This is a genomic window from Bacillus manliponensis, assembly GCF_000712595.1.
GTDB classification, from domain to species: Bacteria; Bacillota; Bacilli; order Bacillales; family Bacillaceae_G; genus Bacillus_A; species Bacillus_A manliponensis.
Genome location: NZ_JOTN01000002.1, coordinates 228965 through 286635, shown reverse-complemented (window position 1 = coordinate 286635; position 57671 = coordinate 228965). Strand labels below are relative to the sequence as shown.

The 57671-nt window shown below is 35.4% G+C and carries 60 protein-coding genes and 3 riboswitches (2 of these 63 running past the window's edge); of the genes, 31 read left to right on the top strand and 29 right to left on the bottom strand.

The genetic code is table 11. The features are described from left to right. From glcT to ptsP, 4 genes are all read left to right on the top strand, one after another. On the top strand, positions 1–156 hold the 3' portion of the coding sequence (gene glcT, locus BAMA_RS03340) for a glucose PTS transporter transcription antiterminator GlcT (RefSeq protein WP_034635919.1). The gene continues 693 nt to the left of window position 1, outside the view; the window shows 156 of its 849 coding nt (coding positions 694–849); its start codon lies off the left edge, out of view; its stop codon occupies positions 154–156. Positions 157–490: 334 nt separating this feature from the next. Further along, positions 491–2554 carry a glucose-specific PTS transporter subunit IIBC gene (gene ptsG, locus BAMA_RS03335; protein ID WP_034635918.1) on the top strand — a complete coding sequence of 688 codons (2064 nt, stop codon included), beginning with the start codon at positions 491–493 and terminating at the stop codon, positions 2552–2554. Positions 2555–2693: 139 nt separating this feature from the next. After that, the gene (locus BAMA_RS03330; protein ID WP_034635916.1) at positions 2694–2957 is read left to right on the top strand and encodes a phosphocarrier protein HPr; all 264 of its coding nucleotides are present in this window, start codon (positions 2694–2696) and stop codon (positions 2955–2957) included. Continuing rightward, positions 2957–4669 carry a phosphoenolpyruvate--protein phosphotransferase gene (ptsP, locus tag BAMA_RS03325; RefSeq protein ID WP_034635914.1) on the top strand — a complete coding sequence of 571 codons (1713 nt, stop codon included), beginning with the start codon at positions 2957–2959 and terminating at the stop codon, positions 4667–4669. The genes BAMA_RS03330 and ptsP overlap by 1 nt, the downstream gene beginning before the upstream one ends. A gap of 107 nt (positions 4670–4776) precedes the next feature. On the opposite strand, the gene BAMA_RS03320 is transcribed toward ptsP, so the two are convergent. The 3 genes from BAMA_RS03320 to BAMA_RS03310 all read right to left on the bottom strand — a co-directional run bounded on the left by BAMA_RS03320 (position 4777) and on the right by BAMA_RS03310 (position 6035). Beyond that, complete coding sequence (locus BAMA_RS03320) at positions 4777–5073, bottom strand: DUF3915 family protein (protein ID WP_051758858.1); 297 nt, start codon at positions 5071–5073, stop codon at positions 4777–4779. 232 nt (positions 5074–5305) lie between these two features. Further along, positions 5306–5524, bottom strand: coding sequence for a hypothetical protein (locus BAMA_RS03315; RefSeq protein WP_034635913.1), 219 nt, complete (start codon positions 5522–5524; stop codon positions 5306–5308). 58 nt (positions 5525–5582) lie between these two features. Further along, on the bottom strand, positions 5583–6035 hold the full coding sequence (locus BAMA_RS03310; protein ID WP_034635912.1) for a hypothetical protein: 453 nt from the start codon (positions 6033–6035) through the stop codon (positions 5583–5585). Positions 6036–6110: 75 nt separating this feature from the next. Here BAMA_RS03310 and BAMA_RS03305 point away from each other — a divergent pair, with 75 nt between their 5' ends. Both BAMA_RS03305 and BAMA_RS03300 read left to right on the top strand, forming a co-directional pair. Further along, positions 6111–6416 carry a hypothetical protein gene (locus BAMA_RS03305; RefSeq protein ID WP_034635910.1) on the top strand — a complete coding sequence of 102 codons (306 nt, stop codon included), beginning with the start codon at positions 6111–6113 and terminating at the stop codon, positions 6414–6416. After that, positions 6413–7645 carry a glutathionylspermidine synthase family protein gene (locus BAMA_RS03300; protein WP_034635909.1) on the top strand — a complete coding sequence of 411 codons (1233 nt, stop codon included), beginning with the start codon at positions 6413–6415 and terminating at the stop codon, positions 7643–7645. Before BAMA_RS03305 ends, BAMA_RS03300 begins: the two co-directional genes overlap by 4 nt. Positions 7646–7726: 81 nt before the next feature. Here the strand turns inward: BAMA_RS03300 and BAMA_RS03295 are convergent, their stop codons facing one another. Continuing rightward, the gene (locus BAMA_RS03295; RefSeq protein ID WP_034635908.1) at positions 7727–8344 is read right to left on the bottom strand and encodes a nitroreductase family protein; all 618 of its coding nucleotides are present in this window, start codon (positions 8342–8344) and stop codon (positions 7727–7729) included. Between the two features lie 314 nt (positions 8345–8658). Here BAMA_RS03295 and BAMA_RS03290 point away from each other — a divergent pair, with 314 nt between their 5' ends. From BAMA_RS03290 to BAMA_RS03280, 3 genes are all read left to right on the top strand, one after another. Further along, positions 8659–9951 (top strand): GGDEF domain-containing protein, encoded by a 1293-nt coding sequence (locus BAMA_RS03290; RefSeq protein ID WP_034636241.1) that lies wholly within the window; start codon positions 8659–8661, stop codon positions 9949–9951. 59 nt (positions 9952–10010) lie between these two features. Continuing rightward, the gene (locus BAMA_RS03285; RefSeq protein ID WP_415782848.1) at positions 10011–10943 is read left to right on the top strand and encodes an NAD(P)-dependent oxidoreductase; all 933 of its coding nucleotides are present in this window, start codon (positions 10011–10013) and stop codon (positions 10941–10943) included. 111 nt (positions 10944–11054) lie between these two features. Continuing rightward, positions 11055–11351, top strand: coding sequence for a DUF3784 domain-containing protein (locus tag BAMA_RS03280; RefSeq protein ID WP_034635907.1), 297 nt, complete (start codon positions 11055–11057; stop codon positions 11349–11351). A gap of 62 nt (positions 11352–11413) precedes the next feature. Here BAMA_RS03280 and BAMA_RS03275 read toward each other — a convergent pair whose 3' ends face one another. The 6 genes from BAMA_RS03275 to BAMA_RS03250 all read right to left on the bottom strand — a co-directional run bounded on the left by BAMA_RS03275 (position 11414) and on the right by BAMA_RS03250 (position 16596). Further along, a complete protein-coding gene (locus BAMA_RS03275) occupies positions 11414–11692 on the bottom strand; it encodes a hypothetical protein (RefSeq protein ID WP_034635906.1) in 279 nt (92 codons plus the stop codon). Between the two features lie 449 nt (positions 11693–12141). Then, positions 12142–12672 carry a 1,2-dihydroxy-3-keto-5-methylthiopentene dioxygenase gene (locus BAMA_RS03270; protein ID WP_034635905.1) on the bottom strand — a complete coding sequence of 177 codons (531 nt, stop codon included), beginning with the start codon at positions 12670–12672 and terminating at the stop codon, positions 12142–12144. Further along, positions 12644–13288: a methylthioribulose 1-phosphate dehydratase gene (locus tag BAMA_RS03265; protein WP_034635904.1), complete on the bottom strand. Its 645-nt coding sequence runs from the start codon at positions 13286–13288 to the stop codon at positions 12644–12646. Before BAMA_RS03265 ends, BAMA_RS03270 begins: the two co-directional genes overlap by 29 nt. Then, a complete protein-coding gene (locus tag BAMA_RS03260) occupies positions 13285–13944 on the bottom strand; it encodes a 2-hydroxy-3-keto-5-methylthiopentenyl-1-phosphate phosphatase (protein ID WP_034635903.1) in 660 nt (219 codons plus the stop codon). The genes BAMA_RS03265 and BAMA_RS03260 overlap by 4 nt, the downstream gene beginning before the upstream one ends. Next, on the bottom strand, positions 13941–15185 hold the full coding sequence (mtnW, locus tag BAMA_RS03255) for a 2,3-diketo-5-methylthiopentyl-1-phosphate enolase (RefSeq protein ID WP_034635902.1): 1245 nt from the start codon (positions 15183–15185) through the stop codon (positions 13941–13943). The genes BAMA_RS03260 and mtnW overlap by 4 nt, the downstream gene beginning before the upstream one ends. 64 nt (positions 15186–15249) lie before the next feature. Next, positions 15250–15355: riboswitch (SAM riboswitch) on the bottom strand. Positions 15356–15369: 14 nt separating this feature from the next. Beyond that, the gene (locus BAMA_RS03250) at positions 15370–16596 is read right to left on the bottom strand and encodes a pyridoxal phosphate-dependent aminotransferase (RefSeq protein WP_034635901.1); all 1227 of its coding nucleotides are present in this window, start codon (positions 16594–16596) and stop codon (positions 15370–15372) included. A 99-nt stretch (positions 16597–16695) separates the two neighbouring features. On the opposite strand from BAMA_RS03250, the gene BAMA_RS03245 reads away from it, so the two are divergent. The 3 genes from BAMA_RS03245 to BAMA_RS03235 all read left to right on the top strand — a co-directional run bounded on the left by BAMA_RS03245 (position 16696) and on the right by BAMA_RS03235 (position 19184). Further along, a complete protein-coding gene (locus tag BAMA_RS03245) occupies positions 16696–17484 on the top strand; it encodes a carbon-nitrogen family hydrolase (protein ID WP_034635900.1) in 789 nt (262 codons plus the stop codon). Between the two features lie 64 nt (positions 17485–17548). Continuing rightward, positions 17549–17691, top strand: a riboswitch (SAM riboswitch). A gap of 87 nt (positions 17692–17778) precedes the next feature. After that, complete coding sequence (mtnK, locus tag BAMA_RS03240; RefSeq protein WP_034635899.1) at positions 17779–18963, top strand: S-methyl-5-thioribose kinase; 1185 nt, start codon at positions 17779–17781, stop codon at positions 18961–18963. A 68-nt stretch (positions 18964–19031) separates the two neighbouring features. Then, positions 19032–19184: a YvrJ family protein gene (locus BAMA_RS03235; RefSeq protein ID WP_034635898.1), complete on the top strand. Its 153-nt coding sequence runs from the start codon at positions 19032–19034 to the stop codon at positions 19182–19184. Between the two features lie 39 nt (positions 19185–19223). On the opposite strand, the gene BAMA_RS03230 is transcribed toward BAMA_RS03235, so the two are convergent. From BAMA_RS03230 to BAMA_RS03215, 4 genes are all read right to left on the bottom strand, one after another. After that, the gene (locus BAMA_RS03230) at positions 19224–20000 is read right to left on the bottom strand and encodes a 3-hydroxybutyrate dehydrogenase (RefSeq protein WP_034635897.1); all 777 of its coding nucleotides are present in this window, start codon (positions 19998–20000) and stop codon (positions 19224–19226) included. Positions 20001–20403: 403 nt separating this feature from the next. Further along, positions 20404–21021 carry an ImmA/IrrE family metallo-endopeptidase gene (locus tag BAMA_RS03225; protein ID WP_034635896.1) on the bottom strand — a complete coding sequence of 206 codons (618 nt, stop codon included), beginning with the start codon at positions 21019–21021 and terminating at the stop codon, positions 20404–20406. 183 nt (positions 21022–21204) lie between these two features. After that, positions 21205–21450, bottom strand: coding sequence for a hypothetical protein (locus BAMA_RS03220; protein ID WP_034635895.1), 246 nt, complete (start codon positions 21448–21450; stop codon positions 21205–21207). Positions 21451–21490: 40 nt separating this feature from the next. After that, the gene (locus tag BAMA_RS03215) at positions 21491–21898 is read right to left on the bottom strand and encodes a hypothetical protein (protein WP_034635894.1); all 408 of its coding nucleotides are present in this window, start codon (positions 21896–21898) and stop codon (positions 21491–21493) included. 506 nt (positions 21899–22404) lie between these two features. On the opposite strand from BAMA_RS03215, the gene BAMA_RS03205 reads away from it, so the two are divergent. The 3 genes from BAMA_RS03205 (at position 22405) to BAMA_RS03195 (ending at position 24589) form a co-directional block, all read left to right on the top strand. Continuing rightward, positions 22405–22695, top strand: a complete 291-nt coding sequence (locus BAMA_RS03205) for a DUF3928 family protein (protein WP_034635892.1) — start codon at positions 22405–22407, stop codon at positions 22693–22695. 132 nt (positions 22696–22827) lie between these two features. Further along, positions 22828–23277 carry an NUDIX hydrolase gene (locus tag BAMA_RS03200; protein WP_034636236.1) on the top strand — a complete coding sequence of 150 codons (450 nt, stop codon included), beginning with the start codon at positions 22828–22830 and terminating at the stop codon, positions 23275–23277. A 136-nt stretch (positions 23278–23413) separates the two neighbouring features. Further along, a complete protein-coding gene (locus BAMA_RS03195) occupies positions 23414–24589 on the top strand; it encodes an acetyl-CoA C-acetyltransferase (RefSeq protein ID WP_034635891.1) in 1176 nt (391 codons plus the stop codon). 36 nt (positions 24590–24625) lie between these two features. Here the strand turns inward: BAMA_RS03195 and BAMA_RS03190 are convergent, their stop codons facing one another. Further along, the gene (locus BAMA_RS03190; RefSeq protein WP_157405944.1) at positions 24626–25354 is read right to left on the bottom strand and encodes an AAA family ATPase; all 729 of its coding nucleotides are present in this window, start codon (positions 25352–25354) and stop codon (positions 24626–24628) included. 149 nt (positions 25355–25503) lie between these two features. On the opposite strand from BAMA_RS03190, the gene BAMA_RS03185 reads away from it, so the two are divergent. The 3 genes from BAMA_RS03185 to BAMA_RS03175 all read left to right on the top strand — a co-directional run bounded on the left by BAMA_RS03185 (position 25504) and on the right by BAMA_RS03175 (position 26743). Then, a complete protein-coding gene (locus tag BAMA_RS03185; protein WP_034635889.1) occupies positions 25504–25692 on the top strand; it encodes a hypothetical protein in 189 nt (62 codons plus the stop codon). Between the two features lies 1 nt (position 25693). Beyond that, positions 25694–26209: a GNAT family N-acetyltransferase gene (locus BAMA_RS03180; RefSeq protein ID WP_034635888.1), complete on the top strand. Its 516-nt coding sequence runs from the start codon at positions 25694–25696 to the stop codon at positions 26207–26209. 78 nt (positions 26210–26287) lie between these two features. Further along, a complete protein-coding gene (locus BAMA_RS03175) occupies positions 26288–26743 on the top strand; it encodes an RDD family protein (protein ID WP_034635887.1) in 456 nt (151 codons plus the stop codon). A gap of 291 nt (positions 26744–27034) precedes the next feature. On the opposite strand, the gene BAMA_RS03170 is transcribed toward BAMA_RS03175, so the two are convergent. Continuing rightward, on the bottom strand, positions 27035–28132 hold the full coding sequence (locus BAMA_RS03170; protein WP_034635886.1) for an ABC transporter ATP-binding protein: 1098 nt from the start codon (positions 28130–28132) through the stop codon (positions 27035–27037). A gap of 180 nt (positions 28133–28312) precedes the next feature. Between BAMA_RS03170 and BAMA_RS03165 the strand changes: the two genes are divergently transcribed. Further along, positions 28313–29989 (top strand): glycoside hydrolase family 13 protein, encoded by a 1677-nt coding sequence (locus BAMA_RS03165; RefSeq protein ID WP_034635885.1) that lies wholly within the window; start codon positions 28313–28315, stop codon positions 29987–29989. Between the two features lie 122 nt (positions 29990–30111). On the opposite strand, the gene BAMA_RS03160 is transcribed toward BAMA_RS03165, so the two are convergent. Next, positions 30112–31872, bottom strand: a complete 1761-nt coding sequence (locus BAMA_RS03160) for an alpha-glycosidase (RefSeq protein WP_034635884.1) — start codon at positions 31870–31872, stop codon at positions 30112–30114. A gap of 301 nt (positions 31873–32173) precedes the next feature. On the opposite strand from BAMA_RS03160, the gene BAMA_RS03155 reads away from it, so the two are divergent. From BAMA_RS03155 to BAMA_RS03140, 4 genes are all read left to right on the top strand, one after another. Next, positions 32174–33430, top strand: coding sequence for an extracellular solute-binding protein (locus tag BAMA_RS03155; RefSeq protein WP_034635883.1), 1257 nt, complete (start codon positions 32174–32176; stop codon positions 33428–33430). 231 nt (positions 33431–33661) lie between these two features. Continuing rightward, on the top strand, positions 33662–34963 hold the full coding sequence (locus BAMA_RS03150; RefSeq protein ID WP_034635882.1) for a carbohydrate ABC transporter permease: 1302 nt from the start codon (positions 33662–33664) through the stop codon (positions 34961–34963). Beyond that, the gene (locus BAMA_RS03145; RefSeq protein WP_034635881.1) at positions 34964–35806 is read left to right on the top strand and encodes a sugar ABC transporter permease; all 843 of its coding nucleotides are present in this window, start codon (positions 34964–34966) and stop codon (positions 35804–35806) included. It begins immediately after the preceding gene. A gap of 238 nt (positions 35807–36044) precedes the next feature. Continuing rightward, positions 36045–37064, top strand: a complete 1020-nt coding sequence (locus BAMA_RS03140) for a LacI family DNA-binding transcriptional regulator (RefSeq protein WP_034635880.1) — start codon at positions 36045–36047, stop codon at positions 37062–37064. 31 nt (positions 37065–37095) lie between these two features. Here BAMA_RS03140 and BAMA_RS03135 read toward each other — a convergent pair whose 3' ends face one another. Both BAMA_RS03135 and BAMA_RS03130 read right to left on the bottom strand, forming a co-directional pair. After that, positions 37096–38253 carry an aminotransferase A gene (locus BAMA_RS03135; protein ID WP_034635879.1) on the bottom strand — a complete coding sequence of 386 codons (1158 nt, stop codon included), beginning with the start codon at positions 38251–38253 and terminating at the stop codon, positions 37096–37098. Positions 38254–38361: 108 nt separating this feature from the next. Further along, on the bottom strand, positions 38362–38562 hold the full coding sequence (locus BAMA_RS03130; protein ID WP_034635878.1) for a hypothetical protein: 201 nt from the start codon (positions 38560–38562) through the stop codon (positions 38362–38364). A gap of 215 nt (positions 38563–38777) precedes the next feature. Here BAMA_RS03130 and BAMA_RS03125 point away from each other — a divergent pair, with 215 nt between their 5' ends. Next, on the top strand, positions 38778–40058 hold the full coding sequence (locus BAMA_RS03125; RefSeq protein ID WP_034635877.1) for an ATP-binding protein: 1281 nt from the start codon (positions 38778–38780) through the stop codon (positions 40056–40058). A 73-nt stretch (positions 40059–40131) separates the two neighbouring features. On the opposite strand, the gene BAMA_RS03120 is transcribed toward BAMA_RS03125, so the two are convergent. From BAMA_RS03120 to BAMA_RS03100, 5 genes are all read right to left on the bottom strand, one after another. After that, positions 40132–40890, bottom strand: a complete 759-nt coding sequence (locus BAMA_RS03120; protein ID WP_034635876.1) for a DUF3967 domain-containing protein — start codon at positions 40888–40890, stop codon at positions 40132–40134. A gap of 212 nt (positions 40891–41102) precedes the next feature. After that, positions 41103–43391 carry a 5-methyltetrahydropteroyltriglutamate--homocysteine S-methyltransferase gene (gene metE / locus BAMA_RS03115; RefSeq protein ID WP_034635875.1) on the bottom strand — a complete coding sequence of 763 codons (2289 nt, stop codon included), beginning with the start codon at positions 43389–43391 and terminating at the stop codon, positions 41103–41105. A 132-nt stretch (positions 43392–43523) separates the two neighbouring features. Then, positions 43524–43714, bottom strand: a riboswitch (cobalamin riboswitch). A gap of 89 nt (positions 43715–43803) precedes the next feature. Continuing rightward, a complete protein-coding gene (locus tag BAMA_RS03110) occupies positions 43804–44067 on the bottom strand; it encodes a hypothetical protein (RefSeq protein WP_034635874.1) in 264 nt (87 codons plus the stop codon). A gap of 135 nt (positions 44068–44202) precedes the next feature. Continuing rightward, entirely contained in the window at positions 44203–44754 is a 552-nt protein-coding gene (locus tag BAMA_RS03105) for a PadR family transcriptional regulator (protein ID WP_034635873.1), read from the bottom strand. A gap of 95 nt (positions 44755–44849) precedes the next feature. Further along, a complete protein-coding gene (locus BAMA_RS03100; protein ID WP_034635872.1) occupies positions 44850–46385 on the bottom strand; it encodes an MDR family MFS transporter in 1536 nt (511 codons plus the stop codon). Between the two features lie 372 nt (positions 46386–46757). Here BAMA_RS03100 and BAMA_RS03095 point away from each other — a divergent pair, with 372 nt between their 5' ends. Continuing rightward, on the top strand, positions 46758–47267 hold the full coding sequence (locus BAMA_RS03095; protein WP_034635871.1) for a hypothetical protein: 510 nt from the start codon (positions 46758–46760) through the stop codon (positions 47265–47267). Between the two features lie 24 nt (positions 47268–47291). On the opposite strand, the gene BAMA_RS03090 is transcribed toward BAMA_RS03095, so the two are convergent. Then, positions 47292–47522 (bottom strand): phage holin, encoded by a 231-nt coding sequence (locus BAMA_RS03090; RefSeq protein WP_415782847.1) that lies wholly within the window; start codon positions 47520–47522, stop codon positions 47292–47294. Between the two features lie 550 nt (positions 47523–48072). Here BAMA_RS03090 and BAMA_RS03085 point away from each other — a divergent pair. After that, positions 48073–48693, top strand: coding sequence for a YkyA family protein (locus BAMA_RS03085; protein WP_051758862.1), 621 nt, complete (start codon positions 48073–48075; stop codon positions 48691–48693). Positions 48694–48726: 33 nt separating this feature from the next. Here BAMA_RS03085 and BAMA_RS03080 read toward each other — a convergent pair whose 3' ends face one another. Next, complete coding sequence (locus tag BAMA_RS03080; RefSeq protein ID WP_034635868.1) at positions 48727–49185, bottom strand: YkyB family protein; 459 nt, start codon at positions 49183–49185, stop codon at positions 48727–48729. A 383-nt stretch (positions 49186–49568) separates the two neighbouring features. Here BAMA_RS03080 and BAMA_RS03075 point away from each other — a divergent pair, with 383 nt between their 5' ends. Beyond that, a complete protein-coding gene (locus tag BAMA_RS03075) occupies positions 49569–51101 on the top strand; it encodes a Ppx/GppA family phosphatase (protein ID WP_034635867.1) in 1533 nt (510 codons plus the stop codon). 115 nt (positions 51102–51216) lie between these two features. After that, the gene (locus BAMA_RS03070; RefSeq protein ID WP_034635866.1) at positions 51217–53322 is read left to right on the top strand and encodes an RNA degradosome polyphosphate kinase; all 2106 of its coding nucleotides are present in this window, start codon (positions 51217–51219) and stop codon (positions 53320–53322) included. A gap of 51 nt (positions 53323–53373) precedes the next feature. Here the strand turns inward: BAMA_RS03070 and BAMA_RS03065 are convergent, their stop codons facing one another. Together BAMA_RS03065 and BAMA_RS03060 are read right to left on the bottom strand one after the other, a co-directional pair. Continuing rightward, entirely contained in the window at positions 53374–53601 is a 228-nt protein-coding gene (locus BAMA_RS03065) for a hypothetical protein (protein ID WP_034635865.1), read from the bottom strand. A gap of 100 nt (positions 53602–53701) precedes the next feature. Then, positions 53702–54568: a metallophosphoesterase gene (locus tag BAMA_RS03060; RefSeq protein ID WP_034635864.1), complete on the bottom strand. Its 867-nt coding sequence runs from the start codon at positions 54566–54568 to the stop codon at positions 53702–53704. 182 nt (positions 54569–54750) lie between these two features. On the opposite strand from BAMA_RS03060, the gene fadH reads away from it, so the two are divergent. From fadH to BAMA_RS03045, 3 genes are all read left to right on the top strand, one after another. Continuing rightward, a complete protein-coding gene (fadH, locus tag BAMA_RS03055) occupies positions 54751–55515 on the top strand; it encodes a 2,4-dienoyl-CoA reductase (protein ID WP_034635863.1) in 765 nt (254 codons plus the stop codon). 221 nt (positions 55516–55736) lie between these two features. Continuing rightward, positions 55737–56954: an EAL domain-containing protein gene (locus tag BAMA_RS03050; protein ID WP_034635862.1), complete on the top strand. Its 1218-nt coding sequence runs from the start codon at positions 55737–55739 to the stop codon at positions 56952–56954. A gap of 173 nt (positions 56955–57127) precedes the next feature. Beyond that, on the top strand, positions 57128–57613 hold the full coding sequence (locus BAMA_RS03045) for a DUF3993 domain-containing protein (RefSeq protein WP_034635861.1): 486 nt from the start codon (positions 57128–57130) through the stop codon (positions 57611–57613). Between the two features lie 21 nt (positions 57614–57634). On the opposite strand, the gene BAMA_RS03040 is transcribed toward BAMA_RS03045, so the two are convergent. Next, a protein-coding gene (locus BAMA_RS03040; RefSeq protein ID WP_034635860.1) for a glutaredoxin domain-containing protein crosses the window boundary here: on the bottom strand, positions 57635–57671 show its 3' end. The gene runs 203 nt beyond the window's last position; only the last 37 of its 240 coding nucleotides appear in the window; the start codon falls outside the window, past its right edge — the gene reads right to left on this strand; it ends in the stop codon at positions 57635–57637.

Here is a 57671-nt window from a genome sequence, read left to right as displayed (position 1 = left end):
GCTGACTTATTAAAAGCGGAGTACCCACTTTGCTACAACTTAGCTTGGAAACTTGTGAAAGTTATGCAACAAGAACTACAATTGCCAGTATATGATGCGGAAAGTATTTACTTAACGATGCATTTACAACGTTTAGTGAAAGTAGAAGAAGCATAACATAGTTGTTTTTGACAAAAATGTAAACGTTAAAAAAAATGATTGAATCGCTTACAGTTGTTATGTATAATAATCCATGCAGAGTATTACAAATTTCGACAAACAAGTTACCGTAAATAACGAAAACGTTTGCTTTATGAAACGTGAACTTATATGTATACCGATTTGACACGTGTTACTGATTCGATCAGGCATGAGTAGAGAAAAGGTAGGAATGTAAGCTATAGAAAGGGATATACTACCCTATGTATAGCTATCGTTCTATCTTTTTTCCTCATGCCTTTTTGGCGTTTGTCGAAGAGTGTAAATTATAGATAAGAGAGGAAGGGTTTCCATGTTTAAGAAGATCTTTGGTGTTCTTCAAAAAGTCGGTAAAGCACTGATGTTACCAGTTGCAATTTTACCGGCAGCTGGAATTTTACTTGGATTTGGTAATGCATTCCAAAATCCAGAAATCACAAGCCGCATTCCAGCTTTAAAAGCAGACTGGTTTGTAATGATTGCGAAAGTTATGGAGCAATCAGGTGATATTATTTTTGCAAACCTTGCCTTACTATTTGCAGTAGGGGTTGCTATCGGTTTAGCAGGTGGAGACGGAGTAGCTGGTTTAGCTGCATTCGTTGGTTACCTAATTATGAATAAAACGATGAGCGTGTTCTTAGAAGTAGAACAATTTGTGAAAGTAACAAGTAGCGCTGGAGATGTAGTGAAAGTTGGGTTTACAGATCCTGCTTATGCGTATGTATTAGGAATTCCAACGCTACAAACCGGTGTGTTTGGTGGTATTTTAGTTGGTATATTAGCAGCGTATTGTTATAATAAATTCTTTAATATTGAATTACCACCATACTTAGGATTCTTTGCTGGAAAGCGTTTCGTACCAATTGCAACGGCAACGTTTTCTTTACTCCTAGGTATTGTAATGTGTTTTGTATGGCCAACAATTCAAGGTGGCTTAAATACATTCTCACATCAAATGATTGATGCAAACAGAACGTTAGCAGCATTTATTTTTGGTTTAATTGAACGTGCATTAATTCCGTTCGGCTTACATCACATTTTCTATGCGCCATTCTGGTTTGAATTTGGCCAATATACGAATGCAGCTGGAGAAATTATTCGTGGTGACCAAAAGATATTCATGGCACAATTAAAAGATGGTGTAGAATTAACAGCTGGTACATTTACAACTGGTAAGTATCCATTTATGATGTTTGGTCTACCAGCAGCAGCTTTAGCAATGTACCATGAAGCACGTCCAGAAAATAAAAAAATAGCAGCAGGTATTTTAGGTTCTGCCGCGTTAACAGCGTTTTTAACAGGTATTACAGAGCCACTTGAATTCTCATTCTTATTCGTAGCACCAATATTATTTGCAGTTCATGCTGTATTTGCAGGTCTTTCATTTATGACAATGCATCTATTAGATGTGAAAATCGGGATGACATTCTCTGGTGGTTTAATTGACTTTATGATATTTGGTGTATTACCAGGCCGTACAGCTTGGTGGTGGGTAATCATCGTTGGTCTTGCATTAGCAGTTATTTACTACTTTGGATTCCGTTTTGCAATTCGTAAGTGGAACTTAAGAACACCGGGTCGTGACGTTGCGCCAGCTGAAGGAGAAGGAAGAGTAGCAGCAGGTGAGTTACCTCGTGAAATTTTAGCTGGTCTTGGCGGTAAAGAAAATATTGCTTCATTAGATGCTTGTATTACACGTTTACGTGTTCAAGTACAAGATCCAAAGCAAGTGAATAAAGATCGTTTAAAAGAATTAGGGGCAGCTGGAGTTCTTGAAGTTGGAAATAACATTCAAGCAATCTTTGGTCCAAAGTCAGATACGTTAAAATCACAAATTCATGACATTATGTCAGGGAAAACATCTGTTGTAGAAGAAGCTCCTGCAAAAGTAGAAGAGCCTAAGCAAGCTGATGTCAATGAAGGAAATGAAGCAATTGCAATGCCAATTGAAGGTAGAATTTTACCAATTACAGAAGTTCCAGACCAAGTATTTTCTGGGAAAATGATGGGTGACGGTTTTGCAATTGAGCCAACTGAAGGAACGGTTGTTTCTCCAGTAAACGGTGAAATTGTGAATGTATTCCCAACAAAACATGCGATTGGTATTCAATCAGAAGGTGGAAAAGAAATTTTAATCCACTTCGGTATTGATACAGTAAAATTAAATGGTGAAGGCTTCGAGGCTTTTGTAGCACAAGGAGATAAAGTCACACAAGGACAACCTTTACTAAAAGTTGACCTAGCGTTTGTAAAAGAAAATGCACCGTCTACTATTACACCGATTGTTTTCACAAACTTACAAGAAGGACAACAAGTTGTAATGAAGAAAAAAGGTAATATAGACAAAGGTGAAACAGCTGTTATTGACATTCAATAACATTTTGACGCAAAATGTTTATAATTATAATAGGCGATAGAGGTTGACCATACATCGCCTATTATATACAATATAGGTGTTGTGGTACAAACGTCTATACAACCTAAAATATACTGTAGTTTAAAGGAGATAGAAAATCATGGAAAAAATCTTTAAAGTAACTAGTGACTCAGGAATTCATGCTCGTCCGGCAACTTTACTTGTAAACACTGCAAGCAAATTTGGTGCTGACATCAACTTAGAATACAACGGAAAAACTGTAAACTTAAAATCAATCATGGGTGTTATGTCTTTAGGTATTCAACAAGGTGCAGACATTAAAGTTACTGCAAACGGTGACGATGCAGAGCAAGCATTAACAGCTATCGAAGAAACAATGAAGAACGAAGGGTTAGGAGAATAATGACTCTTAACATTAAAGGGATCGCTGCTTCAAGTGGTATTGCCATTGCAAAGGCGTTCCGTCTAGAAAACCCTGAATTTAACATTGAAAAGAAAACGATTACGGATGCAGCTGCGGAAATCGCACGCTTAGAAGCTGCGCTTGAAAAAGCGAAGTCTGAATTAGAAGCAATTAAAGATCATGCTTTTGCTGAGCTTGGTGCTGATAAAGCAGCAATTTTCGAAGCACACTTACTTGTACTGAATGACCCAGAACTAGTAAACCCTGTAAAAGATAAAGTAAACAACGAAAAAACAAATGCTGAGTTTGCAATGGATGAAGTTGCAAACATGTTCATTGCGATGTTTGAAAGCATGGATAATGAATATATGAAAGAGCGTGCAGCGGATATTCGTGATGTAACGAAACGTGTTCTTGCACACTTACTTGGCATTAACTTCTCAAATCCAAGCACAATTTCTGAAGAAGTTGTTATTATTGCAGAAGACTTAACACCATCAGATACAGCACAGTTAAACCGTAAATATGCAAAAGGCTTCACAACTGATATCGGTGGACGTACGTCTCACTCTGCAATTATGGCACGTTCTATGGAAATCCCAGCTGTTGTTGGTACGAAAGTTGTTATGGAAGAAATCCAAAACGGCGATATCGTAATTATCGACGGTTTAGACGGAGAAGTAATTGTAAACCCATCTGAAGAAACTCTTCGTGCGTATGAAGAGAAAAAAGCGAAGTTCGAAGCGCAAAAAGCAGAGTGGGCAAAATTAAGAAATGAAGAAACAGTTACAGCTGACGGTCATCATGTTGAGCTTGTAGCAAACATCGGAACACCAAAAGATGTAAAAGGTATTATTGATAACGGCGGTGAAGGTGTTGGTCTATACCGTACAGAATTCTTGTACATGGGCCGTGATAACCTTCCAACAGAAGAGGAACAGTTTGAAGCATATAAAGCAGTTCTTGAAGGTGTTGGCGAAGGCCAGCCAGTTGTTGTTCGTACACTTGACATCGGTGGCGATAAAGAGCTTCCATACTTACATTTACCAAAAGAAATGAACCCGTTCTTAGGCTATCGTGCGATTCGTCTATGCCTAGAAGAGCAAGATATGTTCCGTACACAACTTCGTGCATTACTTCGTGCAAGTGTATACGGTAACTTAAAAATCATGTTCCCAATGATTGCAACTCTTGATGAATTCCGTCAAGCGAAAGCGATTTTATTAGAAGAAAAGGATAAGCTTGTACAGGCTGGTACTGAAGTTTCTGATAACATCGAAGTAGGGATGATGGTAGAAATTCCAGCTTCTGCAATTATTGCAGATCAGTTCGCAAAAGAAGTTGATTTCTTCTCTATTGGAACAAATGACTTAATTCAATATACAATGGCTGCAGACCGTATGAACGAGCAAGTGTCATACTTATACCAACCATATAACCCAGCGATTTTACGTCTTGTAAAGATGGTAATTGAAGCTGCTCATAAAGAAGGAAAATGGGCTGGCATGTGTGGCGAAATGGCTGGTGATTCGTTAGCGATTCCATTATTAATTGGATTAGGCTTAGATGAATTCAGTATGAGTGCAACATCCATTCTGCCTGCAAGATCACAAATCCGTAATCTTTCCAAAGCAGACATGGAAGAGTTAGCACAAAAAGCTTTAAACATGTCAACTGCTGAAGAAGTAGTAGAACTTGTAAAGAGCATTTAATAAAAAAACGAAACTGATATGAAATCAGTTTCGTTTTTTTATTTAGAGCATAATTTGTTATGTAAAGTCCAGGTGAGACGATCTCACCTGGAAAAGGAGTAGTGTTGTTAAATAATAATAGAAGTGATATCTTCTGGACAAACACGTAATAATCCTGTGAAGCCACCAGTTGTTGTTGAGAATAGAGCAACACCATTAGCGAATCCTTCAAATACAAGGTTATTGAAAGTTCCATCGTTTCTAATTGTTAATTGTCTAATTGTAGTTCCGATACAAATGTTAGCAAGAAGATTACAAAACGGACGTTTATTTCTATTATCATTTTTGCAATCATCGTGGTCTTTGAAGTCTTTGTGGTCTTTGAAGTCTCTGAAGTCGTCACGACATCCAAAACATCCAAACATAATTCTCACCCCCTTCACACTTATAATGTATGCACAATGTACATGTATGGTCTGGACAAACGGAGGGGGTTATAATAGGATTTTTTCTTATTTTCAACAATTAAATTTAACATCTTCCGAAAAAAGTCCCCTTCCTCAAGGAGTGAGGAGGGTGAAGCCCAATGAGTAGGGAGGGGTCATTCACAATGTAGGTAAACAAAAAGACTACCCTTTCTGTTTGTAAAGGTAGTCTTTATATTTTTTTGCTTTTATATAAAACGATTGCATATACTGGTAATGCTAAAAGTAATGGTGCGATAGAGCGGGACGTGTATACGTTATCTTCTGAATCAAAAGCGGCTTCTTTTGAAAATTGAAGCATTGAAATATTTGTTGCGTCTCCGATGAAGTATAGAAGCATTACTGTTACAGCGTAGCATAAAATCGCGCTTAAGCTTCCATGAAAATTCAATGAAAATCCCTCACTTGTTATCTATTTGTTACTATTGTATCATAATTGTAACAAAAAATCATCCTTCTATTTTATCAGTTGTAACATAGAGTACGTAACAAGAACGGTCTTCATCAATCTCTGCACAATCTCTTTTTCTCACTCCAATGGCAGGAATATGAATGTAGTCTTTTAATAAATAACGAATTATTTCATGGTGTGAGATTCTCATTGTATGTAAAAGAGGCATTGAAGTTTGTGACTTGTATTCCCGAATCTCCATGCATACACTATTATTTTCATAAAACACTTCATCTTGTAATATAGTGGCCTTACCTAAATGTTTTACGATCAGGCGTTCTTCATTTTCAAACATTTCATTCGAAAGTAATTCGTACTGCATTTTGTTGACAACAAAGTATTCACAAAGCTGACGAGCGTATATTTCATTTGGGTCGATGTCTTTTGATTTATATGTATAAAAAGGTTCATAATCATGTATTCCATGTTGTAAGTAATATGTTAAGTTCATACAAATTTATCCTTTCTTATTTTTTGTTTTCATTTTATCATAAAAGTATAGAAAAGGATGTGCAGGGGGACATAAATGAATAAAACAACAAAAGTAATGCTTGGTGTAATTGCAGCAATTGGGACTGCTGGATGTGAAAGTGAAGAAACACTTCCGCCAAAGCCAGATGACTTAGAATGTAAACAATATGAATTCGAATATGATGAAGGGGTATGGGAGTGCGATGATAAACGTTCATCCTCCTACGGACATTATTATTATGCTGGAAAGAAGTTTTCATCGTTAGCAGCCCTTCATAATGATTCAGGTTATAAAAAGTACACAAAGAGTTCGAGTTTTAAAAAAGGATTTGGTTCAGGAACAAAGGTGAGTGGTTCGTGAGTAAAGATGTGTTAAGAACGGCATTTTATCAAGAAATTCCACAGTTTTGGCCAGATTTATATAATGAACCATATGCTTTGTATGATATGCATATGCTAGATGACGAAAGAGTATATGCGTTACGGGAAGCAACGAAAGCTTGTGGTCAACTTTTCTTTAAAACAGCTTCTTTATTACGCCAATTAGATGATGATACGTTATTACAGATGGGGTATCCGGTAGAAACGTTATCTTTTTTACGGATAGAGCCTTCTATGTCAGAAAGCATAATTGCTAGATTTGATTTCGTTTTTTATGAAGGGAAAATGAAAGTATTAGAGTTGAATAGTGACACTCCTACTTTTATAAAAGAACTGTTTTCTGTAAATCAACATGTATGTGAAGCTTTTCATGTGAAAGATATTAATGAAGGTGAAGAAAAACGGTTACAGCAAGCAGTGACAGCAGGAATAAACAAAGCGAAGCAACATATCGAGACTGATACTCCCCATATTGTCTTTACCTCCCACGGAGATCATGTAGAGGATCGTTATACGGCAAAATATCTACAAAGTTTATACGATGAGGAATCTTGCTTTGTACCACTTGATCGTTTGCAGATTATTGAAGGTGACGGTTTATATGATGATAAAGGGAAAAAGATTGATATTTTATATAGGCAAACGTTCCCCATTGAATGTGCACTGTTAGATGAAGCACAAAGCGGAGATCCGATTGGAGAATGGCTATTACAGCTTGTATGTGATAGGAAATTGCATATCATTAATCCGCCATCTGCCTTTTTACTTCAAAATAAAGCAGTGCAGGCTGTTATTTGGGGATTACATGAACAAAACCATCCATTTTTTTCAGCGGAAGAGCATCAATGGATTGCACAATATTTTTTACCAACATATTTAGATGCAGATTACTTTCAAGAGAAACATATTTCTTACGTAAAAAAGCCCGTATTTGGCCGAGAAGGAGATACGATTGAAGTATATAATGAAAAGGGTATGAAAGTGATAGAAGAAGAGAAGAGGACGTATACAGCTTATAAAGGTATATACCAAAAGTATGTTGATTTACCAACAACGTCTATGAATGTAGATGGACAAATAAAAAATCTTCATTATATGTATGGTAGCTTTTTCATAGATGGAGAAGCAAGTGCAATTGGATGCCGAGCAGGAGGACAAATTACTAATAATTTATCGTATTATGTTCCATTAGGACGAGAGGAAACATAAAAAAGAAGAAGGACATTGCCTTCTTCTTTTTTATCCCGCTATTTGCGGGCTGTAAGACTCCCCACTGAGTGAAGTTTCACTTTATTTTGCCCACTCAGTTACTTCTTCTACACTCATACGCGGTGCAGGATGCCCTTTTAATGTAGCTTCGCCAATTGTAATTAACATAATTGGTGTGTAACGAGAAGAAACATTAAATTCTTCTACCAATGCTTGTGGATTGAATCCACCAATTGCACAAGTGTCCCATCCTTTTGCTTTAGCTGCAAGCATAAGTTGCATCGCGGCTAATGAGGCATTAGAGAATGCAGCGTCACGTGGATATTGTTCACGTTTATATGCATTTTCAATATTTTCAGCTAGGCGATTTTTTGCATCTTCTTGCATATAGCCTTTTTCAACAAGTGGACCAAATACAGGATCGACATTTTTGTTTGCTTCTAAATCACCTAAAATAGCTACAACAGCTGAAGCATCTAAAATTTGTTGTTGATTGTAAGCAATTGGATGCAAACGACGTTGTACATCTTCTCCCTGGAACACAAGGAATTTCCAATGTTGTAAGTTCCAAGCAGATGGAGCTTGCCCAGCAGCCTTTAAAATTTCATGTAAGTCTTCTTTTGAAATTTCTTTTTCTGGATTAAAAGCTCGGTTTGATGTACGTTCATATAAAACTGTAAAGAAATCTTGATTTGTCATAATAAGTCCTCCAACTTTTATTACTATATTTATGTAGAAAGAATTTCTACTTACATTTTGTAAGTAATTACTGTAAAAGGATATAATAGATACATTTCAATTGTCAAGTTTTTTGAAATTAAGATATTCGCACAAACGTATTTGTTATCTTATTCATACAATGAGAAAGTGATACAGAATGTCAATATGAAATGGTTCGCTTAGTAGGAGAAATGTCTTCCTATGTAATGGTCAAGTTCTTATGAAATTCTTTATTATAGAGTACGATAACAATTCATTAGAACAAGATGTATAAAGTGAGTGACAGCCAAGTGGTGAACATACTTCGTTTTTTATTAGAAAATACAGTGTTTCAAAATGTATTGCAAGATTTACATGTAAATGTGTTGTATATAGAAGAAGGAAATGGAAATGAGCATACAATCTCAACATTAAAGCCGAAATGTTTATTTGTTGCACATAGTTTTGAAGAGGGAGAGCAACTATTTGAAAAAGTAGACCCGAAAATTGTCATTATATATGCGACTTCTTCTATAAAGAAGGAATTTGTAAAACGAATGGTAGCCTCTCATACATCTGTTGTTGTTATATGGGATCAAGAGGTTACTCGTACACTCGTAGATTGTATTGCACTGGGGATTCGTAATATTGTGCTAGCGCCAATCACGCCGCAAGCGGTACTTACTGAAATTCAAAACAGTTTATATGAGCTATCGTTAGTGAAACAAGTGATGTTGCAACAAGAGCTTCTTCAAATGATGTTTGACTTTCAAAATGACTTGTTATTTGTTGTAGAGGATACAGAGATTATTGATTGTAACACAAACTTTTTAAAATTTTTTGGCTATGAGGATCTTTTCACATATCATGAAAATCATATGTCATTTGTAGAACATCTTGTGCAAGAAAACGGATATTATGTTCCGATTCATACGATGATGTGGTTAGATGAATGTTTAGTACAACCAAGAAAAATTAAAATGTATGATGGAGATGGAAATGCATACGTATTTTTATTACGTGCAGAGCCGTTACCAGAAGATATTTCAAGATGTATTGTGACGTGTATAGATATTTCATATATAGATGAAGAGTATAATGAGAAAGAACGCTTAATGACTGTAGACTCTTTAACTGATATTTATAATCGAATGAAATTTCAAAAGATATATATGAAGATAGATAAAGAAGAGAAATTTATTAATCAGCAGGTTTCTATTATTTTGTTTGATATAGATAATTTCAAAGAGATTAACCACACGTATGGTCATGATTTTGGAGATCTTGCATTAGTACAATTAGCAGATCTTGTGAAAGCGAAACTATCATCTCGTCATGTTTTTGCAAGGTGGGATGGTGGACAATTTATTATCTTGTTAACGGAAGTCACTGAAAAACAAGCCTTTCAAATGGCTGAATCATTACGGTTTTTTATAGAAACGAAAAAATTTTCAGGTATTTCTAAATTAACGGCGAGTTTTGGGGTTGCAACATTTGAAGAAGATATTACGAAGGAAATGTTATTAGAGCGAGCGAGTATGGCCTTGCAAGAGGCAAAAAGAAACGGGAAGAATCAAGTTTTTTTATATCGAGAAGAAAAAAGATAGGAAAGCTGCGACGTTATGTTGCAGCTTTTTTCTATGAGAAAGTGTTTGAGATTTTTAGAATGAGCATGCACAATAGAATTAAAGATAGGGGAAAAGAAAGGGTGGAGAAGGTTATGAAGTTAACAGAGAAAACGATAATTGGTTTTATTGGTATAGGTGTTATGGGAACGAGTATGGTACGTCACTTATTACATGGAGGTTATACAGTTTATGTGTATACTCGTACGAAAGAAAAAGCGAATGCTGTAATAGCAGAAGGAGCTCAGTGGTGTGAGACCGCAAAAGAAGTAGCGCAGCAAGCGGATGTTATTATGACGATGGTTGGTTATCCACATGATGTAGAAGAAGTGTATTTTGGTGAAGATGGACTGTTACAAGTTGCGAAAGAAGAAGCAATCGTCATTGACTTTACTACATCAACACCAACACTTGCAAAACGAATTTATGAAGAAGGTAAGAAAAAGAAAGTTCATGCGTTGGATGCACCTGTATCAGGTGGTGATATTGGGGCAAAAGAAGGACGTTTAACAATTATGGTTGGTGGTGACGAGGAAGTATATAGTGCTTGTCTGCCATTATTTAAGTTATTAGGAGGAAACATCATTTTACAAGGCGCAGCAGGCAGTGGACAGCATACAAAAATGTGTAATCAAATTACAATTGCATCTAACATGATAGGGGTGTGTGAGGCGGTTGCATATGCGAAAAAAGCAGGATTAGATCCAGAAAAAGTGTTGCAAAGTATTTCTGCTGGTGCTGCTGGAAGTTGGTCATTAAGTAATTTAGCACCGCGTATGCTAAAGGAAGACTTCGCGCCAGGCTTTTATGTAAAACATTTTATAAAAGATATGAAAATAGCACTAGATGAGGCAGAAAAACTTCAACTAGCTGTACCAGGATTAACGCTAGCAAAGCAATTATATGATGAGCTTGCTGCTGAAGGAGAAGAAAATAGCGGCACGCAGGCGTTATATAAACAATATATAAAGTGAAACTTCACTCAGTGGGGGGCTTCATCCCTCACTGAGTGTTAGCCCGACCAATCGGGCTCTTACAGCCCGCAAATAGAGGGATAAAAGAATAAAGGTTGGTGGAGAGGTGAAATGATTGCTGGATTTGTTGTATGTGGTATTGTAAGCTTCATCATGTTCCTTTTCGGTTATTTGATTTGGAAGAAAAAGCATTTGCACTTGATTGCTGGTTATAATGAAAAAGAATTTACAGGGAATAAAGAAAAGCCGGCGAAAGTTGCGGGTATGTTTTCTATATGTATAGGGATATTGACTTTTCTTTTGCCTTTTGGACTAGAGTTCATTGGTGAGTTTGTAGGTGTTTTCTTTGCTATTATTGTTGCATTGTCAACAATAGGAGTTATTATCTATATGAATTTGATACAATAAAAAAAGTCCTCAGCTGAGGACTTTTTATGTTAGAGAGTAATTGATTAGTGGAAGTTCGTATATTAAGAAAGACCAGAAGCGCGGCGGGATCTTTTTACTGGGAAAGGAATAACGGCAGCTAATTCGTTATGAGAAGATTGTTTTGAGCGAGCATGACGGAATATATATAATGCAAAAAGAATCCCAACAGGAATTGCACCGTAAAAGCTAAATAATAAAGCGCTTACAGAAGATGCGACAAAACCAATCATACCAATTTCTAATTCTTCCATAAAAGCACCAATTATTGCAGGAATAGCTCCAAATAAGACACCGATCAGAAGCGATACAATAAGTTCCATATTACTCCTCCTCTTATCGTAAACTTAACTATTTCTTTTATTATTTGTATTGTAACACAATTTAAACAGAATTTTCAGAAAAAGTTCAAAAAAAGTTCAAAAAGTTGTAAAAAAATATTCAATAAATAGCTTGACTATTTTCGGAAATAAATATTCTTTATAAAACATAAAAAATAGGCTTATTTTCAAAGGGGGAAAATAAGCCTGTTCCATAAGAGAATGTATATATGTAGAAGCGAAGAGAAGGAAAGAAAAAGGGGATCGATTCCTTCTCTTCAACTGACTACCAAAATTATTTTGAATCTTCGAGTAGAGGATAAAGTGAAACTTCACTCAGTGGAGGTTTTCTCCATCCCTCACTGAGTGTCAGCCCGACCAATCGGGTTTTTACGGGCTGTTAATCTCTCACCTAAACTTCTCTGAATCCTCTAAGTTTTGAGGTGGGAGTCTTACAGCCCGCAAATAGCGGGATAAATGGGAACCCATCCTTCTGTTGTAACGAAAATACGAACTGCCACGACTTGGCGATCTTCTTGTAATGTGAAATAATGTCTTGTATTTTCGGGAACAGATATGAGGTCACCTGGTTCAAGTTCCACATCAAAAAATGTACCATCTTGCCCTTGAATCGCGAAAATACCGTGGCCGCTAACGATAAAGCGAACTTCATCATCTGTGTGATGGTGTTCACGTTTAAAGTTTACGAGTAAATCATCTAAGTTTGGTGTTGCAACAGATAAAGAAATGACATCACTTGCTTGATAACCGCGGCGTTTAGAAACATCTGCAATTTCTTCTGAAAATATTTGGAGAATCTCATGTTTTTCTGCATCTGTTAAAGCGTAGTTATCTATTAAATGAATAGGTAGTTTTGTAATGTCCCACTTTTCATATAAAACACCTTCATTTTGTAAAAATTGTTGTACTTCTTTTTCTGTTTCAATACGAGTGTTAACTTCGTGAATACGAATTTGCGCCATGTGGAACGCCTCCTTGAATAGATAATAGTTTTAAATGAAATTGAAATAAAAATTCATATGCTTCTAATCTCTTTTTTGTATCAAAGCTATCTTTTCCCCATACAGTAATGCCATGGTTTCGTATTAAAATGGCTCCTGTGTCTCCATTAATATGCTTTTTAAATTCTACGCCAAGTTTAGGAATATGAGCATGATTTTCAATGATAGGGATTGTAATAGAAGCACCTTCTTCCCATATGTTCAACGCTTTAATAATTTCTTGATTAGCAAGGGTGACTTCTGATTCATACAAATTTGTAATGACGTTATTATCAGTTGTATGAACGTGTAATACACAGCCAGCTGTTGTTTCGTTATAAATGTGTGTATGTAGCAATGTTTCGGCAGAAGGACGTAAATCTGTTTCTAGAACAGGGATCCCAGCAGCATCTACTAATAAGAAATCATCTGGTGTTGTTTTTGTTTTATCTTTTCCACTCGCTGTTACAAGAAAGGTGAGCGGATCATTGCTTACTTTAATTGAGATATTTCCACTTGTTGCAGGAAACCAATTACGGTTTGTAAGTTCTTTCTTTAAATTACTTAGTTCTTGCCATTGCCGGAATAGCTGCTTCATTTTGTCACCTCCAATAATTGCTGTAGTTCAAGATTTATATCATGGAACGTTTCAAACGGTGTATATGGAATTCCATGTTCTTCGCATTTTGTAATTAAAAAATCACGCGCAAATACTTTGTCAGCCAGTTTTGCAGCTTGTAAATCCGTAATAGAATCACCAATGACGATTTTATAGTCATGTTTTGAGCTTAGCTTGCGAATGAGAGTCGGTTTGCATAGGCCACATTGATTGTTACAATGTTTATCGCAAGTGTGAGGCCAGTTTACTTGAATGGTGTCGCTAGAAAAATCAGTCGCATTACAGTAAATTTGCTGTCGATCAACGAGACCACTAAGCGTTGGATGGACAAAGAAATCCATGCCACCTGATACGATATAAAGTGAGATATGGTGCTCTTTTGTAAATTTTATAAATTCTTGAAAACCTGGACGAATAACTAAAGTTTCATCAATAAACTTAATAATGTCATTTCTTAAGTTGGTGGATAACAAAGAAAATAGTTTTCCTACACCTTCTTGAATTGAAAGTTTTTGAGATAAAATTTGATTTTTAATTTCTTCTGCTTCTTGTGGTCCAAATTGTTTCATAATGGCGATAATATTATCGTTTTTTGTAATTGTGCCGTCAAAGTCACAAAAGATTTGAATGCTCATGATTTCACCTCTTGTGATGGATTTCCCCATAATTTGAGGGCGCTTTGTAAAAATGAATTGTTTATTTCATGAAGTGGTAGTCCTTGTAATGTCCCATCAATTGCGGCGCGGAATGCTTTTCCACCGCCTTGTGCACCTGATGGATGTCCGTGAATACCACCACCAGCATTAATTACACACTGTTTGCCAAAGTCTTGAATAAGCATTGGGACAAGACCAGGGTGAATGCCGGCTGATGGAACAGAGAACGTTCTCTTAAATGGTTCGTTTTCATCCGTTAAAGCTTTTGCAATATGAAGTGCTTCTTCTTTTTCAAGAGCTACTGTGCCATACGGAGATGGGAAAAGTGAAAAGTCAGCACCGGCATAACGCAGTAATTTCCCTAGTAGTAAAGAAGGTGAAAATCCATATAATTGTGACGAGACGAAAGTACCACTTATCGCTGGATGTGCCATGATGGGAACAGAAATATCTTCATCTTCTGCTAATGATTGCAATACATCGAGTCCGTAAGCAAACACGTTAAACAATAGTACATCAGCACCAGCTGCAGCGGCTTGTTTTGCTTTTTCTTTCAAATCGTACGTACGACCAGTTAAATTAACGGCATATAGTGTTTTGTGTCCATACGTTTCATAAACGGATTGTAAAACTTCTTTTCCAGCTCGAATGCGCTCTGAGAATGGTGTGAGTGAATTTTCAAATAAAATCTCATCATCTTTTACGATATCGACGCCGCCAATCGCTTGGTCACGAAGTTGTGTTTTTAAGTAGCCGATATTTCTTCCGAGCATGCCTTTAAAAATACTCATGAGAAGAGGGCGGTCATGAACTTGTAACACATTGCGAATATGATCAATACCAAATTTCGGACCAGGAAATTGTGCTTTTATATTATCTGAAAATGTTAAATCTAGTAGTTTGATTTCGCCATCTAGTGATAATTTCCCAAATGTCGTTGTCAAAATAGCAGGTAGGTCATGACTAAAATTAACGGCTGGATAATGAATTTTAATAATGCCACGTGTTACTTTTTTTCCAAGGTAAATATTTGTTTGTTCATTTTCTTGTAAACTTTCTATGTGAACAACTGTTCCCTTATACTGCTTAAGCTGTTCTTTTAATACGTGAGGTAAATGTGTCCAAGAACCAATCGTGAGTCCAAGGGCAATATTCTCCGCTTTTTTGATTAAATTGTGTGAATCATCATGTATCAAATAAGTTGCTGTTATTCCACTCATTTTTCTAACCTCCTAGTTCAATAAAAAAACCTCTCAGCTAAGGAGAGGTTTTTTAAGAACCAGCTCCTTATCTGTCAGCATAATGCTGCAAGAATTAGCACCGTGTCTACAATTGTAGATCGGTTGCCGGGCTTCATCGGGCTCGTCCCTCCACCTGCTCTTGATAAGAAGAATTTGGAATTTTTTATTTTTTCGATATCTGCATTTTGACAGAGTTTTTTTCTGTTGTCAACGACTTTTTGAAAATTTTTAATTTTTCAATTCGAGTGATTGCTTCTTTTAGTCGTTCTTCTGTATGTAAAAGACCAACGCGAATATAACCTTCACCGTGTTTGCCAAAGCCTATGCCTGGTGCAACTGCTACGTGAGCCTGTTCAAGTAACAAATCAGCAAATTTTTCTGATGTGTAGCCATCTGGAACTGGAAGCCACGCGAAAAAGGAACCTTTTGGAGCTGTAGCTTTCCATCCAATTTCATGACAAGCTGTAATAAGCGCTTGGCGTCTCGATTCATAACGGCTAACGAGTTCTTCTACGCAAGTTTGTGGGGCTAATAATGCTTCACGAGCGGCTTCTTGTACTGCACCAAAAATACTCACATACATATGGTCTTGTAGTAAATTAATCGTTTCAATCACACTTTCATTACCAACGGCAAAAGCGATGCGCCAACCAGCCATATTATATGTCTTTGACAATGTATAAATTTCAATACCAGTATTCTTTGCTCCATCTGTTTGTAAAAAGCTAACTGGTTTTTTGCCATCAAAGCCAATAGCACCGTAAGCAAAGTCATGAACAACTAATATATTATTCTCATTTGCAAACGATACAGTTTCTTCAAAAAACTGAGGTGAAGCGATTGCCCCAGTTGGATTATTCGGATAGTTTAAGAACATCATTTTTGCCTGTTTTACATCTTGTTCATCTAGTTTTGTATAGTCTGGAAGAAAGTTGTTTTCTTCTAACAAAGGCATTGTTTCAAATAATGAGTTAGCTAAAGCGATGCCTGATAAGTAATCTGGGTATCCAGGGTCAGGGACAAGAATCCTATCTCCTTCGTCTATGAAGCAAAGTGGTAATTCAACAAGTCCTGCCTTTCCTCCAAATAAAATTGCAACTTCTGTTTTCGGATTTAACTGAACACCATATTCACGTTCATAAAATATGGCGACAGCTTCTTTTAAGCTTTCGTGTCCACGAAACGGTGGATATTTATGATGAAGCGGTTCTTCAGCTGCGTGCTGAAGGGCTTTTATAATATGCGTTGGGGTTGGTTGATCTGGATTTCCTTGCCCTAAATTAATTACGTCATGACCTGCTTTTACTGCTCCATTTACCTTTGCAACAAGAGATGCGAAAAATTGTGTTGGTAAGGATGTGACAGTCTTAGAAGGTTTGAAATGTTTCATTCTTTCCACCTCTTTAGAAAATTGTTACAATTCTAGTGACCAATGATATAATCTTTCAAACTATTTGTAAAGAGAAAATAAAAGGGGGTAGGGAAAGCTATGAAAGTTGCTTGCATTCAAATGGATATTGCATTTGGAGATGTAAACAAAAATATAGAGCATGCTGAGAAAAAAATAAAAGAAGCGATGATTGCAAAACCAGATGTCATTGTTTTACCTGAATTATGGACTACTGGATATGATTTGAAGCGTTTATCTGAAATTGCAGATCAAGATGGACAATCATCAAAAAGGTATCTCTCCAGATGGGCAAAAACATTTCGGGTGAATATTGTAGGTGGATCAGTTGCAAAGCAAACGAACGAAGGAGTAACGAATACAATGTATACGTATAACCGAGAGGGGGAACAACTTGCAGAATATAGTAAAGCGCATCTTTTTCAGCTTATGGATGAACATAAGTATTTAATTGCTGGAAATGAAACAGGTCATATAGACTTAGAGGGTATTCCTTGTGCTGGAGTCATTTGTTACGATATTCGTTTCCCGGAATGGATGCGTGTTCATACGACAAGTGGAGCAAAAATACTTTTTGTTGTCGCAGAGTGGCCACTCGTTCGTGTGAAACATTGGCGTTTATTATTACAAGCACGTGCAGTGGAAAATCAATGTTACGTTGTTGCATGTAATCGCTCTGGAAGTGATCCTAATAATGTGTTTGCTGGAAACTCGCTTATTATTGATCCGTGGGGAGACATCGTAAGCGAAGCAACGGAAGAAGAAACAATTTTATTAGGCACAATTGATGTACAGAAGGTTGGAGAGGTGCGTAAAGGGATTCCAATTTTTATGGATTGCCGCTCGGAATTATATAACAAAAAATATTGACAAATTGATTTTATGTTTGATATATTCAACATCAGAAACTGAAAAATTCAGATAAATTCATAAACTCTTATCAAGAGCAGGTGGAGGGATTTGGCCCGATGAAACCCAGCAACCGACCGTAATACCATTGTGAAATGGGGCGTGTTTACGCCTAGTAAGGCACGGTGCTAATTCCAGCAGAAAGAATAGCTTTCTGACAGATAAGAGGGGAGAAGTGAAACTTCAAACCTCTTTCGGTGTAGAAAGGGGTTTTTCTTATGAGGAAAGCCCTAATATGTTTAGGGGGAGAAGAAGATGGGATATCAACCATTAACAGAAAAAACAGCGGTTTTATATGCGAGGCAGCATGATTATTTTACAGAAAATGAAGAAGTAACATGCCGAGAAATTGGAGATGGAAATTTAAATTATGTTTTTCATTTGCAAAGCAATCATCAAAGTTTAATTATTAAGCAAGCACTCCCATATGCAAAAGTAGTTGGAGAAAGCTGGCCTCTTTCGCTAAAGCGTGCAACGATTGAGAGTAATGCGTTGCAAGTGTTTGCAAAGTATGTGCCGCAATATGTACCAAAAGTATACAGTCATGATGAAACGTTAGCGATTACGGTAATGGAAGATTTATCATCATTTACAATTGCAAGAGTGGGTCTCATTAAGGGAGAAGAGTATCCACTTTTATCACAGCATATCGGTTCTTATTTAGCTCATACTCTCTTTTATACATCTAACTTTGGGTTATCTGCAGAAAAAAAGCGTGTACTTGAAGGGGAATTCGTTAACCCTGACCTTTGCAAAATTACAGAAGATCTTGTGTTTACAGATCCATTTTCAAATAGTGAAACAAATGAATATGAAGAGGAGTTACAAAGTGCGGTGGATGAACTGTGGTGTGATAAAAAAGTGAAGCTACAGGTTGCACAGTATAAATATAAGTTTTTAACGAAAAAAGAAGCGCTTATTCATGGGGATTTACATACAGGAAGTATATTTGCAACAAGAGATGAAACGAAAGTGATTGATCCCGAATTTGCAACATTTGGTCCGTTTGGCTTTGATTTAGGCCAATTCATTGCAAACTTATTACTAAATGCACTGTCACGTGAAGAGAAGAATCGTGCTGTACTATTCCATCATATTGTGCAGACATGGACAGTGTTTGTAGAAAGCTTTACTAAGCTATGGATGCTTGAAGGGGTAGAATCGTATACGAAAGAAAAACAGTGGCTGCCAATTGTACTTCGAAATATTTTTATAGATGCAGTTGGATTTGCTGGGTGCGAAATAATTCGCCGAACAATTGGCCTAGCGCATGTCGCAGATTTAGATGATATTCAAGATAAAGAACGTCGTTTAGAAGCAAAACGCCAAGCATTGCAGGTTGGTAGATTATTGCTTCTTCATCATACAGAATGCGCCGATGCAAGACTGTTTCAAGTTTTATTTGAGAAAGGAACCGTAGGGAAACAACTAAATATATAATTAGAAAACATATTATTTACCACACTCTCTCATTTTCGCTTATTTATAAGAAGAAAGGAGGAGGGAGTATGGAAGAGTGGGTATCCGTTATTGGTAATGTTGGATTTCCAATTGCTGTTACACTGTACTTACTACAACGTATTGAAAGTAAGTTAGATAGTGTAATTGTTGCAATTGAAAAATTACCACAACAGATGAAGCAATATGGAACTCCAGAGTAAAGAAACGGATTGTGCGACGAAGCACAATCCGTTTCTTTTTTACTGGGCTGTATAACCACCATCAATGACAACTGCTTGTCCTGTAACGCCTTTTGTTGTTTCACTTGCTAAAAATAAGGCATAGTTTGCAATTTCTTCTACTTGTAAGAGACGTTTTTGTGGGACGAGCGGATAAATCACTTCTTCTAATACATGTTCTAGCGGAACGTTACGAGTTGTTGCTAAATCTTGTAATTGATTACGAACGAGTTGGGTATCTACATAACCAGGGCAAAGTGCATTTACGGTAATGCCATGCTCGGCCCCTTCTAATGCTGCTACTTTTGTTAATCCAATAACACCATGTTTTGCACTATTATAAGCAGATTTTCCTGCAAATCCAACTAAACCATTAATAGAAGCAATATTAATAATGCGGCCGTATTGTTGTTTTTTCATAATTGGAAAAGCGTGTTTTATGGCAATAAACGGAGCGATTTGCATAATTTTAATAAGTAATTCAAATTTTTCGGTAGGGAATTCTTCAATTGGTGAAACGAACTGCATGCCAGCGTTATTGACTAATATGTGAAGTGCGCCAAATTGCTGTACAGTTTTAGAAATAGCATGTTTAATTTCTTGTTCTATAGTTACATCGCACCGTAGTCCAATAGCCTTATAGCCCTCATCTTCTAATTTTTTTGCTGCCGCTTTTGCAGATTCTTCTAATCGATCCGTAATAACAACGGTAGCTCCTTCTTTTGCAAATGTTTTTCCAATCTCATAACCAATCCCACTGGCCGCTCCTGTTAATAAAACAACACGACTTGTAAACATGTTTTATCATCTCCTCTAAAAATCGGATCTTATATAGTTTTATTTATAGAAAGAGGGGGGAGATTCCTGCAAATAGTTAGGAGAACCAATCTTGTTAAACAAGATTGGAGGAGGATTTGGATTATGTCGACAAGTCAAATGTTAAAGGGAATCCTAGAAGGCTACATTTCAAAATAAAAAAGTGAAGGAGTTCTCTGTCATATATGTATCATGGTTTATCCTTCCAGCTGTATTACTATACGAGTTTAGAAGAGACAGTATGGACAGTGTTTGGCAACTTTTTTTCTTATGGTATTTTAATTGTCTTGATGATAATAGATAGAAGAAGAGAAAGAACTATTAAATAGCAATTGGAGTTTTGTTTATAGATGAACATACACGTATTTAAAAGTAGCCATAATAGCTACTTTTTTTCTTCTCTCAATAGGCTGCTTCTCAAAGCTAATTTTCGCTGCATCGCTGTTAATAAAGAATCAATTGGTGAATGATCAGGGTGGGGAACGATATAATGCATAAGGTTTGTGGCAGAAGGATGATGTTCAGAACCATTAGGACAGTGCGGATCGGCATGTGTTAATTTTCCTTGTTCTCTGCGGGTAAATAAAATATGACCAATTTCATGAGCTAATGTATATATGTTTCGTTTTGAAGCAGCAGCATTTGTTAGTACAATGTAACCTGTTATTTTTTTGTTAATTGCTAAAGAATATGCACATGCGATGACATTATTTTCTTGAAAATACTGACTACCAATATAGCAAATATAAACATCACAGTTTGGAGAAAGAGAGGAGCATTCTTCAAAAAAAGAAGTGAGCTTTGGTTGCGTTTTCATTGGAGACATGTAACTAATTTCTGCATTATGAAATCGATATGTTTCATCTAGTATAATGACATCTTCAATATGAAATGAAATAGGGTGCCAAATATATTCAGCTAGAGCAATTTCTTTGGCAATTCGATCGTCCGCCATTATTGTTCCAGGAGTAATGCAAATACATACATTGATGTAAGGTCGCATATGATTTCACCTCGGAATTTAAGTAAAAGAGGAAAGTAACTATATAAATTCATTGTTATTTTCAGGTAGCTAAGTTACTGGCATGTAGATTGTTTTTTATGTTATATGAGATAGGAAAAAGGCTTACCAGTCACAATATATGGTTAGCTGCTCTCTCCTATCTAAAAAATAGATTTTATAACATTACTTATTTTTTCGAATAAAACTTGAAAAATCTTTCATATTCGAGAGTAGGTCAGGGAAGGAAGCATCTTTACCAAGTATGTGATTATAGTTTGTTAACATATGTGTAAATTGTTTATCTGTAATCATCCCACTTGTATGCCAATAACACATCATTGCGTAAGCAAGGGAACTTGTGTCGACATTGACATGGACGTTGACATGGGAATTCCCACTGTTTTCAACATTGGAATTGTTTCCTTCCATTATAACCCCTCCTTAATACAAATAGGCCACTTTCGGCAGCCTATTCTTGATTTGTATTTCCTTGATTGTGTTGTAATTGTGCTTGAGCTGCATTCCCTAAGGCATTTGTTAAAAATGGAAGAAGCGCTACTAGTAATTGGTTTGTTACATCATTACTATTATTATTTGTATTTTTTGTACTAATGTTGCCTGATTGGTTTCCTTGTGATGGCATCTCTGTACCTTCGTTACTTTGTGTCTCCGAAGTGGAATGTGCATCAATTGCGGAGTCTATATTTAAATTCACATGGGAATTTCCACTGTCCGTTACTTGAGCAACGTTATGATTACGCGTTTGTCCTCTCGGTGATGTTTCGGTTTCCTCTTGAGCTGCAGATTGGAAACTTGTGGTTTCAGGTGGCGGAGATGATCTGCGCCGAGAACGTTCTTGTGGATATGAAAAAGACAATTTGAACCTCTCCTTTATGCATAATAATCTGTGAAAAATGAGCATTTTTCTATCTTGTACTTTTTTCAATTCCGCATTACACGGAATAAAATTGTTTACAACATACTGTATGTAAAGGAGAGAAGATATGTGTATGGGTGGGTGCCTAACATACTGCATTTTGGAGTTTCCTTATATCCGTATTTATACACATTTCACTGGAGTTCCAAACCGTTAAGCCAATGTGGTGTAGGAAGAACAGAGAAATGCTCTTATTTTATAAGGCATACGGTAGAAAAAGAAGGTGATAGGTACTCTACTGTATGGTTAAATACTCTTTGGCATTTTAAAAAAGGTTTTATGGCATTTTCAAAATAGATTTATATAATAATTATGATGATTGTTACTGGTTTATGTATAGTTATGATTTGCTATGGAAAATAGGTACGAAGAGTCGAAAAGTATTCAAAGTTCGACATATTTCCTGCTATTCTTTTTGATATAGTAAAAAGAAAGGGGGATGAAATATGTATACTTTTAAAATTGTGTCAGAGCGTGAAGCAGTATATCAATTTGCAAGTTATGTAAATATGGTACAAGGAGTAAAAGAAGTGTATGTAGAAGCAGGAGATACATTATATGAAAAGCAGTTTATGAAATTTTACGTTTATATTTCGATGAAGGAAGATTATGAAACTGCAAAAGCAATGAAAGAAATCGCCCGATTAGTAGAGTTAGGTCGTTTTACATATGTCCATTATCGTGATGAAGAGATAGAAAAAGCGTTTGAAGCGGTAAAATTGGAAAATTATATATAGGTTGTTTTTTAAAAGCGCTATCTAAGATTTTAGAACTGCGCTTTTTTTATGGAAAGGAAGCTGTTATTTATTATATGTAAATAATGAAGAGAGTTTGTTATGATGGAGGAGAGTAAGAAAGGGGAGTTACAAATGGGGTATATTGAGGAACTAAGAAAACAGGTTGGGACAAAGCCGATTTTATTAGTTGGTTCGGCTGTGATTGTTTTAAATGAAAAGCAAGAAGTATTATTGCAATTACGTTCTGATACACATGACTGGGGATTGCCAGGTGGTGCAATGGAGCTAGGGGAAACAATTGAAGAAACAGCTAGGCGTGAATTGTTGGAAGAGACAGGGTTAATAGCAAATACATTGCAATTTCTAGGAGTTCTTTCCGGGAAAGAGTTTTACTATAAGTATCCAAATGGAGATGAAATTTATAATATTATTAATGTTTTTCAGGCGCATCATATAAGTGGAATGATGACTCATGATTATGAAGGGGAAGAATTGAGATACTTTCCAATAAATAGATTACCAGTATTAAATGAAACGACTAACAAAATATTACATAAGTATTTGTATACATTAACAGAATGAACTGAATTTTACGATTTTTAAATGTATAAATTTTTTGATTTTTTAATTTATTAGTAGTATGATAGATATAGACATACATCTTATGGAATTTCACCTAAAAACTTACTAGGATACATAAGAGAGGAGCAAGTACATCATGCGCAATGTAGTTATTACAGCGGCAGTACGTTCCCCAATTGGAACATTTGGAGGGGCACTTAAAAATGTGACACCAGTGCAGTTAGCAGTTCCAGTTCTGCAAGAGGCAGTAAAACGCGGCGGAGTAGATCCAAGCGAAGTAGACGAAGTAATTTTAGGGCATTGTATTCAAAGAACAGATGAAGCAAATACAGCGAGAACGGCTGCATTAGCAGCAGGGTTTCCTGATACTGTTACAGGTTATACAATTCAGCGTCAATGTTCTTCTGGCATGCAAGCAATTATGTCAGCAGCAATGCAAATCCAGTTAGGTGTAAGTGATATCGTTGTAGCAGGTGGTGTAGAAGCGATGAGCTCCAGCCCTTATGCATTAAAGCAGCATCGCTGGGGACAACGTATGCAACATGGAGAAATTCGCGATATGGTGTGGGAAGTGTTAGAAGATCCGATTCACCATATTATGATGGGTGAAACAGCAGAAAATCTTGCTGAACAATATGAAATTTCTCGTGAAGAACAAGATGAAGTGGCATTAAGAAGTCATCAACGTGCTCTTCAAGCAATTGAAGCTGGCTATTTTGATGAGCAAATTGTGCCAATTACAATAAAAGAACGTAAAAAAGAAGTTGTATTCTCAAAAGATGAGCATCCACGTGCAGAGGTTACACTAGAAAAGTTAGCAGGTTTAAAAGCAGCTTTCCGTAAAGGTGGAACAGTAACTGCTGGTAATGCGTCTGGTATTAATGATGGAAGTGCAATGCTAGTACTTATGAGTGAAGAAATGGCGAAAGAAAAAGGATTACAGCCACTAGCAAGAATTGTTGGCTATTCTGTAGCAGGTGTAGATCCAAAAGTTATGGGTATCGGACCAGCGCCAGCAATTCGTAAAGGTTTAGAGAAAGTAAATTGGTCAGTAGAAGATGCTGATTTACTAGAAATAAATGAAGCATTTGCTGCTCAGTACTTAGCGGTCGAAAAAGAGCTAGGTTTAGATCGTGAAAAAGTAAATGTAAATGGTAGTGGTGTTGGTCTTGGGCATCCAATTGGATGTACAGGAGCACGTATTACAGTAAGTTTAATTCATGAATTAAGAAGAAGAAAGTTAGAAAAAGGAATTGCTTCTCTATGTGTCGGTGGTGGCATCGGGGTAGCGTTGTTTATAGAGGCATTATAAGTTAAAAAATAGCTAGCATATGCTAGCTATTTTTTATTATGACTGAAATAAATGATGGAATAAACGGTCTTTATTATCAAAAAAGAGTTTCATTGTTTGATAATGTTCAGTCTCTTCAAGAGTGACTTCTCGCATACCATCATGTTCTAAATAATAAATTCGTGAATTTGGATATGCCATTAAGATTGGTGAATGTGTGGCGATAATAAATTGGGAATTTTCATCTACAAGTTCATGCATACGGGTTAGCATCGATAATTGACGCATCGGTGATAACGCGGCTTCAGGCTCGTCCAAAATATATAAACCATTTCCTGAAAAGCGGTTCATAAATAAAGAAAAGAATGATTCACCGTGAGATTGTTCATGCAGTGATTTTCCGCCGTATGAGTCCCAAGCCATAACTTTATCGACATAAGAGGCGACATTGTAAAATGATTCTGCACGTAAGAAGAAACCATCATCTGGTTTGTAAGCACTTTTAATTAATCTTAAATACTCATGTAAGGAAGAATGTGAATCGTGTGTTGAAAAATTAAAGTTTTTCGTTCCACCTTCCGCATTAAACCCAGAAGCAACGGCAATTGCTTCTAATAAAGTTGATTTTCCTGTACCATTCTCACCAATAATGTAAGTTACTTTTGGATGAAAAGATAATGAGTCTAAAGATTGAATGACTGGTAAGGAAAAAGGATAAGAAGAAAATGAATAGATATCTTCTTTTTTTAATGCAACTTCTTTTAAATACGAATAGTTGTGTTCCAAAATCTTAACCTCAATTCGTTTATTTTATTATATTTTATCACATTCTTTCAGTTTTTTTATGTAGCTTATCTACCATGTAGGAAGAGAAAACAGGAATTATGTTATTTTATAACGAATGTATAGGGACATTAGTGATGGAGGGATTAGAAATGGAGAAAAAATGTTATAGCTGCGGATGTGAAGAATTTCAAATAGGAACGATAGCAACACATACAGAAAATGAAGTGATGATATTTACTCAAGCGCTTGCAGAGGTGCAAGTGTGTGTAAAGTGTGGTGCTATACTTACAATAACAGGAGAACACCCTCATTATAAAAGAGTGAAGGAGCAGTATTGAAATGAGAATTGTGAAAGCAGCTGAACATCATATACAAGAAATTGCAAAGGTGCATGTTGATAGTTGGAAAGAAACATATAATACTATTGTAAATGCAGAAGCTATTCAAAAGAAAACATATAGAAAAAGAGAAGAATTATGGCAGCGAATTATACAGGAAAATCAATCAATTACGTATGCGGCAAAAACAAATGATGGGAAGATTGTTGGTTTTATAAATGGTGGAAAAGAAAGAACAGGTACATATGATTATGATGCAGAAATATACGCAGTTTATATTTTACAAGCATACCAAGGACAAAAAATAGGGAAAAAGCTTATACATACAATTACAGGGAAATTATATGAACAAGGACATCGTTCTATAATGGTGTGGGTCATAGAGAATAACCCATCAAAATACTTTTATGAAAAGTTAGATGGAAAAAGTATCGATAGAAAGTATTTGGATTATTTAGGTGTATATGAAGTTGCTTATGGCTGGAATGATATGAAAGTGTTGTTCAAAAAAGATTAACAATACGTGATGTTTACAACCCTTTTTAGTCATGTTACGATGGGACAAGTAAAGTAGGACAGAAGGGATCGACAGAATATGAAACTAAAGATGCATCGTCCAGCGGTAGTAATGAACCGTATAGGTGCTTCCATTATAGATATGTTTCTAATATCTATTTTATATGGCGTTATTGTTGCGATTGCAACTGGGAGATATAGTGCAATGTGGAAACGATTTAATATAAGCTTAGGTGATTACCGTTACGATTTTGCGCTTGTCTTTTTATTAATGGCTTTTTATTTTATCGTCGTTCCGCTAGTGTGGAACGGATGTACAGTTGGAAAGAAAATAACACGTACAAGACTTATATCGTTAACAAATGAAACAGTAACCTTTAAAATATTAACATTGCGTTTTTTTGTACTACTAATACCAAACGTTTTATTGCTGGGAATGCCATCGTTATGTAACGTATATATGATGCTATTTAGAAAAGATAATAGTGGATTTCATGATTTAGTAATGAAAACGAGAGTCATAAGTGTTATATAAAATGCAATTTTAACCAGTGGGAGATTCATTCGATATTGGTTGCTAACCTGTTACTACAGGATAAAAGAGAAGGAGTAATCTTTCTCTTTTTGCATTTATGTAAAAATATTTTTTCGGTTTATATAAATTTTCACAAAATTCGATAAATTAAATTGGTATAATGTAATTTATATAGGACAGGCATTCTCCTATATAGTACCCTCCATTTTTCGGCGCGCCTGAGGAAGGCGTGCTATTTTTTGAAAAAACCGCCCTACTTTACAGTGTGGGCGGTTCATTTTTTATCACGCATTAACGAATATGTTGTTCTGTCTTTATATCAAAGAAATGTGCTTTATTCATATCGATAGCAAGTTCAATTTTTTCACCATTTGTAAATGTATGTCTTGCATCAAGGCGGGCAGCGATATCTTGGTCCCCGATTTTCATATATAGTATAGACTCAGCACCTAATAGTTCAGCAACTTCAATTTCTGTTGTGAACTTTGTTTCTTGTGAAGCTTCTAAAAATAGTAATTCATCATGAATATCTTCTGGGCGAATCCCTAAAATTACTTCCTTATTTACGTAATTTTGCTCACGAAGTAATTTCATTTTGCCTTCGGATACTTTAATTTTTGTATCGTTTATAACAAAGTATTCTTCTGTTAATGTACCTCGTAAAAAGTTCATTGCTGGTGAACCGATAAAGCTACCGACAAAAACGTTTTCTGGTGTTTCGTATACTTCTTTTGGTGTACCAATTTGTTGTATCTTTCCGTCTTTCATAACAACAAGTCTTGATGCCATTGTCATTGCTTCTGTTTGATCGTGTGTTACATAAATTGTTGTTGTACCAAGACGTTGGTGAAGCTTAGAAATTTCAGAGCGCATGGCCACGCGTAATTTTGCATCTAGGTTTGATAGCGGTTCATCCATAAGGAACACTTTTGCATCACGAACAATTGCACGTCCTAACGCAACACGTTGTCTTTGACCACCAGAGAGTGCTTTTGGTTTTCTTTCTAAATATTCTTCAAGTCCTAAAATACGTGCTGCATCTTTTACGCGTCGGTCGATTTCTTGTTTATCTATTTTACGAAGTTTTAAACCGAATGCCATATTATCGTAAACGCTCATATGAGGGTAGAGCGCATAGTTTTGAAAGACCATGGCAATATCGCGATCTTTTGGAGGAACATCATTCATTACACGTCCATCAATTGAAAATTCTCCTTTTGAAATGTCTTCTAACCCTGCAATCATGCGAAGTGTTGTTGATTTTCCACAACCTGATGGACCGACAAATACGATAAACTCTTTATCTTGTATATGTAAATTGAAATCGGTTACAGCAGTTACATTGCTGTCGTATATTTTATAAATGTTCTCTAACTTTAGCTCTGTCATGGTTTTGTCCTCCCGATAAAAAGTATGCAAACGTTTTCTTAGCGTTCATTATAAACGAATCTATGAAAAAAGGAAATAAAAATGCTATAAAAAAATAAAACGTTTTCATTCTTCTTAAAGTTTGCTATCATTCATTAATGAAAACGTTTGCGCCTAAATTAAAAGAAATGAGGGAGCAAGATGAACAAGCAATGGTGGAAAGAAAGTGTTGTATATCAAGTGTATCCGCGTAGTTTTATGGATAGTAATGGAGATGGGATTGGAGATCTTCGAGGTATTATTACAAAACTTGATTATTTAAAAGAGTTAGGAATTGATGTGATTTGGTTATCACCTGTTTATGAATCACCAAATGATGATAACGGTTATGATATTAGTGATTATCGTAAAATTATGGACGAGTTTGGAACAATGAATGATTGGGAAGATCTATTAGCTGAAATGCATAACCGTGATATGAAACTAATGATGGATTTAGTTGTAAATCATACATCTGATGAACATCATTGGTTTATTGAATCAAAGAAGAGCAAAGAAAGTCCATATAGAGATTACTATATTTGGCGTTCTGGTAACGAGGGGAAAGAGCCAAACAACTGGGCATCATGCTTTAGTGGATCAGCTTGGAAGTATGATGAAATAACAGATGAATATTTCTTACACTTATTTTCAAAGAAACAACCAGATTTAAATTGGGAAAATAAAGATGTTCGAAATGAAATTTACGATATGATGAAGTTTTGGTTGGATAAAGGAGTTGACGGCTTCCGCATGGATGTCATTAATTTCATTTCAAAAGAAGAGGGATTACCAACTGTTCAGACGGAAACAGATGGATATGTATCTGGTCATGAATACTTTATGAATGGCCCCAAAATTCATCAATATTTAAGAGAGATGCATGAAGAAGTTTTATCAAAATATGATATTATGACTGTTGGAGAAATGCCTGGAGTAACAGTAGAAGAGGCACAGCTATATACAGCAGAAGATAGAAACGAGTTACAAATGGTATTTCAATTTGAGCATATGGACTTAGATGCCGGGGAACATGGGAAGTGGGATGTTGTTCCTTGTCCATTGCCGAAATTAAAGAAAAATTTAACGAAATGGCAAAAAGCTTTAGAGCATAAGGGCTGGAATAGTTTGTACTGGAATAATCATGATCAGCCTCGTGTTGTATCACGTTTTGGTAACGATACGACGTACCGTGTAGAATCTGCAAAAATGTTGGCGACAGTTCTTCATATGATGAAAGGTACACCGTATATTTATCAAGGAGAAGAAATCGGAATGACAAATGTTAAGTTCGCTTCGATTCATCAATATCGTGATATTGAAACGCTTAATATGTATCGAGAAAAGGTAATTGAAAACGGTGAGAATGAAACTGATGTGATGCAGTCAATTTATACAAAAGGCCGTGACAATGCTCGTACGCCGATGCAATGGGCTGATAGCGAACATGGTGGATTTACAACGGGTAATCCATGGTTACAAGTGAATCCAAACTATAAAGAAATTAATGTGCAAGCAGCACTATTAGACCAAAATTCTATTTTTTATTACTATAAAAAATTAATCGAACTTCGTAAAAAGCATGAAATCATTGTATATGGTACATATCATTTGTTACTAGAAGATGACCAAGCTATTTTTGCTTATGTGAGAGAATGGAATGGTGAAAAATTACTTGTTGTCGCAAACTTTACGGATGAAAATCATATATTTAATATGCCGGAAGAAGTGACGTATCGTAGTTATGAATTGTTAATTCATAACTACATTGTAGAAGAGCATGAAATGAAAGAGATTTCTTTAAGACCATATGAAGCAAGAGTATATCGTTTACAATAAAGTGAAACTAACACTCGGTCGGGGATGGAGGAAACCCCTACTGAGTGAAGTTTCACTTTATAGCTCGCAAATAGCGGGATAAAAATAAAAAGGGCCTTGCATGATGTGCAAGGCCTTTTTTATTACCATTTTAAAATGGTAAATCCGTATGCTGGAAGTGAAACTTGTAGTGATGACGCTTCTGCGGAAAATTCGTCACCAGTGTAGAGGTTTATAATTTTTTTTCCGGAAGCATTGATTGGTATTTTTACAGAGATTTCAGCACTAGTTGGATTTAAAGCGATAAAAATTGTTTCTTTTTCGTATGTTTTTACATAAGCGATATAATTTTTGTCTGTATCTGTTTCTAAAAACTGAAATGCGCCATGGCCGCCAAATGCTTTATATCGTTTTCGTAATGAGATTAATGTTTGTATATGCTGGAATAAATTACGGTCTTGTTTTTCTTCATCCCATTCCATGCATTTTCGGCATTCTGGATCCATTCCACCGTTCATCCCAATTTCATCGCCGTAATAAATACAGGGAGAACCGAGGAATGAAAGCTGAAAGGTATAGAGTAGTTTTACTTTATGCTTATTTCCATTACAAATTGTTAAAATTCGCGGTGTATCGTGACTATCTAATAGATGGAAGGCTACTTCATTTACATTTGCTGCATAGGAATGAAGTGCTTCTGTAATTGTTTCTTTAAATTCATTTGCACATATGTTTTCATGGGCAAAGTAAGAAAGAAGGGCGTTTGTAACAGGATAACTCATTACTGCATCAAATTGATCTCCTTGTAACCAAGGAAGAGCATCATGCCAAATCTCACCTAAAATATAAACATCTTTGTTAATTTGTTTTATTTCCTCTCGAAACTCTCGCCAAAAGCTATGATTAATTTCATTTGCAACATCAAGGCGCCAGCCATCGATATTGAATTCGCGTACCCAGTAACGTCCAACTTCAAGTAAATATTGTTTTACTTCTTCGTTTGCTGTGTTTAATTTTGGCATGTACGGTGTAAAAGCAAATGTATCATAGTTTGGCATAGGCTCTGTTATAATTGGAAATTCATGAATATGGAACCAGTCTTTATAGCGGGACGCTTCGCCCTTTTTTAATACATCCTGAAATTTATCGAAAAAGTAGCCGCTATGATTAAATACAGCATCTAGCATAACTTTAATTCCATGTTTATGGCATGTGTCTACTAGTTCACGAAACGTTTCTTTCGTTCCGAACTGTGGATCAATTTCCATATAATCAATTGTGTCATATTTGTGATTAGAATATGCTTTGAAAATAGGTGTAAAATAAATGCCACTTATCCCAAGTTCGACAAGGTGGTCAATATGATTTATCACGCCGGCAAAATCGCCGCCAAAAAAAATTTCCGAAGTTGGGGCAGTACTCCCCCATGGTAGTGTACCTTTTGGATTACAAGCTTCATCTCCATTTGCAAAACGTTCAGGGAAAATTTGATACCAAACAGTATCTTTTACCCAAGTTGGAGCAGTGAAAACATCTTTTTTATGTAGAAATGGTAAACAAAAATAGTAAGCGATATCGTGAGTAGGTGGCTCGCCAAAAAACCCACGCTCTGTATAGACGAGAGATTCTGCATCGTTTTGTAATAAGAATCCGTAACGTAATCGTCTAAACTTTGGTTCGATTGAAATGAACCAGTAATCAAATAGTACAGTGGATCCACTTTTTATCATTGCTGTTTTTGAGAATGACCATGCTCCATTTTCCCATGCATAAGGGTCTCCATGTAGTAAAAATACTTCGTTTACGTCATTCTTTTTTGTACGTAAACGAATATGTATCGTTTTTTCGTTGTAAGCGTATGCATAATTGTTTTTTGGACGGTGATAAATCGCCTCTTTTAGCATATATGATTTCCCCCTTATGTATCATTAAGAACCAAATGTGTTTGCAATCGGTTTCATTGTACTGTTTATAAGGATAGTATTCCTTATATAGAAAATCAATGAGTATATAAGGAGAATTTTGAAAAAAGTTCGAACGAAATAGAGAAAATATTTGCAAAAGGAAAAAAACGATGTATAATGATAGTCAAATAGCGCAAACGTTTTCATAGATTGAAAAACGATTTGCGCTTCTATTAAACTATTTATTGCAAACGTTTTCGTAAAGGGTAGTATGTACATAATATTTGGGGAGGTTTTCATAATGAAGAAAGCGCTATCATTGTTGACGATTCCAGCTTTAGCAATCGGTATGTTATCAGGTTGTGGTCCGCAGGAATCTAGCAAGAAGGAAGAAAGTAAAGGGAAAAAAGGGGATTATGACCTTCTTGTTTGGGAAGATGAGAAAAAAGGTGTTGGATTAGAAGCTGCAGTTGAAAGCTTTGAGAAAGAATATGATGTAAAAGTAAAAGTTGTTGAAACACAAATGACAAAACAAGTAGAAAAACTTCGTCTGGACGGACCAGCTGGCACAGGCCCAGACGTTGTTACGTTACCACATGATCACATCGGTAATTCAGTAACAGAAGGTTTATTAGCTGAATTAAAAGTAGAAGATTCGGTTACAAGTAAGTTTACGGATTTATCTATTGATGCACAAACATATGAAGGGAAATTATACGGGTTACCAAAAGCGGTTGAAACACCAGTATTTATTTATAACAAAAAATTAATGCCAGAAGCACCGGCAACAATGGATGATTTATATAACTTCTCAAAAGAGTTTTCAAAAGATGGAAACTACGGATTTTTAGCGTTAGGAGATAATTTCTATTTCGCAAACGCATTTATGTCTGGTATGGGAGGATATGTATTTGGTGAGAAGGATGGAAAACCAAATCCTGCTGATCTTGGTCTGAATAACGAAGGGGCAGTACAAGGTGCGGAGTATTTGAAAAAATGGTACGATGAAAAATTATTCCCAAAAGGAATTATTGGTGAAAGTGGCGGCGCGGCTGCGGACGGACTATTTAATGAAGGAAAAGCAGCTTCAATTATGAATGGCCCATGGGCATTCCAAGCGATGGAGAAAGCTGGAATTGATTACGGTGTAGCACCGATGCCGACATTACCAAATGGTGAACCAGTAAAAACGTTTGTTGGTGTAAAAGGATGGCATGTAACAAGTTTCTCTAAAAATCAAGATCTAGCAACGAAATTTGTTGAGTGGATTACAAATGAAGAAAATGCGAAAATCCGCTTTGAAACAACGAAAGAAATTCCACCAGTAGTATCATTAATGGAAGATCCAATTATTAAAGATAATGAAGCAGCGAAAGCGGTAGCCACTCAATCACAATCCGGTATTCCAATGCCAAACATTCCAGAAATGCAAGAGGTTTGGAAACCAGCTGGTGATGCACTGCAGTTAATTGCTTCTGGAAAAGAAAAGCCAAAAAAAGCGCTTGATGATGCAACGAAGCAAATTGAAGGTAATATTCAAGCAAATCATAGCAAATAAAGTGAAACTACACTCAGTGGGGGCTTCATCCCACGCTGAGTGTAGCCCGACGAATTGGGCTTTAACGGGCTGTTCATCTCCTGCCTAAACTTCTCTGAATCCTCTAAGTTTTGAGGTGAGAGTCTTACAGCCTGTTAATGAGGGATAAAAATCTGATAGAGTTCATGTACTCTATAGATGAGATACATGGACTCTCCTCCTTCCAAGGGGAAGAAAAAAGGGGGAAGAAACATGCAAACATCTTTTGAACCAGCCAATGAAGTAAATGATACAAAGCATAGGAAAACAGCAGCGGCATTGTCTGTAATTCCAGGTATTGGACAACTATATAATAAGCAATATGTAAAGGGAATTTTATTTTTACTACTAACAGGAGCTTTTGTAGTAGCATTTAAAGATTTGCTAAACATTGGGCTTTGGGGAATTGTTACACTTGGTACAGAAGTTCCTCGTGATCATTCGATTTTCCTATTAGTAAAAGGGATTTTAGCAGTAATTGTTATAGCGTTTGGATTAGGCGTATATTCATTTAATATATATGATGCTTATCAAAACGGGAAAAAGCGTGATATTGGAAAGCCGCTACATTCGGTAAAAGAGCAATATCATCATTTATTAGATCAAGGTTTTCCATATTTAATGGTGTCACCTGGATTTCTATTACTAATCTTTGTAGTTGTGTTTCCGATTTTATTTGTTTTATTAATTGCGTTTACAAACTACGATTTATATCACTCTCCACCTGCAAAGCTTGTAGACTGGGTTGGATTTAAAAACTTTGTTGATTTGTTCACATTACCAATGTGGCGTGAAACATTTTTAAGTGTTCTTTCTTGGACGATTATTTGGACATTTATCGCAACTACTTTACAAGTTGCGCTTGGTATTTTCTTAGCAATTATTGTGAACCAACCGGGAATTAAAGGGAAAGGGATTATTCGTACAATCTTTATTTTACCTTGGGCAGTCCCAGCGTTCGTTTCTATTTTAGTGTTTGCAGGAATGTTTAATGAGTCATTTGGGGCAATTAATAACCAAGTGTTAGCGATGTTTGGTATTGAAAAAATAGAATGGATGACAGATCCATTTTGGGCGAAGGTAGCGTTGATTTCTATTCAAACATGGCTTGGTTTCCCGTTTATTTTTGCAATGACAACGGGTATACTGCAATCGATTCCATCGGAGTTATATGAGGCGGCAGAGGTTGATGGAGCAACGGTGTGGCAGCAGTTTAAGCAAATTACATTACCGCTTGTTTTATATGCAACAGCGCCAATTTTAATTACACAGTATACGTTTAACTTTAATAACTTCAGTATTATTTATCTCTTTAATGCTGGTGGCCCAGCTGTATCTGGACAAAATGCTGGTGGGACGGATATTTTAATTTCTTGGATTTACAAATTAACGATGACATCTGCTCAGTATGGAAAAGCAGCGGCACTAACAATGATGTTATCTATTATTGTAATTTCAGTGGCATTATGGCAGTTTAGAAGAACAAAATCATTCCAAGAAGAGGATATGATGTAAATGAATACAAAACGACAAAAAATGTTACGGTTATCATTAAGTTATCTTGTCATTTTGACGATGTGTGTTATCATTTTCTATCCGTTACTATGGATTATAGGATCTTCATTTAATCCAGGAGATAGTTTGTCAGGATCAAGTATCATTCCAAAAAATGCGACACTGGATCATTATCGTGAGTTATTAGACCCTTCGCAAAGTAATTATTTACTTTGGTATAAAAATACGTTGAAAGTTAGTATTTTGACGATGATTTTCTCTGTACTTGCAATTAGCTTTACAGCTTATGCGTTTTCAAGATATCGATTTGTCGGACGAAAAAATGGTTTAATGACATTTCTAGTGTTACAAATGATTCCGAATTTTTCAGCGTTAATCGCGCTATACATACTTGCGCAGTTAACAGGATTAGTTGATACACATCTTGCATTGATTTTAATTTATGTTGGTGGGGCTATCCCGATGAATACATGGCTGATGAAAGGATATTTTGATACGATTCCAAAAGAGTTAGATGAATCAGCCCGTATTGATGGAGCAGGGCATTTCCGAATTTTTTGGCAAATCATTATGCCACTTGCAAAACCGATTGTCGCAGTTGTAGCATTATTTACATTCATCGGTCCATTTACAGATTTTATTTTAGCAAGCATCATTTTACGAACGCCAGAAAATTATACGCTAGCTGTTGGTTTATATGAAATGGTGGCAAAAAAATTCGGTAGTGAATTTACAACCTTTGCAGCAGGTTCTGTATTAATCGCAATACCAATCTCGATATTATTCTTATCACTGCAAAAATATTTCGTTTCTGGCTTAACAGCTGGAGGAACGAAAGGTTAGAAATGGGACATTACGTCCCTTTTCTTTTTTTAGATGAAAATATATGTAATGGTATAGGAAAATAAGAGGTTATCCCTTACAATACATGAAGAGGGAAAGTAAATATACATAATGATGTATTATATAAAGTGAAACTTCACTCAGTGGGGGCATCCCCCTGCTGAGTGTTAGTTGAACCAATCGGGATGAACCCCTATTAATTGAATTTATAATGAAGGAAGAGAGGAGGCGTGCGTACATGACAGTAACAATTAAGGATGTCGCGAAAAAAGCAAATGTAGCACCATCAACTGTTTCACGTGTAATTGCGGATAATCCAAGTATTAGTGAAAAAACGAAGCGTCGTGTAAGAAAAGTGATGAGTGAATTAGGATATCATCCCAACTTACATGCAAGAAGTCTTGCAAACCAAACGACAAAAACGATTGGGCTTGTAATGCCAAGCTCAGCGAGTAAAGCATTTCAAAATCCGTTTTTCCCTGAAGTAATTCGTGGTATTAGTTCTTTTGCACATGGAGAAGATTACTCATTATATATGTCGACTGGTGAGACAGAGGAAGAGATTTTTCAAGGTGTTGTAAAGATGGTACAAGGTCGCCAAATCGGCGGGATTATTTTATTATACTCAAGAATGAATGATCGTATTGCTATGTACTTACAAGAACAAAATTTCCCATTTGTTTTAATTGGAAAGCCATATGAAAGAAAAGAGGACATTACATATATCGATAATGATAACTACGCAGCTGCCAGAGAAGTAACTGAATATTTCCTTTCCCTTGGACACGAGCGCATTGCTTTTATTGGTGGTGGCGCAGATTTGCTTGTAACGAAAGATCGCCTAGCTGGTATGAGTGATGCATTAAAATTAGCAGATATTGTATTACCCGAAGAATATATTTTACATTTTGATTTCTCAAGAGAGAGTGGAAGACAAGCGGTTGAAGAGTTAATGGCACTTCCAAATCCGCCAACAGCAATTATGGTAACTGATGACTTAATTGGACTTGGTGTACTGAGCGCATTAGATAAAAAGGGAGTTTCTGTCCCGGAGGATGTCTCAGTTGTTAGTTTTAACAATACGTTAATGTCGGAAATTACAAGTCCACCACTTACGACGGTTGATGTAAATATATATCAATTAGGATATGAGGCAGCAAAATATTTAGTTGATAAAGTAGAGCATGCACATGCCGCTGCAAAGTGTATTATTATTCCTCATAAAATTGTGAAACGACAAACTTGCGGTCAACTGTAATGATACAACAAAGAAGCTAAGAGATACGCTCTTAGCTTCTTTGTTGTATAAATTGTTCTAAGCGATCGCAGCCTTCTTTTAACGTTTCCATACTATATGCATAAGACAGACGGATATATCCTTCTCCATATTCAGAAAACGCGGTTCCTGGAACGAGAGCCAGACCGGCTTCCTTTACAAGATCGATTGCAAAGTCGAATGAAGAATTTGATAAATCTCCTATGTAAGGAAATAAGTAAAAGGCTCCAGCTGGTTTTTCAACTTGTAGCCCCATTTGGATAAGGCGGTGGTATACATAATCACGGCGCTTTTTATATTGATGACGCATCATGCGAGGTGCATCTTTTGCACCTGTTAATGCTTCGAGAGCAGCATGCTGAGCGATAGATGTTGCACACGTTACATTATATTGGTGTACTTTTAAAATTTGCTTCGCTAAGAAGCTTGGTGCAAATAAAAATCCAATGCGCCATCCTGTCATAGAGTGAGACTTTGCTAAGCCGTTAATGACAATTGTTTTATCACGCATTTCTGGAAATTGGGCGATAGATGTGTGGTTTCCATCATATACAAGTTCACTATAAATTTCATCGGAGAGCACAAAAATATTTTTATCTTTTAGTACTGCAACAATCTTTTGTAGCTCTTCTTTAGAAAGAGTTACACCAGTCGGATTTGATGGATATGGAAGAACAACGCATCTTGTTTTTTCAGTAATTGCAAGTTCAAGTGCTTCTGCTGTTAATCGGAATCCGGTTTCGCGAACATCCACAAAAACTGGTTTTGCCCCGCATAATCGAATGATGGGCTCATATCCTGGGTAGATTGGTGCAGGTAAAATAACTTCGGTTCCTTCTTCTAAAATAGTACGAAATGCGATATCAATCGCTTGACTGGCTCCGATTGTAACAATCGTTTCTTCTTCAGCGGAATATATTAAATTATAGCGCTCTTTTAAAAAGTTGCATGCAGCAGCACGTAAGGAAGGTAAACCTGCATTGTGTGTATACGTTGTGAAATTTTCAATAATAGCACGTTTTCCAGCTTCTTTTACTAAAGAAGGTGTTGGAAAATCGGGCTGTCCAATTGTTAATGAAATAAGATTATCATAATGCTGAATCATATTATGGAATTGACGAATTCCTGAAATTTGAATATTTTTCACTCTAGGGTTAATGAACTGTTCCATCCTAACTCCCTTTCTTCCGTTGCAAATTTTCTTTAAGTTTACCATATTTACAATTGGTTTGCTCTAGGAAGATGGAAAAGAAAAAGGCCGCAAGTTGCGGCCAATCGTTTAATAACCATATTCCCAATCTATTTCATCTTCGTTCCAAAGGACCGAAGAAACCTTCTCGAAGTGAATCATTGAATTATTGATAGAGCAAGTACAATTGATTTTACCAGTGTGTTCATGTAATTGTTCGTAAACTGATCTTTCAACGTTTTCTAGTACAACAAGATGTTCCTCGTTTAAGACGAGCGTTGTTCCTGTCATTTTTATCTTCCTCCAATCATTTTGTTAACCTGTCTTTATTGTATATCGCCCATACTATATTTGATACATCCTTTACTGTTATTTTGAAAAGTTGTAACATTTATCATTTTATATTCACAGAAAATTTACATAAAATTTAAGAAAAGTCTAAAAAATGAAAACAAATTATGTATAAAATGGTATAATCATATCAAAATATGTATGGGGGATGTGGGATGGAGCTTATTCGGGATTTAATGATTCAAGTTGCTATCATTATTTTACCTTTATTTTTGTATGAAGCAATTCGTCTCAATCGTTACCAAAACATGCTGCCGAAACCAAATCGATATATTACGGTGTTTTTGTCAACAGTGACACTTGTTTTGTCAATGACATATCCAATTTGTGTCGGTGATGTTTGCCAATATAATTTTCATCAAATTCCTATTATTAGTGCGTTTTTATATGGTGGTATTACTGGCGTAATATCGATTGTTGTTTTTATTGCGTATGATTGGTTTTTGCACGAGTTAACTTGGTTGAGCGTATTAGAAGCGGTTTGTATTGCAATTATCCCTTTGTTATTATCGAAAAAATGGATGATGTTCCCGAAGAATAAGAAAATCATTTTAGCATTTGTACTAGCTTCACTATATACACTAATTGGGTTTATTTTTAATGTAATGGATGTATTAATGGGTAACGGATTTACCCCTTTAATGTCAAATTTATATGCTGAATATATATTTGCTTCCATTGTTATGATTATGACAATGAGTTTTCAAGTATATTTAACAGAATACTTATATGAAAATGTGTTGTTACGTACAGAAATGCAGAAATCAGAAAAATTAAATATTGTTAGTGAATTAGCTGCAAGTGTAGCACATGAAGTACGAAATCCGCTCACTGTTGTACGTGGATTTATTCAGTTACTAGAAAGTACCGAAGATGTTAAAAATAGAGAATATATGAGACTCGTTCTTACGGAATTAGATCGGGCAGAGCAAATCATTTCCGATTATTTAAATTTAGCAAGACCACAAATTGAAAAGAAGGAGCCAGTTCACTTATCTTCGCAATTAATTGAAATGACAACACTCATGTCGTCATTTGCTGCAATGCGTGGTGTATATTTACAGGTAGAAATTGCGGAAAATTTACATACAGTTGGTGACAAGGCAAAACTAAAACAAGCAATTATGAATGTTGTAAAAAATGGTGTTGAAGCAATTCAAGGAACGAAAGGATATTTAAAAGTGACAGCACGTCAAAAAGATGGAAAAGTTGTTATTCGTGTAAAAGATAGTGGTGCTGGAATGACGAAAGAGCAGTTAGAAAGACTTGGACAACCATACTATTCTTTGAAAGAAAAAGGAACAGGTCTTGGGTTAATGGTTACGTTTAGTATATTACAAGCTCATAATGGTACGCTTGTTTATCACAGTGAAGTAGGTAAGGGAACAGAAGCCACCATTACGCTACCATTGCTGACAGAGAAAGAAGAGAGATAGAAACGAAAGTTACCAATAGTTTGGTAACTTTTGTTTCAATTTTATTCTATTTTATCTTTCGTTGAATGAAGTTTCACTTTACTTCATTGACACCTTCTTGTTTTCCACGAAAAAATAGACTTTTAAGTGATTGTAAGAAGCTTTGGTCTTTTGCGGCAGCGATAAGTTTTTTTGTTTCTTGAATTTCTCGAATGACTTGCATGAGCTGCGCATCGCGATCATTTTCTTTTCTATAAACATGATTGACGAGTTTATTCATTTTTTCTTCTTGCTTTGACTCACGTTTATACATGTGATTCATAAGTAAGTCCATTTTTTCTTTTTGCAATGAATCGTTTCGAGAAGTGGCTTCTACGAGATCTTGTAATAACTCTTCTTGTTTTTCCTCTTTCACATATACTTGTTGGATTAATTCATCTAGTTTTTCATCTTTTAAGCGATTTTGTGTAATAAGTGTAGAGTTTTGATGAATAATCGCTTCGTTTAATTGTGCTAACATATCAAGCTTTTGCATAAATTCTTCAAACTTTTTATTTTGATCTACAGTTTGTATTTCTGAATTTGCTTGTAAAGCAGGAGAATTTGAAGGAGGAGGTGTATCTTTTTCTTTTAGAATGACTGTAATTGTTTCCATAATATCTTCTTTTAATGTAGCTGCTCGTTCGTGAATAGATTTTAATAAGCGTAAATCTTCCATAGTATAAGTACGAGCGTCAGCAATTTTATCAATTGAATAGCCCTTCTGTTCGAGAAGTTGGCTATATTTTCGGACCATATGTTTTGGAATACCGGTTTTGTTTGTGACATCTTTCGTTTTATATGTTCCTAGCATGACATTTCCCCCCTAAAAAGTATCGTATATACCATTTCCATCTTTTATTTACACTTCCTTTGAAAAAGAATGTCGGAAGTGAAGAAAGTTTCTACATCTTTAGTGAAAAAATGCACACATGTGGATTTTTTTGCCAAAAAAGAGAAGATAGACGTTATTTTTGCAGGAAATAAAAGAACTGCTAGTGAAAATGACTAGCAGTTCTTTTATATTTAAGCTTTTGTTTTTAAAAGTTCGCGTGCTTGTTTTGCGGCTTCTACCATGTGAGTAAGCGCTGGAATGACTTCTTCTGTTTTTCTTGTTTTTAATCCACAGTCTGGGTTAATCCAGAAATATTTTGGATTACATACTTGCAGCGATTGTTCTACGATTTCATACATTTCATTTGCATTTGGTACACGTGGACTATGAATGTCATATACGCCTAAACCAATGCCTTTTTCATATGTTGTTGTTTCTAATGTGCGAATGAATTCACCGTGATTTCGTGATGTTTCGATTGAAATTACATCTGCATCTAAATCACGAATAGCGTCTACAATATCTTCAAAGTTACTGTAACACATGTGAGTATGAATTTGTGTTTCATTGGCTACTGAAGAAGTTGCTAAGCGGAAAGCTTCAACTGCCCAAGTTAAATAGTCATTCCAGTCTTTTTGTTTCAGTGGCATCCCTTCGCGTAATGCCGGCTCATCAACTTGAATAATACGAATACCGTTAGATTCTAACTGGTTAATTTCATGGCGAAGTGCAATCGCGATTTGATATGCAACCTCTTTTCGTGAAATATCGTTTCGAACGAATGACCAGTTTAAAATTGTCACAGGACCTGTTAACATCCCTTTTACAATTTTATTTGTACAACTTTGGGCGAATACAGTTTCTTTTATTGTCATCCCATTAACAAATGCTACATCAGCATAAATAACGGGTGGTTTTACGCAACGTGATCCGTAAGATTGTACCCAGCCATTTTTCGTGAAAGAGAACCCAGCAAGTTTTTCACCGAAATATTCTACCATGTCTGTTCGTTCGAATTCACCATGTACGAGTACGTCGAGTCCAATTTGTTCTTGATGTTCAATCCATTTTTTTGTTTCTTCTTCAATAAATGTTTCGTATTGCTTATTTGTAATTTCATTATTTCGCCATTTTTTACGCGTTTGACGAACTTCTGGTGTTTGCGGGAAGCTACCAATTGTTGTTGTTGGTAGAACTGGTAGTTTTAATGCTTCTTGTTGTATAGTATAGCGTTCAGCAAATACAACAGGACGCTTGAAATCTTCACTTTGTAAAGCGCCACGTGCAGCCTTTACGTCTTCACGATTACGAACAGAAGAATTATGGATTGTTTCGTGTGCTTTGTTATATTTCTCTAGTTCATTTGCTACACATTCTCTACCATTTGTAAGAGCTTTTTGAATGATGGAGAGTTCTTCTAATTTGTCGTTTGCGAATGACAGTGCGTCATATAATTCACTTGATAAATGTGTTTCTACAGATTTATCAAGTGGGACATGTAACAAACTACAAGAAGGCTGGATAATCCACTCTTTTGGACTTACTTTTTCTTGCAATGTTTCAAATAAAGCAAGAATGTTGTCAATGTCGGCTCTCCAAATGTTACGTCCATCAACACAACCAAAACCTAATGCTTTATCAGATGGGAATCCGTATGTTGAAAGTGCACGAATATTTCCTTCTCTTCCATGAACGAAGTCAAGTCCAATCCCTGCGACTGGGAAGGTGATGATTTCTTCATAGTTTTCTTCTACACTATCAAAATAGGTTTGTAACATAATAGATAAGTTTGGAGCAGCTTTGCAAAGTGTTTCATATACGTTTTTAGCATCAGCAATTTCTTCTTTCGTTAATGAAACAAAGATGGGTTCATCAATTTGAATCCACTGCACACCAGCTTCTTCTAACTCTTGCAATAGTTGTGTATAAGGAGAGATTAGCTTTTGTAAAATTGTATGAAATTGTTCTTCCTTATAACCTTTTGCTAATTTTAAAAATGTGTATGGTCCTAATATTACCGGTTTTCCATCAATGCCAAGCTCACGTTTTGCTTCTTCGTATAGGCGTAGCGGGCGATTTTCTTTTAAAGAGATTGTTAAATCTTCTTCATATTCAGGGACGATATAATGGTAGTTTGTGTTGAACCATTTCGTCATTGCCGACGCTACTTGATCTTTTGCACCACGCGCCATTGCAAAATAAGAATCTAGATAAGAAGTGAAATTTGAAAAGCGAGATGGAATAAACCCTAGCATATGTGCTGTATCTAGAACATGGTCGTAATAAGTAAAATCACCTATAGGAATAAGATTAATCCCTTTTTCTTGTTGTGTTTTTAGATGTTTAAGACGAATGTGCTGCATGTCTGTCAAAAACTGTTCTTTTTCTAATTTGTTAGCCCAAAAAGCTTCTAATGTTTTTTTCCATTCGCGTTGCAATCCGATTCGTGGATAACCTAAATTACTTGTTTGAATTGTCATAGTTATTTTCCTCCCAAAATAAAAGTAAGCATTTCCGAATACTCGGAAATGCTTGTAACGAAAAATAGACAGAGGAGCAGAATGATTACTCCCTTTTCGTTAAAAAACACCTCCTCATGACCCGTGAGTGTATCAGTGCTGTTAAAATAGGCAGGTCTCCTGACTTATGTATCAGCGATTTCTTCTCCCTTCCCGTGTTTACACAGTGGTATATGAAAAGAACTCTTTACAATTACAGTGGCGGGACCGCGTTGGAATTTCACCAAACTTCCCTTTTAAACATAAGAATATCTACCTTATGTACCTATCTCCTATTGAAAGGAATATAACGAGCTTTTATGATGTTGACACAAATTTTAACATAATATTTTAAATTTTGTCTACTATTTTGAAATATAAATTTTCTGAAACTTCATAACTCTTTTATGTTCCACCACCAATGTGAAGGCGGATATATAGTTGAATATGGAAGGGGATGTACATGTTTGTAAATTTGATGTGCTTCATGAATAAATAGCCGATCGTAAAAGTGGAGTTCTCTTTGTTCTGCTGGACGTAAAGAGGCTATTTGAAGTGCAATTGTACTGCGGATTATAAGAATTTGTAGCAAATGTTTTCGAAATGATGAATGATAATATACGTAAAATCCATATTGTTTAATTAAGTTATTGTTCATATTGTCACCTCTACTTTTTATACACATCTTAATGGGAAAAGTAGAATAGGACAAATGGGTAAAAAGAAGAAAATATGAATAGAAAATCTAGTTTTTCATAATAAAAAGCACAACTATTTCTACTTAGCTGTGCTTTTATTCTATTCCGATTTTGTATAAATCTCCGTTCTGGGCCTCTTCTTGTAATTTTTGCAGAAAATGAATTTCAACCGAAATATGCTCAATTGAATTCATAATGATATGGAGTTGAGTGCGTGGTATATGCGTTTTGTTATATTCATATATTGTTTGCATTGTATGTAGGAAATGGTTTGTTTCTTGCAGTTTCTTTTCTAAAAGGGGGAGAATTTCTTCCTTGTTTCCAAGATGAGCAAAAGAAAGAGCACTATAGATAGGTTTATATATATGATTTTTTGCTTGAAATTGCTCTAATAAAAGTTGATGGAAAAGTATGCTCCCTTGTTTTGTAATATGAAAGATTGTTTTATCAGGGCGACTCGTGTCACGAACAATATTTGTAACCGCGATGGCCCCTTGCTTTTCTAATTGTTCAAATGCATAGTAAAGAGAACCTTTTGCGTATTTGATATAGCAATCCATCTGTCTGTCTTTTATAATGTGTTGTACTTCATAGGGGTGTTTATCTCCTTCAAGAAGCAAGCCAAGGATGACTAATTTCATACTCATTACTGTTTCAGCTCCTGTAAGTATAAGAATAGATAATACATGTATGCGGCACGTCCGTATATAAGTAGGGAATGCGCCGCATATATTTTGAAAATTTAACTTACTTGTTTTTGCGCTTTTTTTGTAGGTACAGCGAGTTGCTCTTTGCTCATCAATAGAATGCAGATTAAGCTAAGTAGAGCTGGTATTAGTGCCCAAGAGAATGTATCTGCAATCGAAATAGCAAGGGCATTTTGAATTTCAGTAAGTATATGTGGTGGAATGGCATTGTGACCACTTTCTGATAATAAAAAGCTTGTGTCGCCTCCAGAAGGCATTGTATGTTTTAATTCTGGCGGAACGATAGCGTTTAATTTATTTGTGAAAATATGGTTTTGAATGGTTCCGAAAATAGTTACACCAAGTGTCATGCCCAGTGAGCGGGAGAATGAATTTGTTGATGTTGCGGAACCACGCTCTCTCATCTGTAATCCATGGATGGAAGACATGCTTAAAACAGAGAAGGAAAAGCCAACTCCAAGCCCAGCTAAAACCATAAAAAGTGTAACCATCATTCTTGATGTGTCGGCAGTTATCGTGCTAAGCAAGTATATCCCAGTAATAAATAAGATACTAGAGGTGAGCATGATATTACGATAACTCGTACGTGTTGCGAGTTGTCCACCAACTTGGCTACCAACTACAGAACCTACCATCATAGGTGTTAAAATTAAGCCGGCATTAGATGCAGAACCACCAAGTACACCTTGTATAAAGATGGGAATGTATATTGTGCAAATAATAAACGTTGCTCCGTAGAAAAATGCTACACCCTGACTAGTAGCAAATAGACGTTTTTTAAATAAATAAAATGAAATAATAGGTTCTTCGGCTTTTCGTTCAATAAAGAAGAAGATAAGCAACATAAAGACACATGTAGAAAATAGAATAATAATAATATTGGAATCCCATTCATATTTTTTACCACCAAGCTCTAATGCAAACATTAAAGAAACAATTGCAATTACTAATGTAAGTGCACCTGCCCAATCAATTTTTTGTTTGCGGTACTGAACGGACTCTTTATAGTATTTTGTAATAAAAAATAGAGAAATGAGTCCAAGTGGAATGTTAATATAAAAAATCCAGTGCCAACTAATATAGTCGGTAATATATGCACCAAGTAGAGGGCCAAATACGCTTGATGTTCCAAAAACAGCTCCGAATAGTCCAGTCATTTTTCCACGCTTTTCAGGAGGAAAAATATCATACATAATGGTGAATGCAATTGGCATAAGGGCACCACCACCAATTCCTTGAATCGCTCTATATATGCTGAGTTGTTCGATACTAGTAGCAGTTCCACAGAGTGCCGAACCAATTAAGAAAAGTAGTAACCCGCCTATATAAAAACGTTTTCTTCCATACATGTCAGAAAGTTTTCCGAAGATGGGCATACCAGCCATCGTTGCAACCATGTAAGCGGAAGTAACCCAAACAAATTTGTCGAATCCTCCTAAATCTCCTACAATTGTTGCCATTGCAGTCGCAACGATTGTATTATCCATCGAGGCCATTAAAATGCCAAGTAGTAGTCCAGCGACAACAAATTTGATTGTGCTTTCTTTCTTGTCTTTTATTTGCTCTTCCAAAGATAACCCTCCTTTTTATAGCGCATTGTACGTTAGTTAATAATTTAATGGGATTACATGTTAGTTGTAACGGAGAGAGAATCCTCCACTGAGTGCAGTTTCACTTTATTATAGTCAAATTTGACTATGAAGTAAATTTTAAAAAATCGGCAAAATTCTTAAGGAAGAAAGTGTTTTCTTGCGAACATATTATGTGAAATTACTCATACTATAGAAAGTGACGAGAGTGTATATGGAAAAAAGCTGTACATTTAGTGTGCAGCTTTTTTAGAATAGTTTTTCCTAGTATGTGTGTATGCTATAACAAAAATATTTTATAAAACATTGGAAACATATTGTGGTGTATGAGCTGAGACGAGGTGAGCTTATAAAATGAAAGCATGGAAAATGAAAAATGAGGGATACTTTCCGTTATCATTACACCCGTTTTTACGAGCCGAGGGCAATCAACAAGATGTTGTATGCATATCTTTTGTACCTGAAGTATATGTGTCACTGAAGGTACGTACTATGGTGAATGAGCCTTTTAGGACTCAAGTGCCTTATCGCTTAGAAGATATATTAGAAATAAAGCTTGAAGTTGAAAATAAAGGGAAAGATGAAGTTTCACATATTGTTGTAAGCCATATGATTCGTGATCATTTAGTGTATGTGCCACAAACATTAAAAACGGGGACAGGAGAGGGAGAACTCTTATTTCGGCTTGTTCGATGGCGAATTGAACGGTTGTTACCAAATGAAATAGCACAGTTGTCTTTTTGCTTAAAGGCAGATCGTTATGTGGATGTTGTTATGTATCTTCGTGCTACATTTACATTTCAGCATAAAAAAATAGTATATGGACCGTTTCAAACAAAAGATGCAGTATTATTACACGAATAAAAGGAACCAAAAAGGTTCCTTTTATTAATGGAGATTGTTATCTTTTAATATTTCTTTTTGTTTTTGTCCTTTTTTAGTTATATAGTTATTTTTATATCCGAAATATAGGATGAATAAAAAAGAAGCGACATTAACGATTGCATCTATTTGATCGTTTGTAATAAAAGATATGCCAAATGAGTTAAACAATAGTTTTAATGATAGTAAGAAACCTGTAAGAAAGCGAAGGATATCTTGTAAATTACCATTTATCATTATATCTTCCTCCTTTCTATATCTTTTCTATTAATATATGAATAGAATGTTGAGTGGAACACAGATATAGCTATAAATGTACGTAGGCAGAAGGTGATACCCCGTAAAAATCCAATTTGTTGTAGGGATGAAGGAAAAATTCATTGAGTGAAGTTCATGTTATTAAAACTGAAAATTTTGAATAAACAAATATTATCTTTTTGAAACTTTTTTTTCAATTTTGTTACAAAACGATATGTTTTTTGTAACAAAAAGCTTTTAAAATACACTTATACATTTTATAATGAAGAGGTAGATGTGCCAGCGTATTTTTGCACAATGGCTTTTTCTTAAAGTGTAGACGAATATAATTTTCTACACTTTTCTTTTTGGAAAGATAAAAAGAGATTCTCTTGAATTTTTTTCCTTTTTATGTTTAAAATGAAAAAAGAATATATATTACTAGAGTGATATAAACTGCATTTTATGTCATGATAGGAAGCTGGTTGTACATAAGTAGGAGGAATAGACGTTGAAGTATAAGAAATTATCAGTTGTAACCATTATATCTATGAGTTTATTAGCAGGTTGTTTTGCTCCAAAGCCAGAAAAGGAATTATATACTGCTTTTGAGAATGCTGCAAAGCAAGAGAAAGTAATGTTTGAAAATGTGAAGAAGTTAGAGGAGCTAGAAGGTAAAGGGCATGAATTGTATGCTCAAATTTTAGAAGATGGTAAAGAAAACAATGAGGCTGTGAAAGAGCAGTTAGACGCAGCAATAAAAAATGTTGCAGCACGTGAAGAAGTGTTAAAGAAAGAAAAAGATGCATTGGATAAAGCGCAGAAAGAAATGAAATCAGTAGAGGATCATATTAAGCAACTTGAAGATAAGAAATTAACAGCACCAGCAAAAAAAGTAAATGATGCTTATAAAAATCGTTATGAGTCATTTAAGAAAATGGATGCGAGTTACAAAGAGTCTCTTAAGTTAGAAAAAGAGCTTTACACAATGTTACAAGAGAAAGAAACAAAGTTGAAGTTAATTAGTGAAAAGGTCACTATGATAAACGGATATTATCAAGAAATTGATGCACAGCAACAAGAGTTTAATACATTTACAAAACAATATAATGAAGAGAAAATGAACTTTTATAAAAAAGCAGATATTAAAATACAAGAAGAAAAGAAATAAAAAAAGTATGGCTGTAATTTAGCCGTACTTTTTTTATTTCTTTGTATATGTGCGTAAATACCACGGAATTGCTTCACTAAGTTTTTTCTCTTGTTTGTATGCTTCCGGACCAATATATGTTTGAAGCGTTTTTTTTGCGGCAGTCAAAGAAAGGTGTGTTTTTGGATTTCGATATGCGTGATCAAGATTACCGAGGTGTGGTAGTGTACGAAAATCATCTTTCGTTGGAGGGATATGGAAAAAATAGTCGCCCGCTCGAACGAGAACATCAGACTGCTGTTGGCTAAATTTAGGGTTTTTAGAAAAATGTAATCCTTCCTTTGTTGCTTTTTGTTCTTTTATGAGACGTTCTAAAGCTGCTTTTTTTAACCAATATAAATACTTTGGATTAGTTGCAGATTTGGCATGGCGATTTACAACAAAAATGGATTGAGCTAATTGATTAATAGAGAGTTGCTCACGGGAATTAGACTGTGATTGTGCAGGTTTCATATGTGTACCCCTTTCTTGTTTAACGTATTATAACATAAGGAACTGAGCATGTTGCTATATAATAAAACAAAATTGTTGTAAGAAAATATCGAGTATATTTGTTATATACTAAAAATGTTATATGTATTTTAAATATTAAAGCAATGTTGTTACAAAAAACAACTATTTTGTATAATAGTTGAAAAGGTATAGTGAGATGAATAACAATTTTTTCTTTTTTATCCCGCATTAAAGGTTTGTAACATGTTTATTGAGAGACATGAAAAACTTATAAAGGACACTCACGGATGAATCTAGTTTTACGCAAAGAATAAATTGGTTCATTATTCCTTTATTGGTATAACAGAAACGTCTTACGTGCAGTTATAAAGAAAGAGAAAAGGATGAAGAGACTATTGAAACAACAATATGGAATTATTGATATCGGATCAAATACGATGAGATTGGTTATATATGAAAAACAAGAAGGTGGAGCTTATAAAGAAATTGAAAATACAAAAGTGGTAGCGAGATTACGTAATTATTTAATCAAAGGGAGCTTAATTGAAGAGGGGATTCACATATTACTGCGTACTTTATTACAATTTCAAGAAAGTACGCGTTTCCATAAGCTTAATACAGTATTATGTGTTGCAACAGCAACGATTCGCCAAGCACAAAACCAAAGTGTTATTAAGCAGTTAGTTGAGGAAAAGACAGATTTTACATTGCGCATATTATCAGAATATGAAGAGGCTCGTTATGGATATATGGCAGTTGTAAATTCTACTCCTTTTACAGAAGGAATGATTGTTGATATTGGTGGCGGAAGTACGGAAGTGACATATTTTAAAAATCGAGAAATTGTAGCATATCATAGTTTTCCATTTGGGGCACTTTCTTTAAGAAAGCAGTTTGTTTATAAAAATATGCCTACTTCTGAAGAATTAGAAGAACTAAGACGATATTTATGGTATCAATTTCAAACATTACCGTGGCTTAAAGGAAAAAAATTACCTTTGATTGCAATTGGTGGAAGTGCTCGAAACATGGTAAATATTCATCAAAACCTAATTTCTTATCCGATATCTGGTCTGCATTTATACAAAATGGCAGGTAAAGATATTGAGGATGTAAAAAAGCATATCTTAAAGTTATCGTTTGCAGAATTACAGAAATTGGAAGGATTAGCAAAAGATCGGGCAGACACAATTATACCAGCTATCGAAGTATTTGATATGCTAGTGGACATTACAGAAGCGTCATCTTTTGTATTAAGTAGGAAGGGACTCAGGGAAGGGGTTTTTTATGAAGAATTAACAAGTGAATTTGGAATTTCTTATTATCCAAACATAGTCGAAGAAAGTATATATTTATTGTCTCATGCATATGAGATGGATATGGGGGGTGTAGTTAAGGTTTTAAACATTAGTACAAAAATTTGTAAAGAATTAGAAAGGTGTGGCATTGCTTCATTTACAACAGAAGATTGGAGTATGTTATATAGATCAGCTAAAGTGTTTAATATTGGAAAGTATATTGATAATGAATCAAGCTCTCAGCACACATATTATTTGTTAGCAAATAAAACAATTGATGGCGTGCTGCATAAGGAGCGAGTGAGATTAGCTTTAATTGCTTCTTATAAATCCAAAATGTTGTTTAAACAATATATAAGGCCATTTGAAGGTTGGTTTGATAAAAATGAACAAATTCATATGCGCTTATTAGGTGCGATTTTACAACTTGCTGCTGCGATGAATGTGACAAACCGTGATATGGTAGACGCGATACGAATGATGAAATATAAGGATGAATTAATTGTTAATATTACTTGCAAATATGTACCGTTAGCGGAACGGATACAAGCAGAAAAGCAAAAAAAGCAGCTTGAGAAAGTGATAAAAATGAACATTGAACTTCGGTTTGTTGGATAATATTTAATGGTACGAACGTTTTTACAGAAAATTTACACTTTGTAAATTATAAGTTTGTTAAAATGAGTACAAACACATTATACTGGAAAAGTTTCGGGAGGACGTGCAGCGAAATATGGAGATAACAAAGGGGAATCTTTTAAATTTAAATGATACTACTTATTATAATAATCGGGAATTGAGTTGGCTTGCATTTAATGAACGTGTGTTGGAAGAAGCACAAGATGAACGAAATCCTTTACTAGAGAGATTGAAGTTTATTAGTATTTTTAGTTCGAATTTAGACGAATTTTTTATGGTACGTGTGGCGGGATTGAAAGATCAAGTAAAGGCGGGTTTTAATCAACGGGAGAATAAAGCGGGTTTAACGCCAAAGCAACAGTTGAGTAAAATCGGAGAAAAAGCACATGAGCTAACGAACATACAATATGATACGTTTCAACGCGTTATATTGCCAGAGCTGGAAAAAGAAGGGGTTGAACAATTGTTCTTTTATGATTTAACGAAAGAACAAAGAACGTTTATTGAAGAATATTTTGATGAACAAATTTTTCCTGTGTTAACACCTGTTGCAATTGATGCATATCGACCATTTCCAATGTTATTAAATAAAAGTTTAAATTTAGCGGCTATTTTATATGACGAGGGACAAAAGGAAGAAGAAAATAGAACAAAACTTGGCATTGTACAAGTTCCTTCGCTATTAGAGCGTTTTATTTTCTTACCAAATGAAGAACAAAAGCAAAAGTTTATTTTATTAGAAGATGTAATTAGTAATTTTACACATAAGTTATTTACTGGCTATACAGTATCATCTGTAACCCGTTTTCGTATTACCCGAAATGCAGATTTAACAATTCACGAAGAAGGTGCTCGTGACTTGTTAAAAGTGATTGAGAAAGAATTAAAAAAGCGAAAATGGGGAGCTGCTGTCCGATTAGAAATTGGAAAGGAATATGCAGATGAACGAGTATTATCACTTTTACATGAAGTATTAGAAGTAGAAGATAAAGATGTGTATATCGTGGATGGACCGCTTGATTTGACATGTTTATTTGGACTTTATAAAAAATTAGCGCCGCTTTATGAACATCTTATTTATCCGGCTCTTATTCCACAACCACCTCAAGGGTTAGATAATGATGAAGATGTATTTGAGAAAGCGCTAGAACAAGATATACTATTGCACCACCCATTTGAATCGTTTCAGCCAGTTATTGACTTTGTAGCGGATGCAGCAGAAGATCCAGGAGTGTTAGCAATTAAGCAAACATTATATCGTGTTAGCGGGGACTCACCTGTTATTCAAGCGTTAAAAACAGCTGCTGAGAATGGAAAGCAAGTGACTGTTCTTGTTGAATTAAAAGCACGCTTTGATGAAGAAAATAACGTGAATTGGGCAAAAGAGTTAGAGCAAGCTGGATGTCACGTTATTTATGGAGTTAGTCATTTAAAGACACATAGTAAAATTACACTTGTTGTAAGGCGGAAACAAGGGAAAATTGAACGCTTTGTTCATTTAGGAACAGGGAATTATAACGATGCAACGGCGAAGTTATATACAGATTTCGGATATATTACATCGCGTAAAGATTTTGGTATTGATGCAACAAACTTTTTTAATTATTTAAGCGGTTATACAATGAAACCTCATTTTCATCAAATATCGGTTGCGCCGTTTGATATTCGTCATCAGTTTATTGAATTAATTGATGAGGAAATTCGTTACCATAACCAATACGGAAATGGACATATCATTGCAAAAATGAACTCATTAACGGATAAACCCCTTATTCAAAAACTATATGAGGCCTCTCAAGCTGGAGTAAAGGTGGAACTCATTGTAAGAGGGATTTGTTGTTTACGTCCTGGCATTTCCGGTGTGAGTGAAAATATTCGAGTTATTAGTATTGTAGGACGTTATTTGGAGCATAGTCGAATTTATTATTTCCATCATAATGGAGAAGAGAAAGTCTTTTTATCATCAGCAGACTGGATGACTCGTAATATGGAAAAGAGAATAGAAATCTCTTTTCCAATCGTTGGATTTGAGATGAAAGCGAGAGTAAAGGCGATTTTGCAGCTTGTTTTGGCAGACAATGTGAAATGTCGTGAGCAAAATGCTTATGGAGAATACGTTTATGTAAAGAGAGAACAAGAAGAGATTGATAGTCAGATGAACTTGTTCCGAATGGCTTATACGAATACAGAAGAAGATTAAAGTAGAAAAGGCCTCTTTATTAAGAGGCCTTTTTATAGTTTTTATTTAGGACTAGTAATAATATGGTTGTTGACAAGGATAACCAGCGCAAGGATATGGAGCAGGAGGATAAGGTGGATATGGATAATATGGTCTAGGACCAAAAGCTAGAGCGCCGCCAATTAGTCCACCTGCCAATCCTGCTAGAAAAGGGAACCCAAAAAATGGGAAAAATCGCGCGTTTCCTGCTGGACCAATTGGTGCTGATCGATACGGAATGGGATGGTATTGTGGATACATGAAAAAACCTCCTTTATTGGACTCATTGTTATCATATGGAAAAGCGAACGTGGATGAGCGAGTACAAGAAGGAGGGGAATGAAAATAGGCCATTACGACTTTAGTTTGATTGTAAGGTAAATACTGAAATTTCCGGTCTTGCTAAGAAGCGGAATGGTAATCTTGTCATACCAAGTCCCCTGTTTACATATAATTTTAGTTTATATGTGCTACTTATATTATAAAAACCTTCTATATAATCTTTTGCTAAATAGGGGGTAACAACTGGACCGAAAAAGGGAAGTTGAACTTGTCCGCCATGACTATGTCCTGATAGCTGTAAATTAACAGGGAAGTTTGCAATTTGTTTGGCGACATCGGGTTCGTGAACGAGAACAATTGTATAAAGATGATGTTGCACTTGTTGCAATAGTCCTTGAATATTTGGTTTGCCTAGTATCATGTCATCGATGCCAAAGATGGTAATAGTACTACCATCTAATAAACGAATTTGTCTTTGTTTATTTTGTAATACTTCAAAATCTGCATTATGCATAATTTGCTCATAATAGTCTGTTCCATAGCCACCATGATCGTGATTCCCGTAAATAGCAAATTTGCCAAGTGGAGCATGGATAGCTTGTAAAATAGCTGAAACGAAGGGCGTATCTTCATAAGTTTGATAATTATCAATTAGATCACCGGTAAATACAACGATGTCAGGTTTAACCTCATTTATTTTTTGGACAACAGTAGTAAGCTGTTTTAACGAGTAATAATAACCGAGGTGTAAATCGCTAAATTGAACAATTTTCACACTGTTAAAGCTACGTGGAATCAGGTGAGATTGAAGAGAATGATATGTCAATGAAATAAGGCGTGGTTCTATATACTTTCCATAATAATAGCCAAGCCCTGTCGTAATACATGTGTATAGTGCAGTGCGAATTCCTTTTTTTATAAAATTTCTTCTCGTCGTTGAGTTCATGTGTAGGAGCGAACTCCAAATGTTACGTATATTTGTATATAAAGAGTCGCAGTAATGCCCCCTTTCTTTTGTATATTTAAGTTAAGTTCATTACAATATATCAGAAAAATTTAAAAATATAAAGATTTCTAACAAATAAAGTGATAAAATGAATGTACATTCATTTTTTAGGAGGAGAACACATGAAAGAAAAAGTAGTGGTTATTACTGGTGGTTCAAGTGGAATGGGAAAAGGAATGGCTACGCGATTTGCAAAAGAAGGCGCTTATGTTGTCATTACGGGACGTACATTAGAGCGCTTAGAAGAAACGAAAAAAGAAATTGAGCAATTTGATGGACAAGTGTTACCGGTACAAATGGATGTGAGAAATGAAGAGAGTATAAAAGAAATGATTAAACAAATCGATGAAAAATATGGACGTATCGATGTGTTAATAAATAACGCAGCTGGGAATTTTCTTTGTCCAGCAGAGGACTTATCGACAAACGGTTGGAATGCAGTTATCAATATCGTGTTAAACGGTACATTTTATTGTAGTCAAGCAGTTGGGAAGTACTGGATTGAGAAAGGAATTAAGGGAAACATTATTAATATGGTAGCGACATATGCATGGGATGCAGGACCAGGTGTCATTCATTCTGCTTCAGCAAAGGCAGGTGTACTTGCGATGACACGAACACTTGCTGTAGAGTGGGGAAGAAAATACGGGATACGTGTGAATGCAATTGCTCCAGGACCGATTGAACGTACGGGAGGAGCTGATAAGCTTTGGATTTCTGAAGAAGTTGCGAAACGTACATTAGCAAGTGTTCCGCTTGGACGATTAGGGACACCTGAGGAAATTGCTGGTTTAGCATTTTACTTATGTTCTGATGAAGCAGCATATATAAATGGTGCATGTATTACGATGGATGGTGGACAACATTTACATCAATATCCATTTTAAAGGGATAGAATGAGGGAGTTCATTCTTCGTGAAGAAAAAGTCTTTACAACCTATTGAATAATGGGTTATAATTAAGACCTCTTTTTTCTTCATAGTAGAATTGCTAATTCCCCTTAGCATTTTACCCCTCTAATCCCTTCAGATAAATCTGAAGGGATTTTTTTGTTATTTTTCTATATAAACGTGGTATAATCTTTGAAAAGTAAAAGGAGGGAAATACTTTGATAGACCCATTAGACGTAATGAGTAACCTGGACCGAGTCCTTCCTTATTATCAAGCTATTTTTAGTGCAGACCAACATACTGTAGTTGGTTATGAAGTAGTAGGACGTATACAAATAGATAAAAATTTGTATAGCTTATCTTCTTTTTTTCATGATGACTCTATTCCAAGTGAGTTTCAGTTAGAAGCAGATAATATTATTTTAGAGAAGGCGTTGCAAACATATTTAGAAACGGATCAATCATTTTTATTATTTGTACATCGAAATGTAAATATACTGATGAATGATGAAAATGAAAGTTTTTTACAATTACTGTTAGCGTATGAAAAGAGAGGATTAAATTTAAAGAATATTGTATTGGAAATAACAGAGCATGACTTTAAAGATGATATTGAGCAATTTAACCATTTGCTTATGTATTATCGTACATATGGTATTCAAGTTGCACTTAATAAAGTAGGCGCAGGCACGAGTAATTTAGAGAGAATTAGTATCTTAGCTCCAGATATTTTAAAGGTTGATTTAACAAATTTAAGGCAAACTGCACTTATGCAATCTTATCAAGATATTTTATATTCTTTATCATTATTAGCAAGGCGTATTGGAGCAACATTATTATATGAAGATATCGATGCGTTTTATCAATTACAATATGCATGGAAAAATGGTGGGCGGTATTATCAAGGAAGTTATTTAAAAGAGTGTTTACCACATTTTATTGAAGCAAACATCTTGAAAGAACGACTTGGGAATGAGTGCCATCAATTTATTTTGCATGAGAAAAAGAAGTTACAAAAAATTTATAATTTGACAGAAATGTTACGTGAATATGTAGGAAACATATTAGCAAAGCAAAAGAAAATAGAAGATTTTAATAAGTGGCTAGTGAGTTTTAGTCAGCAGGTGACGAAATATAGTTTTCGTGTGTATATTTGTAATGAAGATGGATTTCAAAAATCAGGAAACGTAATGAAAAAAGATGGACATTGGATTTTACAGCCAGAATATCATATGAAAAATTGGAGTTGGCGCCCATATTTTTTAGAAAATATTATGAAGATGCGTTTTGAAAACAAAGGACGATTGTCTGATCTATATACTGACATTGAAACGGGCGAAATGGTTCGAACATTTTCGTTTCCAATAGACGATGAACATTATTTGTTCGTTGATTTATCATATGAGTTTTTGTATGAGGAAGATGTTTTATTTTAATGCACGAATGAATTCGTGCATTTTTTTGTTTTCTTTTATCATAAATTGGCAATATTGAAATGTATACTGTCTATTACTGTAAAAATTTTTCGAACGAAATGTTAAGTTTCTTGTTATAATCATTGCTACAATAAAAAGTACCAGGACAAGCTCTTTTGAAGGAAGGTGCTAATGTGAAAAGGTACGGGATTTTAGTTGTCTTATTTTTATGTGTGGTCTTTATGATTGGTCAAAGTATTACAACTGTTCTTGGGAAAGAAGAGGGAGAAGTGAATCGTGAAGAAATATTTGCTACGATTCAAAAGGGGTACGAAGCACAGTTTTCTATTCGTAATAAAGGATTATCAATGGATCAAATGTATGATAAGTTATCATCGTATTTTACAGATAACTTTTTGCAAGTTTTTACAGATGAGAATAGCACGAATGCAAAGCAAAGTGGAGAATATTTATTTCCTACGAGAGAAGCTCCTTTTTCTTTTCAAGCAGAAACGAAAGTAGTGCAAGATAAGAAATATGGTTTGTTGTATGTATATGAGAAAAACAAAAATGAACGGTATCAAATTGTTACGCTTCAAAAAGAAGGAGAAAAATGGAAGATTGCTGGTTATCATGAAAGTAAGCAGCTCTTTCTGGAAATTCAAAAATTACAAAAATAAGAGGTGACTTTGTGTCACCTCTTATTTTTGTAACTCAAGCAGCTCTTCTAATTTTTCA

Bases quoted from the DNA above. Each gene is read 5' to 3' on its own strand.
- BAMA_RS03150 (WP_034635882.1), top strand. From the start codon at position 33,662: ATGCAAACATCTTTTGAACCAGCCAATGAAGTAAATGATACAAAGCAT.
- BAMA_RS03110 (WP_034635874.1), bottom strand. From the start codon at position 44,067: ATGAACAATAACTTAATTAAACAATATGGATTTTACGTATATTATCAT.
- BAMA_RS03235 (WP_034635898.1), top strand. From the start codon at position 19,032: ATGGAAGAGTGGGTATCCGTTATTGGTAATGTTGGATTTCCAATTGCT.
- BAMA_RS03065 (WP_034635865.1), bottom strand. From the start codon at position 53,601: ATGTATCCACAATACCATCCCATTCCGTATCGATCAGCACCAATTGGT.
- BAMA_RS03135 (WP_034635879.1), bottom strand. From the start codon at position 38,253: ATGGAACAGTTCATTAACCCTAGAGTGAAAAATATTCAAATTTCAGGA.
- BAMA_RS03330 (WP_034635916.1), top strand. From the start codon at position 2,694: ATGGAAAAAATCTTTAAAGTAACTAGTGACTCAGGAATTCATGCTCGT.
- BAMA_RS03090 (WP_415782847.1), bottom strand. From the start codon at position 47,522: ATGATAAATGGTAATTTACAAGATATCCTTCGCTTTCTTACAGGTTTC.
- ptsP (WP_034635914.1), top strand. From the start codon at position 2,957: ATGACTCTTAACATTAAAGGGATCGCTGCTTCAAGTGGTATTGCCATT.
- BAMA_RS03275 (WP_034635906.1), bottom strand. From the start codon at position 11,692: ATGGAACTTATTGTATCGCTTCTGATCGGTGTCTTATTTGGAGCTATT.
- BAMA_RS03265 (WP_034635904.1), bottom strand. From the start codon at position 13,288: ATGAAGCAGCTATTCCGGCAATGGCAAGAACTAAGTAATTTAAAGAAA.
- BAMA_RS03305 (WP_034635910.1), top strand. From the start codon at position 6,111: ATGAATAAAACAACAAAAGTAATGCTTGGTGTAATTGCAGCAATTGGG.
- BAMA_RS03310 (WP_034635912.1), bottom strand. From the start codon at position 6,035: ATGAACTTAACATATTACTTACAACATGGAATACATGATTATGAACCT.
- BAMA_RS03270 (WP_034635905.1), bottom strand. From the start codon at position 12,672: ATGGCGCAAATTCGTATTCACGAAGTTAACACTCGTATTGAAACAGAA.
- BAMA_RS03120 (WP_034635876.1), bottom strand. From the start codon at position 40,890: ATGCTAGGAACATATAAAACGAAAGATGTCACAAACAAAACCGGTATT.
- metE (WP_034635875.1), bottom strand. From the start codon at position 43,391: ATGACAATTCAAACAAGTAATTTAGGTTATCCACGAATCGGATTGCAA.
- BAMA_RS03205 (WP_034635892.1), top strand. From the start codon at position 22,405: ATGTATACTTTTAAAATTGTGTCAGAGCGTGAAGCAGTATATCAATTT.
- BAMA_RS03195 (WP_034635891.1), top strand. From the start codon at position 23,414: ATGCGCAATGTAGTTATTACAGCGGCAGTACGTTCCCCAATTGGAACA.
- fadH (WP_034635863.1), top strand. From the start codon at position 54,751: ATGAAAGAAAAAGTAGTGGTTATTACTGGTGGTTCAAGTGGAATGGGA.
- BAMA_RS03245 (WP_034635900.1), top strand. From the start codon at position 16,696: ATGAAAGTTGCTTGCATTCAAATGGATATTGCATTTGGAGATGTAAAC.
- BAMA_RS03175 (WP_034635887.1), top strand. From the start codon at position 26,288: ATGAAACTAAAGATGCATCGTCCAGCGGTAGTAATGAACCGTATAGGT.
- BAMA_RS03075 (WP_034635867.1), top strand. From the start codon at position 49,569: ATGAAGAGACTATTGAAACAACAATATGGAATTATTGATATCGGATCA.
- BAMA_RS03125 (WP_034635877.1), top strand. From the start codon at position 38,778: ATGGAGCTTATTCGGGATTTAATGATTCAAGTTGCTATCATTATTTTA.
- BAMA_RS03085 (WP_051758862.1), top strand. From the start codon at position 48,073: ATGAGTTTATTAGCAGGTTGTTTTGCTCCAAAGCCAGAAAAGGAATTA.
- BAMA_RS03185 (WP_034635889.1), top strand. From the start codon at position 25,504: ATGGAGAAAAAATGTTATAGCTGCGGATGTGAAGAATTTCAAATAGGA.
- BAMA_RS03080 (WP_034635868.1), bottom strand. From the start codon at position 49,185: ATGAAACCTGCACAATCACAGTCTAATTCCCGTGAGCAACTCTCTATT.
- BAMA_RS03220 (WP_034635895.1), bottom strand. From the start codon at position 21,450: ATGGAAGGAAACAATTCCAATGTTGAAAACAGTGGGAATTCCCATGTC.
- BAMA_RS03295 (WP_034635908.1), bottom strand. From the start codon at position 8,344: ATGACAAATCAAGATTTCTTTACAGTTTTATATGAACGTACATCAAAC.
- BAMA_RS03285 (WP_415782848.1), top strand. From the start codon at position 10,011: ATGAGCATGCACAATAGAATTAAAGATAGGGGAAAAGAAAGGGTGGAG.
- BAMA_RS03230 (WP_034635897.1), bottom strand. From the start codon at position 20,000: ATGTTTACAAGTCGTGTTGTTTTATTAACAGGAGCGGCCAGTGGGATT.
- BAMA_RS03060 (WP_034635864.1), bottom strand. From the start codon at position 54,568: ATGAACTCAACGACGAGAAGAAATTTTATAAAAAAAGGAATTCGCACT.
- BAMA_RS03165 (WP_034635885.1), top strand. From the start codon at position 28,313: ATGAACAAGCAATGGTGGAAAGAAAGTGTTGTATATCAAGTGTATCCG.
- BAMA_RS03280 (WP_034635907.1), top strand. From the start codon at position 11,055: ATGATTGCTGGATTTGTTGTATGTGGTATTGTAAGCTTCATCATGTTC.
- BAMA_RS03320 (WP_051758858.1), bottom strand. From the start codon at position 5,073: ATGTTTGGATGTTTTGGATGTCGTGACGACTTCAGAGACTTCAAAGAC.
- BAMA_RS03145 (WP_034635881.1), top strand. From the start codon at position 34,964: ATGAATACAAAACGACAAAAAATGTTACGGTTATCATTAAGTTATCTT.
- BAMA_RS03070 (WP_034635866.1), top strand. From the start codon at position 51,217: ATGGAGATAACAAAGGGGAATCTTTTAAATTTAAATGATACTACTTAT.
- ptsG (WP_034635918.1), top strand. From the start codon at position 491: ATGTTTAAGAAGATCTTTGGTGTTCTTCAAAAAGTCGGTAAAGCACTG.
- mtnK (WP_034635899.1), top strand. From the start codon at position 17,779: ATGGGATATCAACCATTAACAGAAAAAACAGCGGTTTTATATGCGAGG.
- BAMA_RS03225 (WP_034635896.1), bottom strand. From the start codon at position 21,021: ATGCGACCTTACATCAATGTATGTATTTGCATTACTCCTGGAACAATA.
- BAMA_RS03170 (WP_034635886.1), bottom strand. From the start codon at position 28,132: ATGACAGAGCTAAAGTTAGAGAACATTTATAAAATATACGACAGCAAT.
- mtnW (WP_034635902.1), bottom strand. From the start codon at position 15,185: ATGAGTGGAATAACAGCAACTTATTTGATACATGATGATTCACACAAT.
- BAMA_RS03160 (WP_034635884.1), bottom strand. From the start codon at position 31,872: ATGCTAAAAGAGGCGATTTATCACCGTCCAAAAAACAATTATGCATAC.
- BAMA_RS03105 (WP_034635873.1), bottom strand. From the start codon at position 44,754: ATGAGTATGAAATTAGTCATCCTTGGCTTGCTTCTTGAAGGAGATAAA.
- BAMA_RS03260 (WP_034635903.1), bottom strand. From the start codon at position 13,944: ATGAGCATTCAAATCTTTTGTGACTTTGACGGCACAATTACAAAAAAC.
- BAMA_RS03130 (WP_034635878.1), bottom strand. From the start codon at position 38,562: ATGACAGGAACAACGCTCGTCTTAAACGAGGAACATCTTGTTGTACTA.
- BAMA_RS03180 (WP_034635888.1), top strand. From the start codon at position 25,694: ATGAGAATTGTGAAAGCAGCTGAACATCATATACAAGAAATTGCAAAG.
- BAMA_RS03155 (WP_034635883.1), top strand. From the start codon at position 32,174: ATGAAGAAAGCGCTATCATTGTTGACGATTCCAGCTTTAGCAATCGGT.
- BAMA_RS03140 (WP_034635880.1), top strand. From the start codon at position 36,045: ATGACAGTAACAATTAAGGATGTCGCGAAAAAAGCAAATGTAGCACCA.
- BAMA_RS03200 (WP_034636236.1), top strand. From the start codon at position 22,828: ATGGGGTATATTGAGGAACTAAGAAAACAGGTTGGGACAAAGCCGATT.
- BAMA_RS03095 (WP_034635871.1), top strand. From the start codon at position 46,758: ATGAAAGCATGGAAAATGAAAAATGAGGGATACTTTCCGTTATCATTA.
- BAMA_RS03250 (WP_034635901.1), bottom strand. From the start codon at position 16,596: ATGAAACATTTCAAACCTTCTAAGACTGTCACATCCTTACCAACACAA.